This is a genomic window from Pedobacter sp. WC2501 (genome assembly GCF_052682415.1).
Map to the genome: position 1 here is coordinate 228,121 of NZ_JBQZFI010000001.1, position 57,671 is coordinate 285,791.

Annotated in this window: 39 protein-coding genes and 1 pseudogene (2 of these 40 only partly in view); 17 read left to right on the plus strand and 23 right to left on the minus strand. The window is 37.9% G+C overall.

Going from position 1 to position 57,671, the window contains the following annotated elements:
• A protein-coding gene (locus tag ACUN24_RS01060) for a 2-oxoglutarate dehydrogenase E1 component (protein ID WP_445560865.1) crosses the window boundary here: on the minus strand, nucleotides 1-1,653 show its 5' portion. Its footprint begins 1,143 nt before the window's first position; only the first 1,653 of its 2,796 coding nucleotides appear in the window; the start codon lies at nucleotides 1,651-1,653; its stop codon lies off the left edge, out of view.
• Nucleotides 1,654-1,840: 187 nt separating this feature from the next.
• Nucleotides 1,841-3,115: a DASH family cryptochrome gene (locus ACUN24_RS01065; protein ID WP_445560866.1), complete on the minus strand. Its 1,275-nt coding sequence runs from the start codon at nucleotides 3,113-3,115 to the stop codon at nucleotides 1,841-1,843.
• A gap of 169 nt (nucleotides 3,116-3,284) precedes the next feature.
• On the opposite strand from ACUN24_RS01065, the gene ACUN24_RS01070 reads away from it, so the two are divergent.
• From ACUN24_RS01070 to ACUN24_RS01080, 3 genes are all read left to right on the plus strand, one after another.
• Nucleotides 3,285-4,895 carry a DUF4139 domain-containing protein gene (locus ACUN24_RS01070; protein WP_445560867.1) on the plus strand — a complete coding sequence of 537 codons (1,611 nt, stop codon included), beginning with the start codon at nucleotides 3,285-3,287 and terminating at the stop codon, nucleotides 4,893-4,895.
• A gap of 69 nt (nucleotides 4,896-4,964) precedes the next feature.
• Nucleotides 4,965-5,867: a TIGR01777 family oxidoreductase gene (locus tag ACUN24_RS01075; protein ID WP_445560868.1), complete on the plus strand. Its 903-nt coding sequence runs from the start codon at nucleotides 4,965-4,967 to the stop codon at nucleotides 5,865-5,867.
• A 178-nt stretch (nucleotides 5,868-6,045) separates the two neighbouring features.
• Complete coding sequence (locus tag ACUN24_RS01080; protein ID WP_445560869.1) at nucleotides 6,046-7,347, plus strand: cryptochrome/photolyase family protein; 1,302 nt, start codon at nucleotides 6,046-6,048, stop codon at nucleotides 7,345-7,347.
• Here ACUN24_RS01080 and ACUN24_RS01085 read toward each other — a convergent pair.
• The 8 genes and pseudogenes from ACUN24_RS01085 to ACUN24_RS01120 all read right to left on the minus strand — a co-directional run bounded on the left by ACUN24_RS01085 (nucleotide 7,337) and on the right by ACUN24_RS01120 (nucleotide 16,288).
• Complete coding sequence (locus tag ACUN24_RS01085; RefSeq protein ID WP_445560870.1) at nucleotides 7,337-8,224, minus strand: FKBP-type peptidyl-prolyl cis-trans isomerase; 888 nt, start codon at nucleotides 8,222-8,224, stop codon at nucleotides 7,337-7,339. The genes ACUN24_RS01080 and ACUN24_RS01085 overlap by 11 nt on opposite strands.
• Before the next feature lie 3 nt (nucleotides 8,225-8,227).
• A complete protein-coding gene (locus tag ACUN24_RS01090; protein ID WP_445560871.1) occupies nucleotides 8,228-8,719 on the minus strand; it encodes an FKBP-type peptidyl-prolyl cis-trans isomerase in 492 nt (163 codons plus the stop codon).
• An 84-nt stretch (nucleotides 8,720-8,803) separates the two neighbouring features.
• On the minus strand, nucleotides 8,804-9,250 hold the full coding sequence (locus ACUN24_RS01095; protein WP_445560872.1) for an FKBP-type peptidyl-prolyl cis-trans isomerase: 447 nt from the start codon (nucleotides 9,248-9,250) through the stop codon (nucleotides 8,804-8,806).
• Nucleotides 9,251-9,611: 361 nt separating this feature from the next.
• On the minus strand, nucleotides 9,612-11,405 hold the full coding sequence (locus ACUN24_RS01100; RefSeq protein WP_445560873.1) for an acyl-CoA dehydrogenase family protein: 1,794 nt from the start codon (nucleotides 11,403-11,405) through the stop codon (nucleotides 9,612-9,614).
• A 187-nt stretch (nucleotides 11,406-11,592) separates the two neighbouring features.
• Entirely contained in the window at nucleotides 11,593-11,946 is a 354-nt protein-coding gene (locus ACUN24_RS01105) for a four helix bundle protein (protein ID WP_445560874.1), read from the minus strand.
• 104 nt (nucleotides 11,947-12,050) lie between these two features.
• Nucleotides 12,051-13,226, minus strand: coding sequence for an acetyl-CoA C-acyltransferase (locus ACUN24_RS01110; RefSeq protein ID WP_445560875.1), 1,176 nt, complete (start codon nucleotides 13,224-13,226; stop codon nucleotides 12,051-12,053).
• 144 nt (nucleotides 13,227-13,370) lie between these two features.
• Nucleotides 13,371-15,775, minus strand: a pseudogene (locus ACUN24_RS01115) (3-hydroxyacyl-CoA dehydrogenase NAD-binding domain-containing protein).
• A 78-nt stretch (nucleotides 15,776-15,853) separates the two neighbouring features.
• Nucleotides 15,854-16,288, minus strand: a complete 435-nt coding sequence (locus tag ACUN24_RS01120) for a MarR family winged helix-turn-helix transcriptional regulator (protein WP_445560876.1) — start codon at nucleotides 16,286-16,288, stop codon at nucleotides 15,854-15,856.
• 134 nt (nucleotides 16,289-16,422) lie between these two features.
• On the opposite strand from ACUN24_RS01120, the gene ACUN24_RS01125 reads away from it, so the two are divergent.
• Nucleotides 16,423-17,376: a hypothetical protein gene (locus tag ACUN24_RS01125; protein ID WP_445560877.1), complete on the plus strand. Its 954-nt coding sequence runs from the start codon at nucleotides 16,423-16,425 to the stop codon at nucleotides 17,374-17,376.
• A 439-nt stretch (nucleotides 17,377-17,815) separates the two neighbouring features.
• Here the strand turns inward: ACUN24_RS01125 and ACUN24_RS01130 are convergent, their stop codons facing one another.
• The 4 genes from ACUN24_RS01130 to ACUN24_RS01145 all read right to left on the minus strand — a co-directional run bounded on the left by ACUN24_RS01130 (nucleotide 17,816) and on the right by ACUN24_RS01145 (nucleotide 24,811).
• Nucleotides 17,816-19,138 carry a DUF6089 family protein gene (locus tag ACUN24_RS01130; protein WP_445560878.1) on the minus strand — a complete coding sequence of 441 codons (1,323 nt, stop codon included), beginning with the start codon at nucleotides 19,136-19,138 and terminating at the stop codon, nucleotides 17,816-17,818.
• A gap of 356 nt (nucleotides 19,139-19,494) precedes the next feature.
• Entirely contained in the window at nucleotides 19,495-21,204 is a 1,710-nt protein-coding gene (locus ACUN24_RS01135) for a DUF885 family protein (protein WP_445560879.1), read from the minus strand.
• Nucleotides 21,205-21,342: 138 nt separating this feature from the next.
• Nucleotides 21,343-23,064 carry a gamma-glutamyltransferase gene (gene ggt / locus ACUN24_RS01140; RefSeq protein ID WP_445560880.1) on the minus strand — a complete coding sequence of 574 codons (1,722 nt, stop codon included), beginning with the start codon at nucleotides 23,062-23,064 and terminating at the stop codon, nucleotides 21,343-21,345.
• Nucleotides 23,036-24,811 (minus strand): AMP-dependent synthetase/ligase, encoded by a 1,776-nt coding sequence (locus ACUN24_RS01145; protein WP_445560881.1) that lies wholly within the window; start codon nucleotides 24,809-24,811, stop codon nucleotides 23,036-23,038. The genes ggt and ACUN24_RS01145 overlap by 29 nt, the downstream gene beginning before the upstream one ends.
• Before the next feature lie 254 nt (nucleotides 24,812-25,065).
• Here ACUN24_RS01145 and ACUN24_RS01150 point away from each other — a divergent pair, with 254 nt between their 5' ends.
• Nucleotides 25,066-25,542: a hypothetical protein gene (locus ACUN24_RS01150; RefSeq protein ID WP_445560882.1), complete on the plus strand. Its 477-nt coding sequence runs from the start codon at nucleotides 25,066-25,068 to the stop codon at nucleotides 25,540-25,542.
• 79 nt (nucleotides 25,543-25,621) lie between these two features.
• On the opposite strand, the gene ACUN24_RS01155 is transcribed toward ACUN24_RS01150, so the two are convergent.
• Complete coding sequence (locus tag ACUN24_RS01155; protein ID WP_445560883.1) at nucleotides 25,622-26,008, minus strand: hypothetical protein; 387 nt, start codon at nucleotides 26,006-26,008, stop codon at nucleotides 25,622-25,624.
• Nucleotides 26,009-26,169: 161 nt separating this feature from the next.
• Nucleotides 26,170-27,999 (minus strand): M61 family metallopeptidase, encoded by a 1,830-nt coding sequence (locus tag ACUN24_RS01160; RefSeq protein WP_445560884.1) that lies wholly within the window; start codon nucleotides 27,997-27,999, stop codon nucleotides 26,170-26,172.
• 343 nt (nucleotides 28,000-28,342) lie between these two features.
• On the opposite strand from ACUN24_RS01160, the gene ACUN24_RS01165 reads away from it, so the two are divergent.
• The 10 genes from ACUN24_RS01165 to htpG all read left to right on the plus strand — a co-directional run bounded on the left by ACUN24_RS01165 (nucleotide 28,343) and on the right by htpG (nucleotide 40,874).
• On the plus strand, nucleotides 28,343-29,440 hold the full coding sequence (locus ACUN24_RS01165; protein ID WP_445560885.1) for an efflux RND transporter periplasmic adaptor subunit: 1,098 nt from the start codon (nucleotides 28,343-28,345) through the stop codon (nucleotides 29,438-29,440).
• Between the two features lie 2 nt (nucleotides 29,441-29,442).
• Nucleotides 29,443-32,553, plus strand: coding sequence for an efflux RND transporter permease subunit (locus ACUN24_RS01170; RefSeq protein WP_445560886.1), 3,111 nt, complete (start codon nucleotides 29,443-29,445; stop codon nucleotides 32,551-32,553).
• 1 nt (nucleotide 32,554) lies between these two features.
• Complete coding sequence (locus tag ACUN24_RS01175) at nucleotides 32,555-33,865, plus strand: TolC family protein (RefSeq protein ID WP_445560887.1); 1,311 nt, start codon at nucleotides 32,555-32,557, stop codon at nucleotides 33,863-33,865.
• 479 nt (nucleotides 33,866-34,344) lie between these two features.
• Nucleotides 34,345-35,151 (plus strand): hypothetical protein, encoded by an 807-nt coding sequence (locus ACUN24_RS01180; protein ID WP_445560888.1) that lies wholly within the window; start codon nucleotides 34,345-34,347, stop codon nucleotides 35,149-35,151.
• 55 nt (nucleotides 35,152-35,206) lie between these two features.
• Entirely contained in the window at nucleotides 35,207-35,536 is a 330-nt protein-coding gene (locus ACUN24_RS01185) for a hypothetical protein (protein WP_445560889.1), read from the plus strand.
• A gap of 5 nt (nucleotides 35,537-35,541) precedes the next feature.
• Complete coding sequence (locus ACUN24_RS01190; RefSeq protein ID WP_445560890.1) at nucleotides 35,542-35,949, plus strand: hypothetical protein; 408 nt, start codon at nucleotides 35,542-35,544, stop codon at nucleotides 35,947-35,949.
• A gap of 153 nt (nucleotides 35,950-36,102) precedes the next feature.
• Nucleotides 36,103-36,966, plus strand: a complete 864-nt coding sequence (locus tag ACUN24_RS01195) for an N-acetylglucosamine kinase (protein WP_255562454.1) — start codon at nucleotides 36,103-36,105, stop codon at nucleotides 36,964-36,966.
• 107 nt (nucleotides 36,967-37,073) lie between these two features.
• Nucleotides 37,074-37,466 (plus strand): response regulator, encoded by a 393-nt coding sequence (locus ACUN24_RS01200; RefSeq protein ID WP_445560891.1) that lies wholly within the window; start codon nucleotides 37,074-37,076, stop codon nucleotides 37,464-37,466.
• A gap of 98 nt (nucleotides 37,467-37,564) precedes the next feature.
• Nucleotides 37,565-38,302, plus strand: a complete 738-nt coding sequence (locus tag ACUN24_RS01205) for a DUF4241 domain-containing protein (protein ID WP_445560892.1) — start codon at nucleotides 37,565-37,567, stop codon at nucleotides 38,300-38,302.
• Between the two features lie 685 nt (nucleotides 38,303-38,987).
• Nucleotides 38,988-40,874 (plus strand): molecular chaperone HtpG, encoded by a 1,887-nt coding sequence (gene htpG, locus ACUN24_RS01210; RefSeq protein WP_445560893.1) that lies wholly within the window; start codon nucleotides 38,988-38,990, stop codon nucleotides 40,872-40,874.
• Between the two features lie 141 nt (nucleotides 40,875-41,015).
• Here the strand turns inward: htpG and ACUN24_RS01215 are convergent, their stop codons facing one another.
• The gene (locus tag ACUN24_RS01215) at nucleotides 41,016-41,513 is read right to left on the minus strand and encodes a type I restriction enzyme HsdR N-terminal domain-containing protein (protein ID WP_445560894.1); all 498 of its coding nucleotides are present in this window, start codon (nucleotides 41,511-41,513) and stop codon (nucleotides 41,016-41,018) included.
• Between the two features lie 21 nt (nucleotides 41,514-41,534).
• On the minus strand, nucleotides 41,535-41,909 hold the full coding sequence (locus ACUN24_RS01220) for a hypothetical protein (RefSeq protein WP_445560895.1): 375 nt from the start codon (nucleotides 41,907-41,909) through the stop codon (nucleotides 41,535-41,537).
• A gap of 372 nt (nucleotides 41,910-42,281) precedes the next feature.
• Here ACUN24_RS01220 and ACUN24_RS01225 point away from each other — a divergent pair, with 372 nt between their 5' ends.
• Nucleotides 42,282-43,028, plus strand: a complete 747-nt coding sequence (locus tag ACUN24_RS01225) for a LytR/AlgR family response regulator transcription factor (protein WP_445560896.1) — start codon at nucleotides 42,282-42,284, stop codon at nucleotides 43,026-43,028.
• Between the two features lie 5 nt (nucleotides 43,029-43,033).
• On the opposite strand, the gene ACUN24_RS01230 is transcribed toward ACUN24_RS01225, so the two are convergent.
• A complete protein-coding gene (locus tag ACUN24_RS01230) occupies nucleotides 43,034-43,183 on the minus strand; it encodes a hypothetical protein (protein WP_445560897.1) in 150 nt (49 codons plus the stop codon).
• Nucleotides 43,184-43,324: 141 nt separating this feature from the next.
• Between ACUN24_RS01230 and ACUN24_RS01235 the strand changes: the two genes are divergently transcribed.
• Nucleotides 43,325-44,440 (plus strand): sensor histidine kinase, encoded by a 1,116-nt coding sequence (locus tag ACUN24_RS01235; protein WP_445560898.1) that lies wholly within the window; start codon nucleotides 43,325-43,327, stop codon nucleotides 44,438-44,440.
• Here ACUN24_RS01235 and ACUN24_RS01240 read toward each other — a convergent pair.
• The 4 genes from ACUN24_RS01240 to ACUN24_RS01255 all read right to left on the minus strand — a co-directional run.
• Nucleotides 44,437-47,235 (minus strand): thiopeptide-type bacteriocin biosynthesis protein, encoded by a 2,799-nt coding sequence (locus ACUN24_RS01240; protein WP_445560899.1) that lies wholly within the window; start codon nucleotides 47,233-47,235, stop codon nucleotides 44,437-44,439. The genes ACUN24_RS01235 and ACUN24_RS01240 overlap by 4 nt on opposite strands.
• A gap of 269 nt (nucleotides 47,236-47,504) precedes the next feature.
• Entirely contained in the window at nucleotides 47,505-49,505 is a 2,001-nt protein-coding gene (locus tag ACUN24_RS01245; RefSeq protein ID WP_445560900.1) for an OmpA family protein, read from the minus strand.
• 8 nt (nucleotides 49,506-49,513) lie between these two features.
• Nucleotides 49,514-50,515, minus strand: coding sequence for a PorP/SprF family type IX secretion system membrane protein (locus ACUN24_RS01250; protein ID WP_445560901.1), 1,002 nt, complete (start codon nucleotides 50,513-50,515; stop codon nucleotides 49,514-49,516).
• Between the two features lie 37 nt (nucleotides 50,516-50,552).
• Nucleotides 50,553-57,671, minus strand: partial view of an Ig-like domain-containing protein gene (locus ACUN24_RS01255; RefSeq protein ID WP_445565118.1) — the 3' portion only. 1,929 nt of this gene lie beyond the right edge of the window; 7,119 of the gene's 9,048 nt are visible here — the last part of the coding sequence; its start codon lies off the right edge, out of view; its stop codon occupies nucleotides 50,553-50,555.

Consider the following 57,671-nt stretch of genomic DNA (forward strand, 5'->3'; position numbering starts at 1 on the left):
GAACTTTTTATTTGATGGCAAAGCAGTAATGCGTTTACCAATTTCTAACAAAGTAGATTTTTTAACAGCAGTAACAGGTGAAGATTCGAAATCTTTTGGCGTTGCCATACGCAAATCTGCCCATGCACCACCAAATTTAACTTCGGTACTACCTGCAACATATTCTTTTGCTTCGTTTAAGCGTTCCTGCAAAATACCACGAAAATCTTTTTCCATTTCTTTTGCTAAACCAGCTTCCAACTTACCTTCTTTAGTTAACTGATCGATATAAATTTCCCTTGGATTAGGGTGTTTTTCGATTGTTTTGTATAATAATGGCTGTGTGAATTTAGGTTCATCAGATTCATTGTGACCGAAACGACGGTAACAAAGAATGTCGATAAAAACATCGTTTTTATATTTCTGACGGTATTCCATTGCCAGGTTAATTGCATAAACCAAAGCCTCAGGATCATCACCATTTACGTGGAAAACCGGAGATAAAGTTACTTTAGCAATGTCAGTACAATAGGTACTGGTACGGGCATCTTTATAATTGGTGGTAAAACCAATCTGGTTATTAATTACCAGGTGAATGGTTCCACCGGTTTTATAACCTTCAAGACCTGCCATCTGAATCACTTCATAAACAATACCTTGTCCGGCAACTGATGCATCACCGTGAATCAAAATTGGTGCTAAACGGCTGTTATCGCCACCATATTTGAAATCGATTTTCGAGCGGCTCATGCCTTCTACCACACCATCAACCGTTTCTAAGTGTGATGGGTTAGGGCATAAACTTAAGTGAACGCTTTTACCTGAAACAGTAGTAACATCTGTAGAATAACCTAAATGGTATTTTACATCACCACCAAATGGGGTATCCGGATTGTAGCTTTTACCTTCAAACTCAGCAAAAATATCTTTGTATGTTTTTTGCATGATATTGGCCAACACGTTCAAACGACCGCGGTGAGCCATACCAATCACAAATTCTTCAATTCCCAGTTCAGCACCTTTTTCGATCACTGAATCTAAAGCGGGAATTAAAGCTTCCGCACCTTCTAGTGAAAAACGTTTTTGACCCAAAAATTTGGTTCCTAAGAAATTTTCGAAACTTACCGCTTCGTTTAATTTCCGGAGAATACGTTTTTTCTCATCGATTGAGAAATTAGGCGTGTTACGTGCACTTTCCATTTTTTGCTGAATCCAGTTCAACACTTCCGGCGTACGTAAAAACTTATATTCTGCACCGATAGAGTGTGCGTATGTTTGTTTTAAAAAGGCTACAATATCTTTCAATTTTGCGGCACCGATACCAATCTCCATACCAGAGTTGAAAACGGTTTCTAAATCAGCATCAGATAATCCAAAATTTACCAGATCTAATGTTGGCAAATGTTTACGTCTTTCGCGAACCGGATTAGTGTGCGTAAATAAGTGCCCACGGCTACGATAGCCATCAATCAGGTTTAAAACATTAACTTCTTTTAAAAATTGTTCAGGCGTTTCTGCCGTTACTGCAAGTGCCTCCGATCCTCTTCCGAAATCAAAACCTTCGAAAAATTTCTGCCACCCAAATTCAACAGACCCAGGATCTTGTTGATAGGATTGATATAAAGACTCTATATATTCGGCGTTTGCGCCGTTAAGATAAGATAATTTATCCATTATTAACTGTTTACTATAAGCATTACAAAATTAGAATTTTACCTTATATAAATGGCAAAAATCTCGATTAAAATGAGAATTATTGAATGTGAAAATTATTGAATGAGTGAATAATAAAAATACCACTTGTATTAACTGATAAAATTTCAATTCCATCATTCAACACTCAATCATTCAATCCTCACAACTATGATGCCCAAGTTAGAGAGTAATTGCCTTTTGGATCAAGGTTTTTGATATTTTTATCAAGATCGAAAACACTTTTTGATTTCTGATCGTTACCTACACCAGCTATATTAGCCCAGTTCCCCCAATTACTTGCAGGATTATAATCAATCAGCTTTTCTTCAAAATACGCTGCACCAAAAACCCAGCTTACTTCTAAATTATTGATCAGATATAAGGCAGCGGTTTGTCTGGCAATGTTCGAGATGAAACCGGTCTGATTTAGTTCCGTCATCACCGCATCTACCACAGCAAAACCTGTTTGTGCATTCTTCCATTTACTAAAGTTATCCTGCTCATTCGCAATATCAATCAAGCCTTGGCTGCCAAAACCATCCGGACTGAAAAATGTATTGCCATATTTTTTGAACATAAAACGGAAATAATCCCTCCACAGCAGTCCCAGTAAAATATGATTAAACATGGCTTTAGTGTTAGGTACACCTTCCATCTTTTTAATTTCCCAGTATACTTTTCGTGGCGATAAACTCCCCATGGCTAACCAGGCTGATAATTTTGAAGCCAGAATTAAGTTTTTAGTAGTTGCAGCCTGTTGCATGGCCACAATCACTTTTTGAAGATGGGCCAAACCTTCTGCCTCGCCACCCACAAATTCAAAATCGGAACGTTGATCCTTTTGTTGAGGTGTAAGATCAAGGTCTGCTAAAGAAGATAATGTACCCCAGTCAATCACTTCAGCTACATTAATCCGATCAGGTGCTGCAAAACATGGTTTAATAATCGAATCGCGCTCAATTTTCTTTTTAAACTGATTAAAGGCATCAGGAATATCCTTGATCGGAAATGGTAAATCTTCCTTGTTATATAAGGTATGACCAATAAAATGTTTAAGGTTGACCCGCAATTTCCAAAGTGCATTTTCTACTAAAGTTGAAACATGCGTTTCTTCCCGTGCTACTTCACGGTGATGGTAAACTTCGGTAATCTCATATTCCTGCACAAGCTGAGGAATAATATCTTCAGGGTTGCCTTCAGCAATCAGCAGGTTTCCGCCAATCTGTTTTAAAGCATTGCGTAATCCTAAAACACTTTCTAAAATAAACTGTGCTCTGATGTTACCTGTTTTTAACGTACCGTATTTTGTTTCGCCAAAAGAACGGCGATCGAGAATGTAAACAGGCAAAATCGAATCAGATTTAGCAATTGCCTCGACGAGCATTTCGTTATCATGCAAGCGAAGATCATTTCTAAACCAGACTAAAATTTTTTTGGACATCTTTTATCGAAAAGGGTGTAAGAACGCTTTACAAATTTATCTTATTTTTCTTCTTCATCAAACCCCTGAATAATTCTTTACAAATAGGAAACAAAAAAACTATTTATGGAAAACTGGCTATCAACACATCCTTCAATCAAATATTGATACCTACACCTTAATAAAAACTATGAAACAAATACTCATCAGCCTGTTATTTCCAATAAGCGTATTTGCGCAGCAACAGATAAAAAGTAAAGCCATACTGGAAAGTGTAACGGTTTACAACAACGGCGCTCAACTTTTACATAAAGGAAAAGTAAACCTCCCAGCCGGAACATCAGAAATTGTAGTCAACAATATTTCCGGGCGGGTAAATGAAAACTCGATACAAGTTAGTGTTTCGCCGGGAGTTACCATTTTATCCGTTCAATTCAATAAAGATTTCCTGAATACCGATGCTGCCAATCCTGAAATTAAAAAACTGAGCGATAGCGTTAAAATAGTAAGCAACGAATTAACCAAAACAAAAAATGCAAAAGCCATTGAAGAGCAAACTTTGCTTTTACTCGACGAGAACAGAAAATCGGGTGGCACAGCTAATGGAACAAATGTGGCCGAACTGATTAAATTAGCTGAATACTACCGTACAAAAAATGCAGAAGTTAGGAATGCCATCTCAGCACTCACACTAATAGAGAATAAACAAAACCAAAAACTAAACGCATTGCAACAGCAGATTTCAGAATTAAGGAACAATCCTAACCAGCAACTTGGGCAATTGGTTCTTCAATTAATGGCAAATGAAAATATAGATGCCAGTTATCATGTTTCGTATGTTACGCCAAATGCAAATTGGCTGGCCAGTTATGACATAAAAGCGATGAGCACCTCAAATCCGTTAGGCATAGTGTACAAGGCTGCGATTACACAGAGTACAGGCCTCGATTGGAAAAAAGTTAAACTTTCTTTATCTACCGGTAATCCAAATTATAACATTACTGCCCCCAATTTAAACCCCTGGTTTGTATCTTCCAATCCACAACAAATACGGATCAGGGGCATGGCATCACCCATTGACGAAAAAAGCGAACTAAATGAAGTTGCAGTTGTGAGCTATGGTGCTAACAAAAAGAAAAATCTTACTGGTGCAGTTTCTACTGTGAACGATTATACTACTGTTAATGAGACTCAGTTGGGCGTAACATTTGATATTGACATCCCTTATGATGTGAACAGCGATAACAAATCCCATACCGTTGCATTTAAAGAATACGAAGTGCCTGCCAGATACAAATATTATGCTGCTCCAAAACTTAGTAGCGATGCTTATTTACTGGCTGATGTAACCGACTGGGAAAAACTAAATCTCCAGGCCGGGAATGCAAATATTATTTTTGAAGGAACGTATACCGGAAAATCATATATCAACCCAGCGAACATTTTAGATACACTAAGTTTAAGCATGGGAAAAGATAAAAAGATTATAATCACAAAAGAGAAACAACAAGATTTTAGCAGCACAAAATTTATTGGTACGAATAAAAAACAGGTTTTTACTTATCTGATCAAGATTAGAAACACCAAAAAAGAAACGATAGACCTATCACTTAAGGATCAATATCCGCTATCAACAGAAAGTGATATTGAAACCGAATTGTTAGAGAATAGCGGCGCAGAGATAAACAAAGAAAACGGAATGCTCTCCTGGCAGTTAAAAATTGCGCCTAACGAGACCAAAACCATCAAATTAAGCTATTCGGTTAAAGCCCCTAAAAATAAAATCATTGCGGGACTGTAGTCTTTAGTCTTTAGTCTTTAGTCTTTAGTCTTTAAAAAAACCCTTTCGTATCTTTAGTGTTTTAAAAAGATGGCTAAGAAAATTCTGATTACCGGGGCTACGGGACTTGTGGGTACTGAACTGAAAAAGCACTTGCTTAACAAGGGTTATGAGGTGAATACACTTTCTCGAAAGAAAGATAACGATGCGAATAATTTTGTGTGGGATGTTTATAAAGGGACTATTGATGCTGATTGTTTAAATGGCGTAAAAGCCATTATCCATTTAGCAGGGGAACCGGTTGCAGATAAAAAATGGACCGATGAACGCAAAAAACAGATCATTGATAGCCGTGTAAAATCAACAGAATTACTCTTCAAAACCATTAAATCTAAACCTGATCATCAGCTAAAATCTTTCATTTCTGCTTCGGCAGTTGGTTTTTATGGTGATTGCGGCGATGAAATTTTAACAGAAGAAAGTTCAAACGGTTATGGATTTTTAGCTGAATGTTGTAAACTTTGGGAAGATGCAGTAGACCATGGCAAAAAATTGAGCCTCCGGATTGTAAAACTCCGGACCGGAATTGTATTAAGTAATCACGGCGGTGCTTTACCACAACTCGACAAACCTGTTAAGTTATTTGCAGGAGCGGCTTTGGGCACGGGAAAACAATGGACGCCCTGGCTACATATTAATGATATGGTAGAAATGTATATCGAAGCCATTGAAAACCTTAAAATGGAAGGCTGCTACAATGCCTGCGCTCCTTTTCCGGTCACCAATAAAGCATTAACCAAAGCTATTGCCAAACAGATTCATCGTCCGGCCTGGCCGATCAAGGTACCTAAAAAAGCATTGGAATTATTACTGGGAGAACGTGTTGAAGCCGTTTTAATGAGCAATAATACTTCTGCACAAAAAATTCTGGATGCGGGGTTCAAATTTAAATTCACACATCTGGAGGACGCTTTGAAAGATTTGTACAAATAGTTTTAACTATGCAAAATAGCCGTCATCCTGAATTTATTTCAGGATCTTCTCACTATAAATTCGCCACAAGATGCTGACCACGTAGTAGCTACAAGGCAATTGAAAACGCTATACCTACTTGTAAAACAAGTTTAGCATGACGTAAAAATAATTTTAGTTTTCTTATAATTCTCCTTTAATGAATCCAATATCCATTCTCTGGTTCCGTCGAGATTTACGTTTAGCAGATAATGCCGCTTTATATCATGCACTAAGAGGCAATTACCCAGTTTTGCCACTTTTCATTTTTGACAAGAATATATTGGATAAACTGCCCAAAGATGATGCCCGTGTAACTTTTATTTACCAAACCATCGAGGATTTAAAGAAAGAACTTCAGCAGCAGGGGTCAGATTTACTGGTAAAATATGGTGAGCCTGAAAAGATATGGCCCGAAATTCTAAAGGAGTACAACGTTAAGGAGGTGTACACCAATCATGATTATGAGCCTTATGCCCGCGAACGTGATGATAACATGGCGGAGTTTTTAACCAGCGAAAAAATAGCTTTCAAAACATTTAAGGATCAGGTAATTTTTGAAAAGAACGAAATTTTAAAAGCCGACAAAACACCTTATACCGTTTTTACTCCCTTCTACAAACAATGGCACGCGAAACTGAATGACTTTTATGTAAAGGCCTATTCTACTAAAAAATATCTTAAAAATTTATTACAAATCAAACATCTGCCTCTACCAACTTTAAAAGAAATGGGCTTTGAGAAGAGTAATTTGGATTTTCCTAAAATCAGTTATAAAAGTAAACTCGATAATTACGCAACAGAACGCGATTTCCCTGCGCTTGATAGCACTACACATATCGGCCTGCATTTGCGTTTTGGAACATTAAGCATTCGGAAAGCAGTTAAAGATGCATTGGAAGCAAAATCAAATGTCTGGCTTTCTGAATTGGCCTGGCGGGAATTTTATATGACCATCCTTTGGCATTTCCCCTACTCCGCTTTCGATTCGTTTAAAAAACAATACGATAAAATTAAATGGCGTAACAGCGAAGCCGAATTTAAAGCCTGGTGTGATGGCAATACTGGTTATCCTATAGTAGATGCGGGCATGCGCCAGCTTAACCAAACCGGCTGGATGCACAATCGGGTACGCATGATTGTGGGCAGTTTTTTAACCAAACATTTGCTGATTGACTGGCATTGGGGAGAAACCTATTTTGCAGAAAAACTATTGGATTATGAAATGGCGAGTAATGTTGGCGGCTGGCAATGGGCTGCAGGATCAGGGAACGATGCTGCGCCTTATTTCAGGGTTTTTAATCCTGAACTGCAGACTAAAAAATTCGATCCCAAATTTGAATATATTAAAAAGTGGGTACCAGAATTTGGAACAAAAAAGTATGCCCAACCAATAGTTGAGCATACTTTTGCAAGAGAAAGGGTTTTAAAAGTTTTTAAAGAGGCTTTATCTAATTCGTAACACTTACGATCTCGATATCAAAATCTAATACAGCATTTGGTGGGATTCCATTATAACCACCTTGCCCATAAGCCAGATCAGAAGGAATAAATAACCTAATTTTTGTACCTACTTTAAAATTCGATAAAATAGCCCAACCTTTTATTGTATTTGCTAATTCAAAAGAAGTAGCTGTACCATTTGATGAGTCAAATTGAGTTCCACTTAAAAGCCTGCCAGTATAATTTACAGATAAAGTACTAGAAGGAAGTACCTGCGCTCCGGTTCCTTGTTGAGTAACGATATAACGCACTCTGGATGGATCCTTTATAGCTGTTAATGAATTGGCTGATAAGAAGTTATTAATTTCCAATTCGTTAATTTCATGTACTTTTTGTTGCGAATAGATACCGACCTCAACAAGAATATTCTCATTAGATCCAATATTTAAAACACTCACCCCATTTTTTCCAAAAGCCAAGTGAGATGGCATAATTAATGTTGCATTACCACCTTTCTTAAGCTTGGCAAGCACCTCTCTGATCGGTGTAAAAACATACGATATATTATTTATCGTAAAACGATCTGTATATCCCAAAAAAGTACGGGATATCATTACATTAGAAGTCTGATACAATACCTGCCCAGATAAAGTTTTAAATGTGTTAAAATAAAAAACCGAATCCTGATTTTGAAATGCATCGCCAGTACCAGGCGTATTGATTTTATAATAATAGCCTTTTGCATCTTTATCGAAAGTAAGATTATTTTGTTTAAGATAAGCCTGAATAGCTGCATCATCCACGCTTTCTATCGGCTCATATTCCTTTTTGCACGAGCTGAAAACTACAGTAGCCAGTAAAAGTGTAAATAGGCCTAGTTTAGTAAATTTGTTCATTTATTATTGTACGTCTGTAAGTGTTATAGTAAAATCAAGTATTGAATTTGCCGGAATCAAAGATGAGGGTGATTGTGTTCCATAAGCGTAATAAGACGGTATGATCAATCTGATTTTACCCCCTTTTTGTATTTTTTGAATCCCAAACTGCCATCCTAAAATAACATTTCCAAGTTTAAAAGAGATTGGAGTTCCTTTGGAGCTATCGAAAATAGTACCGTTTAATAATCTGCCTTCATAATCTGCAGTAATTACTGTAGAGGTTAGATAACTTACGTTTCCTGTTCCGGGAGCTATAATCTGATAAAAAATACCACTCGCATCTTTTGTTGCCGGGATATTATTAGTCTTTACAAAAGCACTTATTGCAGTCGTATCAGCCTTAAACTGAGGGGTAGGATCGTAAGAATCATCAATAGACACATTTTTCTTACAAGCTGCAAAGCATCCTGCCAGGCATATCAATAAAATAATATGTTTAAATTTAACCATCATCCGCAAAAATAAGCTTTTAATACGGATGCTACAATTTTTAACCTATTTTAACAAATAAGCCTATTGTTAACACTTAAGATAGACCTACTGTGTGTTCGAAAGCTGGATTGTAAAATCTAATACCGAATTACCTGGAATAGAACCTACGGCTCCGCTTCCATAACCTAAACCTGGTGGAACAATTAACCTGATTTCACCGCCTTTTTGGATTTTAGGGATACCTATTCTCCAGCCCTGTATTAATTCTGCCAGATTAAAGGTCTGCTCTTTGCCGCCACCATTATCAAATACACTTCCATCTAACAACCGGCCTTCGTATTTAATCGTAATTTTAGTATTGCTGGGATAAGTAAAAGAACCCGAACCAGGTTTAATGATCTGATAATATAAGCCAGAGTTATCTCTAACGGCATTGATATTATTTTGTTTAATAAAATCAGTAATCTGTTTTTCAGGATCCTCATCTTTTTTACAAGATGAAACTACAGCTACACATAAAAAGAGTATGGTGAGGAATCTAAATTTAATCATGCGCAAAAATAGGATTTAATATCATAAAGCTAAAGGCTTATTATTTTTTCAACTTATGTCATACTGAATTTTAATTTACTACATAAAAATCAATATAAACGACAGTAATCAATCTATTTGTAAAAAATTCTCTCAAGTTACCGTCATTTCGAGCGGAGTGCAACGCAGTCGAGAAATCTGCCTTGATAGATCTCTCCATTTCGCTATGCTACAGTCGAGATGACGACCATTCTACTGATGTCCTGTCAATTCGTACCTCTGCATGGCAGCATATTCTAGGCCACTGTAGAATAAAAAAAGGTTTAGCGCTTGAGTAATGCACCCAAACCCTAAACCTTAAGCCCTACACCTTAAACCTACCTTAAAAAATATATTTATTTGCTTCAATAAGCTGTTGTGCAACTCTTTGACGGGCATCTTTAACATTAAACGGCTCTACTTTTGTAAATCGGCGCAAGCCAACCAACATCATCCGTTGCTCATCACCTTCGGCAAAAGCCCAAAGTGCTTCTTTACCTGCTTTGGCAACACCGTCAACCGCTTCTACTAAATAAATTCTTAATAGATCCAATTGGCCTGCAACTGCTTCCTCTCCACGGGTACTTGCTAATTTTTCTGTTCTTAATAGTGCCGATTCCAACACATAAACATAACTGGCCATGTCGGCAATGTTCATTAAAATTTCCTGCTCTTTGCTTAAGGTCATCATTAACTTTTGAACCGCAGCACCAGCTACCATTAAAGTTGCTTTTTTCAAATTCGAGAGTACTTTTTTCTCTGCAGCAAATAAGGTGGTATCTTCTTCACCAAAATCAGGGATGCTCATCAATTCGGCTGCTACGGCAGTGGCTGGCGTCATTAAATCCAATTCGCCTTTCATCGCGCGTTTCAGCATCATGTCAACGGTCAACAAACGGTTAATTTCGTTTGTACCTTCGAAAATCCGGTTAATACGTGCATCGCGGTAAGCCCTATCCATTGGCGCATCAGCACTAAATCCCATTCCACCGTAAATCTGCACGCCTTCATCTACTGTGTAGTCTAATGCTTCAGAGCCCCATACTTTTAAAATGGCGCACTCTACCGCAAATTGCTCTACAGATTTCAGCCTTGCTTTGCCAGATTCCATTCCACCTGCAACCAATTGATCGTAAGTATCATCAATATTCTGTCCGGCACGATAGTTTGCCGAATCAACAGCATAAAGTTTAGCAGCAATTTCTGCAATTTTGAAACGGATCGCACCGTATTTAGAAATAGGGCGGCCAAACTGGATCCTTTCATTCGAATAATTAATCGCTGTGTTCAAAGTTGCTTTTGATGCACCAATAGCAGCTGCAGATAATTTGATACGGCCAATGTTTAAAATATTTACCGCGATTTTAAATCCATTTTCCCTGTCACTCAACATATTCTCAACAGGTACCAGGCAATCATTAAAGAAAACCTGACGGGTTGAAGATCCTTTGATCCCCATTTTGTGCTCTTCCGGATTCATCGTGATGCCACCGAAATCTTTCTCCACAATAAATGCGGTTAAGTTTTTATCATCATCAATTTTCGCAAAAACGATAAAAATATCGGCAAAACCACCATTGGTAATCCACATTTTCTGCCCAGTAATGATATAATGTTTACCATCGTCGCTCAGTTTGGCCTTGGTTTTACCAGAGTTCGCATCCGAACCCGAGTTTGGCTCAGTTAAGCAATAAGCTGCCTTCCATTCGCCCGAACCTAACTTAGGGATATATTTTGCCTTCTGTTCTTCGTTACCATAATATAGAATCGGTAATGTACCAATACCGGTATGAGCAGAAAGTGCAACAGCAAAAGAGTGGCCTGCACCTACCACATCTGCAACCAGCATAGAAGTATTGAAGTTTTTACCAAAGCCGCCGTACTCTTCCGGTACTGAAACGCCAAGAATACCCAATTCACCAGCTTTGGTTAAAAGTGTTGGCATCAGCTCAGGATCTTCCTGTTTGTCAATTTTATCTAAATTAGGATAAACCTCAGCCGCCAGAAAATCGCGACAGGTTTGTGCAATCATCTGTTGCTCTTCGTCAAATTCTTCAGGGATAAATACTTCCTGATAAGTGGTATCCTTAATTAAGAATTCACCGCCTTTAATTGTCTTTTTTTCAGTTGTTTCCATTTTAATAGTATCTAGTAATGAGTATCTGGTATCAAGGAAAAGCTTAAACACCAGATATCACCAAATTTTAATATTGGGCAGCTATTATCAGGCATCAAAACTCTGTTCAAAAACTTGATATCGCTTTATTATTTTTTCTATTATTTCTTTTATTCAATCTGGACATTTTATACTCAAACCATCCTGCTTACACTTTGATACTTCTATCCAAAGCATAAACCATTTTTTGAATCTCAGTAGTTTTCTCAATCAAATCGGCTGATAATTCATCATCTAGTAATTCAAGTCGATTTGAAATAATCAATTGTGTCTCTAACTCAAAAGCTGAACCTTGGCTTATGTTCAAAAAATATTTGAATTGAGCACCACTTCCTCTACCAGCCCCCTCAGCTATATTCGAAGGAATTGATACCGAACATCTTTTCATTTGCGAAATCAATCCAAATCTTTCTTCATTCGGCAACAGCGATGTCGCTTTATAAACTTCAACAGCTAAGTCGATTGATTTTTTCCAAACTTTTAACTCTTTAAAATTGTGCATATTTATTAGTATTAGTGACTGAGTAAAATGTGGGATGACTTATTAACTAGTTTATTCACCATGCTATTAAATCTTGATACTACATACTCATATCTCGATACTATCTAAAAAAGTTCAAATATCCCCGCTGCACCTTGTCCGGTTCCTACGCACATGGTTACCATTCCATATTTTTTGTTTTGTCTTTTTAATTCATTCATAATCTGCACAGTAAGTTTCGCGCCGGTACAACCTAGTGGATGCCCCAATGCAATTGCGCCACCATTTACATTAATTACCTCAGGATTTAAATCCAGTGCTCTGATTACGGCTAATGATTGTGAGGCAAAAGCTTCATTCAGTTCGATTAAATCGATATCTTCTTTTTTCAAACCAGCTTGTTTTAATGCCTTTGGAATCGCCTCAATTGGTCCAATACCCATGATGCGTGGCGGAACACCTGCGACACCATAACTTACCAACCTGGCAATAGGCTCGGCATTCAATTCCTTCATTTTCTTTTCAGAAACCACCAGCACAAAGGCTGCACCATCAGATGTTTGCGATGAATTACCTGCGGTTACACTTCCAACAGCATCGAATACAGGTTTCAGTTTCGCCAACTTTTCTAAAGTAGTATCAGCACGCGGACCTTCATCGGTATCAACCACGTAAGAACGGGTTTTCTTTTTCAGGTTGGCATCCAGGTAATTTTCATTTACCGTAATTGGCAGAACACCATCTTTTAAATGACCGTTTTTAATCGCATGAATAGCTTTCTCATGAGATTTTAATGAAAAAGCATCCTGATCTTCACGGCTCACATTATATTCTTTGGCTACTGCTTCGGCGGTTAAGCCCATACCCCAATACCAATCTGGATTGTTTTTTGCAACCTCTGCATTCGGCACCAGTTTCCAGCCACCGAAAGGCATTCCACTCATTACCTCAACGCCACCTGCAATGATACAATCGGCCATTCCTGCTTTTATTTTAGCAACTGCAGTGGCAATGGTATCTAAACCCGATGCACAATAGCGGTTCACTGTAACACCAGGAACTTTATCGGTATCTAAACCCATTAGGGAGATCATACGTCCAATATTTAAGCCTTGCTCTGCCTCTGGTGTAGCGTTACCTACTATTACATCATCAATCTGTTCGTTATCTAAATTCGGAACTGATGCCACTAAAGCCCTGATTACCTCTGCGGCTAAATCATCAGCTCTTGTAAAACGGAATACGCCACGGGGTGCTTTGCCCACTGCTGTACGATATCCGGCTATAATATATGCTTCCATTGTTTAGTATCTAGTAGTTAGAATCAAGTATCGAGACTTAATTCTAGCATTATTATTTTATTTGTTATTTACTATGAGTAATTTTTTTCGACAATCGCATCTTGATACTCTTATCTTGATACTGATATCTCAACATTTACCTCACTAATTCCTCAACGGCTTCCCTTTTGTAATAATACTTTGAATCCTTTCCAAACTCTTTCTTTCACCCGCAAGTGATAGAAATGCTTCTCTTTCCAGATCCAATAAATATTGCTCGGTTACTTCTGTTGGGGATGATAAATCACCACCGCACATGACATAACCTAATTTTTCGGATATTTTTTTATCGTGCTCAGAAATGAAATGTCCGGCGTACATGCTGTTTGCACCGGCGTAAACAATTCCTAAACCTTGCTTTCCTAATACTTTAATATCGTTGCGTTGTACGGGTTTCGTATAACCTGCATCAGCCAGTTCTATTGCTTTTGCTTTTGCATCAGCCAGTAAACGGTTCCGGTTCATTGAGATTGAGAATTTATCTTTCTGCAGATAACCCAGTTCGTAGGCTTCGTAACCTGAAGTGGAAACTTTAGCCATACCAATGGTTAGGAAGCGGTCTTTCAAAGCATTCTGCACAATCTGATCGTCTTTAAATTCATCAGAAGCACGCAAAGCAAATTCTTTTGTTCCGCCGCCACCAGGGATAACACCCACACCAAATTCAACCAAACCCATATAAGTTTCGGCCGATAGCTGCACGTGATCGGCATGTAAGCTAAACTCGCAACCACCGCCTAAGGTTAAATTATGTGGTGCTACCACAACCGGAATAGAAGAATAACGGATACGCATTGAGGTATTCTGGAACATGCGGATCGCCATGTTCAATTCATCCCACTCCTGCTCCACCGCCATCATAAAAATCATTCCCACGTTTGCACCAGCAGAGAAATTTGCCCCATCATTCCCGATAACCAGACCACGGTAATCTTTCTCGGCCATATCAATGGCTTTGTTGATACCTGAAATTACATCACCGCCAATGGTATTCATTTTAGTGTGGAATTCTACATTCAGAATGCCATCGCCCAGATCGATAATGGAAACGCCTGAATTTTTCCAAAGAGTTTTATTTTCGCGTAGGTTATCTAAAATGATAAACTCATCTGTACCCGGTAATGCTTTATAGGTTTTAGAAGGAATATCGTAATATTTTTTAACGCCATTTTCTACTTTATAGAATGAAGTATTTCCGGCATCAAGCATTTCGTGTACCCAAGCCGCAGCTTTATTGCCGTATTGCTCCATTCCTTCGATGGCTTCTTTTATGCCAACGGCATCCCAAAGTTCGAAGAGCCAAGTTCCCAACCGAAACCTGCTCGCATGGCATCGTCAATACGATACAATTCATCAGAAATTTCAGGGATTCTGTCTGATACATATTCAAATAAACCAAATGAAGAATGGCGGAACAATTCGCCTGCCTTATCTTTTCCTTTGGCAAAAATCTTCATACGATCACGAAGGTTCTCCACCGGCTTGGTCATTTCTAAAGTCGCCGATTTTACTTTTTGCTGAGGCTTATATTCAAGGGTTTTTAAATCTAACGCCAGGATTTCGGTTTTACCGTCAGCAGATTTAGTTTTTTTATAGAAACCTTGTTTAGTTTTATCGCCAAGCCATTTGTTCTCTTCCATTTTTTGCACATATGCAGGAAGTTTAAACAAATCGTGTGCTTTATCATCCGGACAGTTATCAAAAAGCCCTTTAGCCACTTTGATCATGGTATCTAAACCTACCACGTCAGACGTACGGAAAGTAGCCGATTTTGGTCTACCCAACGCTGGTCCGGTAAATTTATCAACCTCTTCTACTGTCATATCCAGTTTTTCAACCAAATGCAACAATGCCATAATGGAATAAACACCCACACGGTTTGCAATAAAGGCTGGTGTATCCTTACACAAAACAGTTGTTTTACCTAAAAACTTGTCACCATAATGCATCAGGAAATCAACAATTTCCGGCTGCGTATGCGGCGTAGGAATAACCTCCAATAATTTTAAATAGCGGGGCGGATTGAAAAAGTGAGTTCCACAGAAATGCGATTTAAAATCTTCACTTCTTCCCTCAGCCATTAAATGAATAGGAATACCAGAAGTATTTGAAGTAATTAAAGTACCTGGCTTACGGAATTGCTCTACCTGTTCGAAAACTTTTTTCTTGATATCAAGATTTTCGACAACGACTTCAATTACCCAATCGTAACCGGCAATTTTCGACATATCATCATCGAAATTCCCAGTCTTGATTTTATTTAATGCTTTTTTGGTATAAACTGGCGATGGATTTGTTTTTACAGCCGTTTGCAAAGCTGTATTTACAATCCGGTTTTTTACAGCTGGGTTATCCAGTGCTAATCCTTTTGCCTGCTCTTCAGGACTCAAATCTTTAGGGGCAATATCCAGTAGCAAAACCTCAACACCAATATTGGCGAAGTGGCATGCAATACGGGAGCCCATAATACCTGAACCTAGAACAGCAACTTTATTAATGCTTCGTTTCATCAGTATATATTTTCTTTTTATGGTCCGATGTAACCTGTTATATAAAAAATTACACAGCAGATTTCATGATTATATTTGTTAATCAACAGTATAGGCTACTGTGATATCATTTAGTTTGACAAGCAGGTTAATAAAAGTCTCTTTTTCTTTTTTCGAAAAATGCTCATCAAGATATTCATTAAATTTTCGCACAACGCCCTTGGCCAAATGTTTTTTCTCTTTACCAAAATCAGTTAGAAAAACTTTTACCGAACGTTTATCGCCTGCAGATGTTTCACGGTAAATGAGGTTAGCCTCTTCCATGTTATTTAACATACGGGATAAACTGGTTGCCTTAACGCCAAGCAAGCCGGCTAAATTCGAAACCGCAGTTCCTTCAGCATCATCAATATTAATAAGCATGTAACCAATGGCCTGGGTAATCCCAAAACTAGATGCCATTTGATTGTACTTATTAAACATATTTTGCCAGGCAAACTTAACATGGTAATCTATGGTTTGTTGTTGTTTCATTTTCACTAATTTATTATGCTTGCATAACAAAGCTAATGAATGTATTTTGTTAATGCAATAGAAAAATTCAAAATATTTGTCAAATTTTTCTTATCATAGTCATACACAAAATGAAAACACATTATATGTTAAAAATGAAACAAACACTCTTGTTTAGTCTATTCATATTATGGGCTACAATTTGCCAAAGCCAGGTATCTTATTTCGGGAAAGCCCTATTCAACAGTCAAAAATTAGAGGTTTTTAAAAAAACAACCACTTTATTTACTTTACAGTATACTGATTACGCTGAGCTGGAAAAATTTGATCAGGCCATTAAAAAAAACTGGACAATTACACCATATAAAATTATTAAGCCCGAAGAACTGGCCCGTTATGATACGCTTGCAAATTATTCAGTTTTTTATTTCGATGCTTATGCAGAGGAGTCAGACAGTACATCCAACGTGAATATAATTTATGCACTGAAATTATTAACGCCATCTAAAAAGCCCAAGGTAAAGGAAGAAAGTACATTGGCAACAGTTGCACTTTTTGCTGACCCTAATACCAATTTGCTGGTCAGAATGCAAGACCAAAAATATGGAAGCAAAAAAAGTGTAAAAAGCAATATATTATCATATCTCTATAACAAGTCCAGTTTCTTTAATTGGTCGCCAGGCTTTTTAACGGGTTATTTGAAACAGATTAATGATGGATTGCTCGCAAATGAAAACTGTAGCATAGATTACCAATTTTATAATAAAGTACGCTTACCTGAATTGGCAAAGGAAACACTATATATACCCGAATATATTAAGGAAGTGTTTTCTTCAAGATTAATACTTTTACCACCATCAGGTATTATTGCTGAACCTTATAATTACAAACTTAAATTTATACCGTACAAAGAACTTGATAGTTTAATTCTGAATAAAACTGCCAATGTTAAATATGTAGTTTACACACAGCGATCCAGCGATAAAATAATCAGTGTGTACGATAGTAAAGACGATAAAATTATTTATCAGCGCTTTTATCCTCAATCACCAAATTTTGAGATGAATGATTTAAGCGAGATTAAAAAGGTAATTGTTTCACTTAAATAAGTTGAGTTTGAACAAAAGCTATTGTGCTGTCATTCTGAACGCAGTGAAGAATCCCTGGCAGAGAACCACTAGCCTTACAATCTCACAAAGCCATTTCACAAAGTCTGCATAACAAAAGATCCTTCACTGCGTTCAGGATGACAAAAATGCGAAACTTAACATTAAAGAAATATTTTATGTCGTAGCGAGACGCGACGACCAGAGTCAGGGTCTGCATAACAAAAGATCCTTCACTGCGTTCAGGATGACAAAAATGCGAAACTTAACATTAAAGAAATATTTTATATCGTAGCGAGACGCGACGACCAGAGTCAGGGATAGCAAGATGGCAAAATAGTAGACTTTGCACGCGCGACTAATAGAATTAAAAAAACAAAACCTCTTAAACCAAAAAAGTCCCGATTTTCATCGGGACTTTTTAAATGTTGTTAAAAACAGACTAGTAAAGTGTAAACTCTACACGACGGTTTTGCTGACGACCAGCTGCTGTTTTATTAGTAGCAATTGGTTGACCCATACCATAACCTGTAGCTTCGATACGTGATGCATTAGCACCTTGAGAAACTAAATAAGCTTTTACAGATTCTGCTCTATCTTTCGATAAACGCAGGTTTAATTCTTTTGAACCTGTATTATCTGTATGACCAGCTAATTTTAAGCTAAAGTTTTTCTGAATCAATAAAGCTGCAACTCTGTTTAAAGAAGCATAAGATTTAGAACGGATGGTTGCTTTACCTAAATCGAATTCTAAGTTTTTAATCGCTTCGTTAACCACTTTACGATCTTCTTCAGTTACGATTACTTTTTCTACAACTTTTTCAGGAGTTTTTAACGGACAACCCGCACCATCAACAACAGTACCAGCTGGAGTATCAGGACATTTATCCAATTTATCTGCAACACCATCACCATCTGTATCTTTCAAAATATCATTTAGTTCTGAACGCAATTTTGCATTATCAGCTTTTTGAGCATTCAAATCAGATTTTAAACCATCTGCGGTTTGTCTTGCTTTTAATGCTTCATCATAAGTTAAAGCTACCGGATTGTGGAAAGCCAATTGTTTTCCGCTACCTAAAGCAAATTCTAAACCAGCATAAGCATAGTTGTATTTATCATTTCCATTTTTGTAGTAACCATCTAAGTTATCGCCATCAACAAAGCTGATTGTCCAACCTAAATCGAAGTTAACCGCATCAGAAATTTTAAATTTTGCACCTAAACCTACCGGGATGATTAATTCATTAATGTTTTTATCACCTGCATATAAAGAAGTACCGCTTGCCGTGGTAATAGTAGGTTTATAACCTGCAATACCTGCACCGGCAGAAGCATAAAGCTGTAAAGCATTCTCTTTTTTAAACATATCGATATTGAACATGTTTACTACAGCATTTAAAGTTCCTGAATACGACAACTGTGTATCGAAAGCTTTTACAGGAGAGTTATTTACCGAACCACCTTCATAAGGCTCAGTATTATCGCCTTTTAATTTACCACGAACTCCATCTAAACGAAGAGAGAAATAAGGTGTAAATTGTTTTTTAATGTAAAGGCCATAACCTAAACTTGATTTATTATTACTGAAATCATTTTTTCCACCCAATGGTGATAATGGCGTAAGTACACCGGCGTTTACGCCGATAGACCAGGTCCTGAAGGTTGTTGATGAAGTTGCCGGACTTTCCTGAGCTGAAGCAGCCGACCCAATCAATAAACCAGCGAGGGCAACTGGTAGGGTTTTGAATAATTGTAGTTTCATAATTTTCTGTGTAACGTTGAATAGCGTCTGATAACCTTTACAATAGCCATACCAAAAATACAAGCAAGTAAAAATACTTATCAACTTTTCAACACTAATTAGCTATAAAGCAAACTTGTAGAAATAAAAATAATTCGCACAGTAAGCACATCGCTACAAACTGCTCACTTATATGGATTTCTATGTAAAACTTAAGTTTCAGACTTCAAAATCTGTATTTGAATAGCCATTTACAGATCAATCCTAATATATCAGGTTTTAAATGCCATTCTGAAATAGCGGATAATATTTACAAGTCTCTCTTTTTGATCGATTATCACCTGATGTTGTAAACATACTTGCCACCTTATTATATATTAATTAATATCACCTGCAAATTTCCATCTGGCACTAAAATTTTCCGGCAATTGCTGGTTGGTTAATAAGGCCCTTACCATTTCTACGGGCATATTATTTTCGTGCAATATGCGATTATGAAACTCAATATTGGTCATTTTACCACTTTCTACCAATTCTTTGTGCAATGCCCTAAACTGTAACCCGCCTAACATGTATCCAATTTGATACAATGGCCCATACCCACCGGTAAACGACCTCCGTACTTCAGCCGCTGCATTGGCACGCTCAAAACCTACACGATCTACTAAAAAGTCGATACACTGCTGAGGTGTCCATTTACCTAAATGGTAATTCATCGAAAAAATAATACGCGCACAGCGGTGCATGCGCCAAAAAAGCATTCCAATTTTATCCTCCGGAGATTTTGCAAAATTCTGGTCCCACAACAACATCTCCCAATACAGCGACCAGCCTTCCGTCCAGAAAGGGGTACCAAATACTTTGCGATAAGGCTTGTAGCGGCTTTGCATAAAATATTGAAGGTTGTGTCCCGGAATAAGTTCATGAAAAACTACGGCTCTGGAAAAATGCCTGTTATTACCGCGCAGGGTCATCATTTTCGCATCTTCGCTCATGTCTTCTGTTGGATAAGCAATTAATACGGATTCGCCACCCAGAAAAAACGGAGCAAATAATTGTTCCTTCGGACTTAACATGCGCATGCGCCAGCCTTCTTTGGCCAGGGAAGGAATGGCGATGAGTTTATTTTTTTCTACAAAATTGATGGCTTCATTGGCTAGTTCATAAACCAATTCAGGCTGTTTACCTAACTCAGGATAATCGGTTTTTACCTTTTCCAATGCTTTTTTCCAATCGTTACCAAAGCCCATTGATTGTGAGGCTTTAAGCATTTCGGCATCGCACCAGGCAAATTCCCTCATCGCAATAGCCTCAATCTGCTCAGGTGTATAAGCAATCATCTCATCGTTTAAGCTGCTTAATAAAGCCGTTCTTCCTATCGGATTACCAATAATGCCACTTCCATCATCTTTAGCATTTGAGGGTTTAGCTATTTTATCCAGTACAACAGTGTATTCCTTTAATGCATCTACTACATCCGGATAAACTGCTTTTGTGGCTTTGGTAAATTGCGGATCGTAACCATCGTAAAATTTATACGCTTCAGTAAATACAACCAGGTATTGATTCACAGTTTGCTGCGCCCATGAAGCCTGTACCGGCGTCACGATCAAATCTTTATTTTTTACTGCCTTTGTGGTTTTCTGAATAGCCTCTTTCAGTTGTTCAAACTGTTGTTGGATAATTTTACCGTCTTGTTGTGTACCAATCCTTCGTTTTGCCTCAAAATCTAATACTATTTTGGCAAAAGGCAAAGTAAAAATATTGCTTTTAAATTCGGTGTATTGCTGTTGCAAAATGGCAGAATCTGATCGAATGTCACGTTTAAGCAAAATATAATCTACCCTTTCGTTTACGGTTAGCTTTTTAAAAGGCAATGCCCTTAACTGTTTTTGCCATTCGGTATAAAAGCCTTCCATCCGCTTAAAGTATTCATCCGATTGCTTGAGCGTATATTTACGGTTAAGCATGGTCTCGTCTGCTTGGTATTGATTAATCAGTGGACTTACCAGGCTGGCTTCATTAGTTTGAGCGTGTGATTGTACCGCAACGGTTAGAAACAAAAATATAGAAAATAGTTTACGCATAGCGATCTGGTCATTTTGAATTGGTTGATGCAATATAACTAAACCACTAAGCATTGCTGCAGGGCAGCTATGTAAATTATTTAAAGATATTAAATTAAAATTAACTCAGGCAGATCATACTTTGTTACGCTAAAATGGCTACCAGCCAATAGCCTTATCATCCCCTCTAGGGTCGGCACCACCCTGATAGTTGCCCCAGTTTGTCCTTAAAATGGCATCAACCCTCCCAATTGGGCCTCTTTGAAAGATTTTATAACCTTTTGCTTTTAATTTTCCTATCGATAAGCTATCGATAGCATCTTTTTCTATATACACCTCATCCGGTAGCCATTGATGATGAAACTTTTTAGCAGCCACAGCAGATTGCATAGACATATCGAAATCAATTACATTAATAATGGTTTGAAATACGGAAGTGATAATGGTTGATCCGCCTGGCGTACCCACCACCATAAATAGTTTCCCATCTTTCTCCACAATGCTCGGCGTCATAGAACTTAACATTCGTTTATTAGGCGCAATGGCATTTGCTTCTCCCCCTACTAAACCATACATATTGGGTGCCCCAGGTTTAACAGAAAAATCGTCCATTTCGTTATTCAACAAAAACCCAGCCCCTTTTACGGCAACTAACGATCCGTAAGAACCATTTAAAGTAGTGGTAATGGAAACGGCATTCCCATCGCGGTCTACAATGGAGAAATGTGTGGTTTCTTCGTGCTCTGCTCCTTTTATTTCTCCAGCCAAAACAGCACTACTTGGTGTTGCCGCTGCCCAGCTAAAGTTTGCCATACGGTTTTTGTTATAGTCGGCGCTCAACATTTGTTGTTGTGGAACCGCGTAAAAATCAGGATCGCCTAAATGTGTCGCCCGATCGGCATACACTCTCCTTTCGGCTTCTACCATTACCTGTACGGTTGAATCGGCATTGTGCCCCCATTTTTTTAAAGGATAAGGCTCTACAGATTGGAGCAATTGGATTAAGGCTATACCTCCACTCGAAGTAGGCGGCATGGTAATAATTTTATAACCTCTATAATTACCTGTAATGGGTTTGCGCCATGTAGCGTGATAATTTTTTAAATCTTCTTTTGTTATGAGCCCTTTGCCACGCTTCATTTCTGCCACAAGCGAATCGGCCACAGCGCCTTCATAAAAACCTACCCTGCCTTTTTCCTGGATCTGTTTTAGGGTATTACCCAATTCTTGTTGAATGAGAAGATCATTTTCCTGCCAGGTTTTTTCTAAATTTACAAAGGCCGTTCCATCAGGATTAAAATCCATAAATTGTCTATGCAAACTATTCAATTCACCAGCCTGCCTTTTGGTAATTTTAAAACCATTTTGCGCCAGGTCTATTGCTGGCTGTAACACTTGTGCCCAGGAAAGCTTTCCATATTTCTTGTGTGCCTCCACCATACCATCTACTGATCCGGGTACGCCCGCAGCTAAATGACCATAAAGGCTTTTATCTACAATTGGATTGCCGGCCGAATCGAGATACATATCTCTGCTTGCTGCTGCGGCTGCTTTTTCCCTAAAATCTAAGGCATTTATTTCGCCGTTTGCACCACGGTAAACCATAAAACCGCCCCCACCAATATTCCCCGCGTTTGGGTAAACCACAGCAAGAGCGAACTGAACAGCAACAGCTGCATCAACTGCATTTCCTCCCTTTTTTAAAATAGCGATCCCCACCTGTGATGCTTCGGGATGGGCAGAAACCACCATTCCATTTTTATATTCACCACTGTTGTTTTTGCCCAATTGCCCGGTTACACAACCAACCAATAACAGCACAACACTTAGGTATGTTAATGATCTTTTAAAGTTATTGAGGGGCCTTATAGCTTTCTGCATCCTTATATATTTTTTCGATTACCGCATTGTTTTTCTCGGTAATCACCTTTCTTTTTAAACTTAATTTTGGGGTAAGCTCACCACCGTCTATGCTCCACTCTTTAGGTAACAGGGCAAATCTTTTTACCTGTTCCCATTTACCAAAACCCACATTCGCGGCTTCAATAACCTCATTATATTTAGTGAGTACCTGTTCGTTTTTAATAATCTCTTCATTTGACGTAAAGGTAATGCCTTTTCTGCCTGCCCAGGTTTTTAAGGTTTCAAAATTAGGGACAATGAGTGCAGAAGGGAATTTCCGGTTTTCACCCAAAACCATAATCTGTTCGATAAAAATTGATTCTTTATATTTATTCTCCAGCATTTGTGGGGCAACGTATTTACCGCCTGCTGTTTTAAACATTTCCTTTTTACGGTCGGTGATTTTTAAAAAACGACCATCAACCAGTTCTCCAATATCTCCGGTATGGAACCATCCTTCCTGATCAACCGCCTCATCAGTTAAGTCAGGTCGGTTGTAATAACCTTTCATCACCTGATGTCCTCTGGTTAAAACTTCTCCATCTGGTGCTATTTTAACTTCCACACCTTTAATTACTTCACCAACCGTACCAAACATGGTTCCGCCTAAATGGTTAACCGTTATTACTGGTGAGGTTTCGGTTAGTCCATAGCCTTCAAAAACAGGCATTCCAGCCGCCCAGAAGATTCTGGCTAAACGCGGATTTAGTGCCGCCCCACCGGATACGATCACTACAATTTCGCCGCCCAATGCTTCCTGCCATTTTTTGAAAACCAGCTTACGGGCAATACCCAGTTTGAAGTTATACCAGGCACCCGCATCAATAGTATATTTTTCTGCTAAAGCTACCGACCAGAAGAAAATTCCTTTTTTAATTCCTGTTAATGCTTTACCCTTTTCCATTATCTTATCATACACTTTTTCAAGAAGTCTTGGAACGGTAGAGAACACATTGGGTTTTACATGCTGAATATCGGATACGATAGTTTCCATACTTTCGGCATAATAAATTCCTGTATAATTGAACAGATATAAATAAATGATCATCCGCTCAAAAATGTGTGATAAAGGCAGAAAACTTAAACCTTTTTTAACCCCTTCTGGAATAACCACAGCCGAGTTTACAAAATTTGCGACTAAGTTATTATGTGTTAACATTACTCCTTTTGGTGTTCCTGTTGTACCAGAAGTATAAATTAAGGTTAAAACATCTTCGGGCTCGACTTTTGCGCGATATTCTTCCAAATCAATATCCGTACTCGCCTTGCCCAGTTCAATTAACGTATTCCAGTTTTCAGCTTCTGTAATTTCGTTAAAGCTATAAATCTTAATATCCGGGTTTATGGCATCGGCACAAGGTTTAATTTTTTTATACAATTCTTCATCAGCTATAAAAATAATGGAGATTTCTGCATCTTTTAAGATAAACTGAATATCGTGCTCGGCTAAAGTTGGATATAAAGGAATCTGATAAGCCCCGATCTGGTTGGCTGCAAAATCGGCAATATTCCACTCAGGCCGGTTATGAGACATTACCGCGACCCTTCCCCCTTTGCCAATACCCTGTTTAATTAATCCACGGCTTAAGTTATCTACAGCGGTACAAAAATCGACTGTACTATAATTTATCCATTTTCCGTTAATTTTTCCGCTGATGAATTCCTGCTTAGGATTTTCGAGGCTGTATTTCAAAAGATCAAAAACCCGTTTAATTTCTGCCGCCATATGAATTGTATATTATTTGGTTAAGTTAAAAAATCAAACATAATGATTGCTACCTATTATGTCTTTTTAATGAAAATAACACCTCGTAGTTATTAAAACGCTGTATTTACTTTCTGTTAAAATATTTTAATAAACTTAGCGATTACAAAATTACTATGCAAGCATTGTTTTTATTCAACTGAATTTTTACCTAAAAAATATAATCGGCATTAAAGTTGCTAGGAGATATACTTTAAATTTAATAAAAAAGTACTATGAAAAAATTATTTACAATTTTAGGATGCATTGCATTATTTGCATTAACAACAACTAGCGTTCAAGCGCAGGATTACAAAAACGCAATTGGTGGTCGTTTTGGAAGTTACAACGGTGTTTCTTTTAAAACTGGCCTAAATAAAGGCGCTATGCTAGAGTTAATTGGAAATTTTAGAAGTAACAGCGGTTTTAGCTGGGTACAATTAACAGGCTTATATGAAGTTTATAATCCAATTAAAGGTGCTGATGGCTTAAATTGGTACTACGGTGGTGGTGCAAGTGTTGGCTCTGTGAAAAATAAAGTTATTGATGAAAGCGACATTTACTTAGGTTTAAACGGTGTTTTAGGTTTAGATTATAAATTTAAAGGTGCTCCAATTAACTTATCATTAGATTGGATCCCAACTTTAAGATTAACTCCTGATACTGATTTTTACAGTGGAGACGTTGGTTTAGGCGTTCGTTTTACTTTCTAAACATTATAAAAAATCGCGTAGGAAATTAATCTTACGGGATTTTTTATACATACTGTTTTAACTTTAATTGATATTTTAATTATTGATAACACAAGGTAAGCCGTGTTTGGAAACTCATTGCTACATTTTTATTGTTACACCGTGCAGGTACCCAGTTCGGACAGGTTTCTAATAATTTGATCAGGTTACGATCCAATTGCGTATAATCTTTAGGTAGTTTGTTGGAAATACCAACGTTTTTTACACGGCCGGAAGCATCTATTATAAAAGTTGGAAGAACAGTTGATTGTAAACGTCCATTATTTATTCCATTTAGTGAAACATTTGACATAAATTTATAAAATTTAGCAATTCCGCCTGGATACTCTGGCATTGTATCTACTTCTGAATACACGAAGAACTTCAATTGTTTGTTATAATAACCCTTACAAGATGCTTGTTGTGCAAAAACTTGATTATCCTTCAAAAATGAAAAGGTTAGAAGGCATAATATAAACAGAAAGAGCTTTATCATATTCGGTATTTGTTAAACAAATATCTTTAATAAAAAATCCTGTAAGAAATTAATCTTACAGGATTTTTTGTGCCTTGACTATAGACTCAAGACTGAGGACTTAAGACTACGGACTAAATACCCGCCCACTTTTTTAATACTGCTTTTTGTGCAGGAGTTGCATTTTCGTTAACAGTTACATTTAAGCGCACACTTGGATTTTCTTTCAGGGTTAAAGAGATTTCTTTCTCTAATCCATCGCGCTTAACTTTAACTTTCAATACATCGCCAATATTCTTTTTACCAACCAATGGGATTGCATCTAAAGAAATCATCGGGCTTTTTAACCTTACCGTTGCTAGTGCATCACTTAGTGAGGTATCATCTAAACTGAGTACCACGTCATTTACGTTTAATCCGCTGATCCAGGCCGCAGAATTTCTTGTGGTAGAAGTAATCACCAAACCATCGTTGGTCAACTGGCCGGCAGCACCTGTAACCGGTTTGCCTGGAGTTGCATTCTCAGTCGATACATCTACACCTGCATAACCGAAGTATTTTACATATTCAACATCATCTACTCCATTCACATATTTTGCCCAGAAATTGGTAAAACTGATTCCAGCTATTTTCTCCACCATTGCTTTAAACTCTGCGTCGGTATAACCGCGTTTTAAAGTTTTGCATTGCAGGTACATGGCTTTCATTACATCATCTAAGCTTTTGGCACCTTTGGTAGCGTTGATAATTTCGAGATCCATTAAAATGCCAATCACTTCACCTTTATTATAATAAGAGATTGAATTGTTTTTGGAGTTCTCATTCGGACGGTACCCAATAATCCATGCATCATAACTAGAAGAAGCTGCCGATTGGTATTTGGCACCCGGGGTATTTAAAACAGTACCTACACCACCTGCTAAATCTTTCAAAAATTCGTCCACGTTGGTAAAACCGGCACGGTGCAAATATTTGTTCTCGTAATAAGAGGTAAAACCTTCGGCAACCCAAAGATTGGTGGTGTAATTTTCGTTATCGTAATCGAACGGACCTAAAGCGACAGGGCGCAAACGTTTCACATTCCATAAATGGTGATACTCGTGTGCAACCAAACTTAAAAAGCCTTTATATCCTTCAGCAGTATTATAAGCGTTTCTTGTAGCGCCTAAAGTGGTAGAATTTAAGTGCTCTAAACCACCTCCACCTTTTAAGAAATTATGAACGATAAAGAGGTAATATTTATTCGGGTTTTCGCCATAAACTGCAGTTTCTTTTTCAACAATTCTGGCCATATCTACTTTTAGCTTCTCTTTATCATAATTGCCGCCGCCATACATGGCTACTTCGTGACGAACACCAGCCGCAGTAAATTCGAAAACATCCTGGTTACCCACTTCAATAGGGCTATCGTAAAGAATATCAAAATCGGTAGCTTTATAGGTAAACTGCTCACCGGCAACCGGAGTTAAACCAGTAGAAACTTTGCTCCAGGTATTGAAAGGAATAATTTTTACAGTACTTGGTGATTTAATCATACCATCAGGATGCATAAAAATCCCTGTTGGGGATAAGAAAGCGTGAGATTCGTCGATAAATGGTGTACGCACTGAAATTTCAAATGCGTAAACCCGATAATTGATCTGGATTTTAGCCGCTTTGGCTGAAAAAATTCTCCAGGTGTTTTTCCTTACTTTTTCAACTTTTACGGCTTTACCTGCTGCAGTAGCCTTAAATTCTTCTACACTCTTTTCAAACTCGCGGACCAAATAAGAACCTGGTGTCCAAACGGGCATTTTTACATCTACATAATCTTTTACCAAGCCAGAAATATTCATCTGAACTTCAGCATAATGTGCCTGCGGCTCTTTAAAAGAAACCTCAAAGCCTATTTTTACCTGCGCCTTCGCTGCCATAATACACGTTAGTAGTAAAACTAAACTTAAAATTGATTTTTTATTAAACATATTCACTGTGTTTTGCTGCAAATTTAGATTTATTGATGAAGTTTTAATATAAAATAGCTAAATGTGGTGTAAAATAGTTGTTTCTGTCCGTTTGCGTTAGGTATTCGGCGATTGGCTGAAAATGGCGATAACTTAACCTAGAACGTCATCAAACCTCAACTTATTGAGTTAGACTTATTATCTTGCACCCTAACTATGGATTTCCGACTTCAGACTTCGAACTAAAATCGGTAACATCCTTAATACAACAAATTTAGGACTAAACTATTTGAATATTTTTACGCTCTAATTCTAACATTAATTTCATTTTAATGTTAGGATACGCACAACACAAATCATAAACATGAAGAAAAGATATATTATCTATGCTGTTTTAGCTATAGGCTTGGCCTATCTGGTCTATTACAGAATTAACGCAAATAAAAAACTCGAAGGAAAAGGCGGGGCATCTGCAGGGGCAGTGAAAGGTAAAGACGGTGGTAAAGGAGGATCTTCTGCTCCATTGGTAGTTGATGGAATTATAGTTAAGCCAGTATCGTTTGACAACGACCTGGAGATAACCGGTGCCATTGATGCAAACGAATCTGTTGTATTGAAAAGTGAAGTATCAGGATTGGTTACCGGAATTTATTTCCAGGAAGGTACAACAGTAAGTAAAGGAAGTGTGCTGGTAAAAGTAAACGACAGAGATATACAGGCGCAATTGCAGGATGCGCTGACCAAACAAAAACTTTCGGGCACAAATGAGAACCGGGCAAAACAATTGTTGGCCAAAGGAGCAATCAGTCAGGAAGAATACGACACCTCACTTGCAGATTTAAAATCGTTGCAGGCACAAGCGCAATTAATCAGGGCACAGCTGGCTAAAACGACTATCCGCGCACCTTTTACAGGTCGGGTGGGTTTACGCAGCATCTCTGCCGGCACTTATTTAACACCTGCAACTGTAATTGCCAACCTGGTGAGCACCAATCCGGTTAAAGTTACCTTTTCTGTTCCGGAGAAATATGCAGGACAGATTAAAGTTAATTCTGAAATCATATTTACTACAGATGGTTCTTCCAAAGAAAATAAAGGAAAAGTTTATGCGATAGAGCCGGGGATTAATGCCGCTACCAGAACATTACAAATCAGGGCATTGGCACCGAATGCAGACAATGCCTTGTTACCCGGTTCTTTTGCAAAAATTAAACTGGCTTTAAGTACGGTACAGAATGCCATATTAATTCCTAATGAAGCTGTTGTCCCGGTTTTAAAAGGCAAGATTGTTTATATCCAAAAGGATGGTAAAGCAAAGGAAGTTAAGGTAGAAGCAGGTACCCGTACCGATGAAAACATTGTGATTACATCAGGATTAAAAGCTGGCGACACGGTGCTAACCACCGGATCGATGGCCTTGAAGAAAGATGCTCCTGTAAAAGTTCATTTGGTTAAAGAATAATTATGAGCATCTCAACCACGAGTATAAAAAGGCCGGTTCTGGCCATTGTAATGAACTTATTGATTGTCCTTTTCGGGATAATAGGCTATACCTTTCTGGGTGTACGGGAATATCCATCTATCGATCCAACGGTGGTTTCGGTAAGAACCTCTTATCCTGGAGCCAACTCCGATATTATCGAATCACAAATTACCGAACCTTTAGAAAAATCGATCAATTCTATCGATGGGATCAGAAATATCTCTTCATCAAGTAACCAGGGAACAAGTAATATCACCATAGAGTTTAACCTCGATAAAAATATTGAGGAGGCCGCGAATGATGTTCGTGATAAAGTATCGCAGGCTGCCAGAACTTTACCTAAAGATATTGACGGTTTACCAGTTGTAAGTAAGGCCGATGCCAACTCTGATCCGATTTTATCGATGACGATCCAAAGCGATAAACGCAATACACTGGAGTTAAGCGATTTTGCTGAAAACGTAATTGCCGACCGTATCCAAACCATCCCGGGGGTAAGTAGTGTACAAATCCAGGGGCAAAGGAAATATGCCATGCGGATCTGGATGGACCCGAATAAACTAAGTGCTTATGGCTTAACTTCACAAGATATTGTTACCGCATTAGACAATGAAAACGTAGAGCTCCCATCAGGAAAAATTACCGGAGCTACTACCGAGCTAACGGTTAAAACTTTAGGAAAACTGACCAACGAAAGCGAGTTTAACAACTTGATCCTGAAAACAGATAGCAACCAGGTAATCAAATTAAAAGATGTAGGTTATGCAGTTTTAGGGCCTGAAAACGAGGAAACCATTTTACGCGAATCGGGCAGACCGATGGTGGCCATTGCCATTATCCCTCAGCCAGGAGCCAATTATCTCGATATCAGTAAAGAATTTTACAAGCGTTTTGATAAATTAAAAGCTGACATTCCACAGGACATTAAACTAAAAGTAGCTTTAGATAATACCTTGTTTATTAAACGTTCGGTAACAGAGGTGGCCGAAACCATTGGCCTATCGCTGGTACTGGTAATCCTGATCATTTACCTGTTTTTTAGGGACTGGGCCATTGCTTTCAGGCCATTAATCGATATACCGGTGTCGCTCGTTTTCACTTTCTTCATCATGTACGCCTTTGGCTTCTCCATAAACGTATTGAGTTTACTGGCCATTGTACTGGCTACAGGCCTGGTGGTAGATGATGGTATCGTGGTTACGGAAAATATCTTTAAAAAGGTTGAAGAAGGTATGTCGCCATTTGAGGCGGCAATTAAAGGATCAAATGAAATCTTTTTCGCGGTAATTTCGATTTCTATTACACTTGCAGCAGTATTTTTGCCCGTAATTTTCTTACAGGGTTTTGTTGGTCGTTTATTCAGGGAATTTGGTGTGGTAATTGGCGCTGCCGTATTGGTATCTGCCTTTGTATCCCTCACTTTAACCCCGATGTTGAATGCCTACCTGATGAAAAAAGGTGGACATAAGCCATCAAGGTTTTACAACTGGACAGAGCCTTACTTTGTTAAGCTGAACGATGCCTACGAATCGAATTTGAATAAGTTTTTAGATAAAAGGTGGCTTTCCATCCCGATTATTCTGGTATGTATGGGCTTAATTTTCTTATTCTGGAAGATTTTACCAAAGGAAACTGCTCCTTATGATGATAGAAGCGCAATCAACATCAACGTAACCACTCCAGAAGGTGCATCTTTTACCTATACCGATCAGTTTATCATGAAATTGAACCAATTGGTGATTGATTCTGTTCCGGAGAAAAATGTGAATATTACCATCACCTCACCGGGTTTTGGTGGTTCGGGTTCAGTAAATTCTGGTTTTGTAAGGATGGGTTTAATCGATCCTGAAGAACGTGAACGTTCGCAAAAAGATATTGCGGATATGCTTACCAGGGTGACTAAAAAATATACCGAAGGTAAAACCATCGTTAACCAGCAGCCTACCATTTCCGTTGGGCGCCGTGGGGGATTACCAATCAGTTATATCATCCAGGCACAAAATTTTGAAAAGTTACGCGAGAAAATCCCATTGTTCATGGATGCAGTGGCCAAAGACCCTACATTTACGGTTTCGGATATGAACCTGAAATTTAACAAACCCGAAATTAACCTAACCATAGACCGGGATAAAGCGAAGAATTTAGGGGTTTCTATTTCTGCCATCGCACAAACCTTAAATCTGGGTTTAAGTGGACAAAGGTTCTCGTACTTTTTTATGAACGGGAAACAATACCAGGTAATTGGTCAGTTTGATCGGGGTGACAGGAAAGACCCATTGGATTTAAGTTCGGTTTATGTACGTAGCGATAAAGGCGAACTGGTTCAGCTCGACAACGTAGTTACTGCTAAAGAAGAAAGTAGTCCGCCACAACTGTACAGGAACAACCGTTTTATCGCAGCAACTGTTTCAGCAGGGTTAGCACCAGGAAAAAGTATCGGCGAGGGTATAGATGCGATGGATGCCATATCTAAAAAAGTATTGGATGAGACTTTCTCTACCGATTTGAGTGGAGAATCACGCGATTTTAAAGAAAGTTCATCAAATACTTTCTTCGCATTCGGTTTAGCCCTCCTATTGGTTTATTTAATCCTTTCGGCACAGTTTGAAAGTTTTAAAGACCCGATTATCATTATTTTAACCGTACCAATGGCCGTTGCCGGTGCATTTTTATCGCTGTGGCTCTGCGGACAAAGCTGGAATATTTTCAGCCAGATAGGAACCATTATGTTAATTGGCCTGGTAACCAAAAATGGTATTTTGATTGTAGAATTTGCCAACCAGTTGAAAGAAAAGGGTACTCCGATACCAGAAGCCATCCGTGAAGCTGCTGTTTCGCGTTTGCGCCCAATTTTAATGACCAGTTTGGCCATTGCCATTGGTGCTTTACCTATTGCCTTAGCTTTAGGTGCCGCTGCAAAAAGCAGGATGAGTATGGGAACCGTAATTGTGGGTGGAACATTGTTCTCGCTGGTATTAACTTTATTTGTGATCCCAGCCATTTACTCTTATTGGGCAAAGCCATACAAACCAAACAAAGAATTAAAAGAAGCCCATCGTTTTGAACAAGAAGCTTTACACACAGAAGAATAAGATGAGCAAGAAATTAAAAATATTGATCCTGTTGTTAAGCCTATCGCTTTCGGGCTTCGCACAAGAGCAACTGAGCTTACAAGAGGCCATCACCATTGCCTTACAGAATAACTACGACATCAAAATCAGCAAAAACCAAATCGATATTACAAAAAACAACACCAATATCGGCAATGCGGGGATGTTGCCCAATTTAACCGGAAGTTATACCAATGGCGGAAGTATCCAAAACACCCGTCAAACACCTGCAACAGGCCCTGACCGGGTAATTACGGGTGCAAAAAGTACCAATAACAGCTACGGTGCTGATTTAAACTGGACCATTTTTGATGGTTTTAGCATGTTTGCCAATTATGACCGTTTGAAAGAATTGCAAAAACAGGGCGAATTAAACTCCCGTTTAACCATTTTAACCACTGTTGCTGATGTAATTACTGCTTATTATGATGTGGTGAGGCAACAACAACTGGTTATTGCTGCCGATAGCGCTATGGATGTTTCTGTTTTACGTACCAACATTGCGAAAACCAAATTGCAACTTGGCCGTGGTTCTAAACTTGATGTATTAACCGCACAGGTTGATTACAACACGGATACTTCAAATTACCTGCAAACCAAAAATGCTTTACAGGTAGCTAAAATTCGTTTAAACCAATTAATGGTCCGTGATATTGGAACAACATTCTCTGTAGAACCTAATATTGATGTAGATAAAGGTATCTTATATAGTAAAATGGCCGAAATGGCCGAGCAGCAGAATCCCAATGTCCAGAATGCATTTATTAATCAACGCATTGCTTCCTTAAATTTAAAATCTATCCGTGGGGCTCGTTACCCGTCAGTTAGCCTAAACTCTGGTTACAGCAGGGCAAATAGTACCAGTCCGACTGGCTTTAATCAGAAATTTGCTGCTAATGGATTTACTTATGGCGTAACAGCAAGTATCAACTTATTTAATGGTTTTTTACAAAGGCAAAATGAGCGAAATGCCAAAATAGATATTGAAAACTCAAGTTTAACCTTAAGCAAAACCAAACTCGATGTAAACTCGCAATTGCTTACGGCTTATCAAAATTACAGCACTTACCTGGATCTGATTAAATTAGAGCAGCGAAACGTAGATATTGCAAAAGAAAACTTAGATATCACTTTAGCAAAATACCGTTTAGGTAGCATCGCTCCCTTGGAGTTAAGAGAAGCACAGCGTAATGCCATCGATGCGCAAAACCGTTTCATTGAAATGCAGTATCAGGCCAAAATAGCCGAAACGAACTTAAAAGCAATTAGTGGAAATATAGATTTATCGAAATAGTTTTATTGATTCAATGGTTATTCCTGACTCCGTCATTGCGAGTACCCATCAGGCCTGTGGCCTGAAAAAAACAGGAATGACATCCTATATGCGCTTTCTAACTTATTAGGTTTAAGATTTTGCATCCTGTAAAACTCATTGAGCTAAGATGTCTAAGGTGGTCGTAAAATTAAAGACTACGCTGTTTAATTAAACACCTTAGACACCTAAGAACATCTAATTCATTAAATAATCCTTCAGGCTTTCACACCATATAAGGAATACAAGAACATGTAAGCTTATATCGTCCTTAAATGTTTTATATGGCAAAAAAATAACACTGAATATCAGCCATTTACATAAATGTCATTATAAGCAGGGCAGGCACTAGCTGAAGCAATCTTTTAACAGAGCATCTTAATCACTTTAGGATACTGATATTATAATTTTTGCGATTAACTAAAAAATTCGTTAAATTTATTACTGTTATCTATCGCCTAATGGAAAACAGTCTAATCAACACACTTCAAATGCATTTTGCATTATTGCAGAACCAACCTTTAACCGGTGGTATTGTTGCAAAAAACCTACGCATTACCGATAATGGCAGTGGTGAACTCAGTTTATATGGTGATTTTACCATTACCTTAAAAGTATTGGATTTAACCACAAATGGCGCACCTTACTTAAATAGTTTAATGACCTTTACGCAACAGGTCATTTCAAATAAGTTGCGGGGTGGTGGGTATAAAAGTGGAATTCGTTTTTTTAAATATAATGCTGCTAAAAGGGCTTTCGATTTTCACAAAAACCAAACCTATTCTATTCGTTATAATTTCAATTTCAAGGTTGATGTGCAACAAATTAGTATGTTGGGCCAACTTAGAGGAAACGATTTTGTATTGGCTGTTGTTGATAATATTGGATACCAATTTACTGATCAATATGGCAGACGAAATAATTCAGCTGGACTTACAAATGGAACTGGTGGGCCAGCTATAGTAAGTTACGATTACTGGCAAAAAAACAAATATGTAGGCGTTCATGAATTTTTTCACACCTTGAGTTTACCTGATATTGAAGATAACGGCAAGAAAAGCAGATTAATGTACCACCTTGGTGATAATATTGGCAAAGAGGTATCTGATACAGAAAAGGGGGATATGATGCAATATATTTTAGGTGAGATTAACAATATGACGAAAAATAATTATTCAAACATAAGCTTGAATACAGTAAACCGATTAAGAACATTTTTAAACGATTCAACCAATGGTTTCAAATATAATAAGGCTAAGTTTCGTTAATTTATTGCTAATTGCAATTCTATCATGCACAACTAAACCTAAAAAAACAACAAAAATGTCTGTCACAAAAAAAGTGATTGATACCTGTAGATATTATGCATATGATGCTCACCAAATTGTTTCTAATCTTGGTTGTTGGAACTGTCACCTAAGAATACTACCGGAACAAAAAGATGACCGTGGGTGGGCTACTTTTAATGATTTAGCAATAATGGATAGCTTAAAGCTTGTTAATTATACTTTTACCAAAAAACATAAAGGTTGGTTTAGTAAAAATGGACCATATAAAGACGCAAAAATGGATACATTAAGCGAATGTGAAATCAAAAGTGTCATCCGCTATATAAAAGACTCTGGAAGAGATATCCCAATGTCTAGCCAATAATAGTTATGCTTTCAAATAGAATAAAGCTAAGTTTAGGTAGTTTGTTATTTCTTGTAGTATTTGCATGTACAAACGGATCCAAAAACACTAAAAATATAACGCCAAAAAAAATAGTTGATACTTGTAGGTATTATAGGTATGATGCTCGCCAAATCGTTTCTAATCTTGGTTGTTATAACTGCCATGTTAGAACTGATGAAAGGTTATTCAAAATAATAACATTCAGCGAGTTATCTAAAATAGATAGCTTAAAAATAATTGATTATGCCTTTACTAAAAAACATAAAGGTTGGTACAGTAAAACTGGAACATTCAAAAAATCAAGAATGGATACTTTAAGTGATTGTGAAATCAAAAGTGCTATCAGGTATATCAAGGATTATAATAGAAATATTCCTATGCCAAACCAATAAATAATATGGATTCAAATATAATAAAGCTAAGTTTAGGTATTTTTTATTTTGGATACAAAGAATAAAAATGCATCAGTGGCGATAACAGCCCTGTAGACGTAACGAAATTATTTCAAGTATAAAATTCTATAATTAATTTTTATATTTAGTGCCATGATACTTGTTGCAGATAGTGGCTCATCAAAAACCGATTGGATGGGCTATCATAATGGCGAAACCATTAAATTTAGCACCCCTGGAATAAACCCTTATTTCTTAAGTGAACAAGAAATAACCAAGCTGATTTCTAAAAATGAATCTTTATTACAATATGCCGATGAGGTAAAAGAAATTTACTTTTTTGGAGCTGGTTGTTCTTCTCCCGACAAACATGAAGTAGTCTCAAATGGTCTGTCAGCCGTTTTTGGTAATGCTTTTATTTCGGTAGACCACGATCTTCTGGGTTCGGTATATGCGACCTGCGGAAATGCCGAAGGTTTAAACTGTATTTTAGGTACCGGATCGAATATCTGTTATTTCGATGGAAAAAAAATCCATGATGGACACCATGGCCTGGGCTATGTTCTTGGCGATGAAGGTTCTGGTACTTTCTTTGGAAAAAAAGTGCTTTTAAGTTATTTATACGATAAAATGCCATTAACGTTAGCTGCAGAATTTAAAAAGTCTTTCCCTGCAGAAAAAGAGCAGATTATTACCAACGTGTATCAAAAACCTTTCCCTAATATCTATCTGGCAGGCTTTAGCCGCTTCATGGCTGATCATAAGGACCATCCATTTATTCAGGACATTTTAAGAAGCGGATTTCAGGAGTTTGTAGATACGAATGTTAAAGATTACCCTAAACACAAAAATGTACCTTGCCACTTTGTAGGTTCTATTGCCTACTATTACCAGGATGCGCTTATCTCCGTACTGGTAGAAAATGGTATCGAGCCAGGTAAAATTTTACAAAAACCGATAGATGAATTGTTTAATTTCATTTTACATAAAGAAGGCATTATACAACAGGCCAGCTAAACCAAAATATACTTTGCTATAATAAATTGTTAAAATATGTTTAAGATTGTAAACATATCCACAAAAACTTTTGTTATACTTTTAACAGCATATAATTGCACACACATATGAAGAGAATACTGGTAGTAGACGATGATATTGAGGTTTTAGAAACCATACAATTAATACTGGAAATCGGAGGGTTTAAAGTATCAGCACTGAATAATGGTGAAGAGATTTTTAACAGAATTGAAAAATTCAATCCGGATTTAATCTTACTTGATATTTCCCTCGGGCATATTGATGGGCGTGTATTATGTGAACAGTTAAAATCGATTGAAAGCACTTCCAAAATTCCAATTTTACTTATTTCTGGCTTATACGATCAAAAAGATTTTACAACCTTAAACTACGGCCAGGACGATTTCTTGTCAAAACCATTCCAAATGGATGTGTTGCTTAAAAAGATCAGTAAAATCCTATCATTGGAAGAAGATAAACCAAGTTTTCATTTAAATTAATTTCCATTCGGATCCAAAATATTAGCCAGAAAGACTTTAATCTTCCTGGCTTTTTTATTTTTATCTTGTATTTATCTTAAAACAAAAAACTTAATATCATGAAACCAAGTGAAGAATGGTTGAAGACCTGGAATGAAAAGCGGAACCTGCTGGCTTGTCCAAACAACCTTGACGATTATTTCGAAGAAACAACTGTAGGAGGAAAAAAAATCGATCATCTTGAACTTGGCAGCGTTTCCATCCCAACAGGCGAGATTTTGGTACGCGATCCATTGGTTTATATACAAAAAGATGCCGAGCCTTATCTTATCAAAGTACCAACGGGCGAATTTCCCGTTACTGCCGCTGTGGTGCTGCCTGATGATGATGATTGTGCCCGTTATGCCGCGGTTAAGGTACAGTTTACCGCTCATGATGCCATCAGGTTTGAAGAAGCATTAATCGGAACGGAAGACCTTGTTGATTTTAACGAAGGCGAATTTTTCGGGTTTAATGTGGATGCGGGTTTAGGGTGTGTTTTAGATAAAGAAACGCTAAAACATTTCTGTGCTTTCCAGGATAAATTTCACAACGAAAATCCAGGCAAAAATCTATATGATGATCATTTCGCGATACTTTTTGCCGCTAACTACGCCGAAAACCCTATTTATCAACGCGAAGCCGGCGACTGGATCAACTGGAAAATCCCTGGAACAGATTATCACATCCCATTTTTCCAGAGTGGTTTTGGTGATGGCACCTACCCTGTTTATTATGGTTTTGATATTGAAGGTAAGGTGTGTTCGCTAATTATCCAGTTTATTGATATTGAATTGGCTTATAGTGAGGAAGCGTAGTGATAGATTACTTGTGGTCTGTGAGAACGCAGACCTCGGCATCAGCTTATGCTGAGGAAGAGTAAATTATGATTATTAATGATGGTCTGTGCGGCAATATCATAAGTTAAGCCTCGGCACAAGCAAAAATAATTTAACCACAGATAGGAAGGATGCACACAGATATGAAAATCCGTGTTTATCTGTGTGCATCTGTGGTTAAAAACCCTTATTTTCTTAACTTAAACACAGACCTCAGAATCGACTACAGAGGAAAAGGTCTTCGACTCCGCTCAGACTGAAAACGACTGTGCTTAACTTAACAACATAGTGGAAATAAAGACTATGGAATAGGCGCTATGAATGGAAACCCCTCCTACTGGCACAACACTACCTGATCTAAACCCGATGGTACGAATGCCCCCGATTTTCATCGGGGCAGAAGGTACAGCGGGACTAACGCGAATAGAAATACTGGCTTTGCTTTCCAAATCATTATTTAAACTGTGTAATAATAAAAACAAACTAGTGGTCTGTGAGACACAGACCATGGGATCAAGAGCAATTAACTGCCAATAACAAGAAAATCATTTACAAGTTAGATTGCGAAGCCAATGACGGATTCGTGCGGCTGTCATTTTGGCAAACAAATCCTTTTGGAACAACCCTTGTTATGCAGGATGTAGATTAAACAATTTATTTACATATGAGCATACAGGAAAAAGGAAATATCTCGATACATACCGAGAATATTTTCCCGATAATTAAGAAGTTTTTATACTCTGATAACGAAATTTTTCTTCGTGAGTTGGTTTCTAACGCAGTAGATGCTGTTCAGAAAATTAAAAGGCTAGGTTCATTAGGCCAGTTTAATGGCGAAGTTGGTGCACCACTGGTGCAAGTTTCGGTTGATAAGGATGCTAAAACCATTACCATTAGCGATAATGGCTTGGGAATGACGGCCGAAGAGATTAAAAAATACATTAACCAGGTTGCATTTTCTGGCGCGAGTGAGTTTGTAGAGAAATTTAAAGATGCTAAAGATGCCAATGAAATCATCGGTAAATTCGGTTTAGGTTTCTATTCGGCCTTTATGGTTGCAGATTTAGTGGAAATTCAAACTTTATCATACCAGGATGGCGCTGAGCCTGCACACTGGGTTTGTGATGGAAGTACAGAATTTGAAATTACTGAAGGTACTAAAACTACCCGCGGTACCGATATTATCCTCCATGTAAACAAAGATTCGGAAGAGTTTTTAGAAGAAAGCAAACTGCAGGAAATCCTTAATAAATACGCTAAATTTTTACCGATTCCAATTAAGTTTGGCACTAAAACAGAATCGGTTGAAGATGGCGTAGATGAAGAAGGTAAAGTTAAATATAATGATGTTGAAGTTGATAATATTATCAATACCACTAACCCAATCTGGACAAAAGCTCCTGCAGATTTGTCAGATGAGGATTATTTAAACTTTTACCGCGAATTATATCCATTTAGTGAAGAACCATTGTTCTGGATCCACTTAAATGTTGATTACCCTTTTAATTTAACAGGCGTATTGTATTTCCCTAAGTTGAAAAACGATTTTGAAATGCAACGTAACAAAATCAAATTATACTCTCGCCAGGTATTTATTACCGATGAAGTTAAAGATATTGTTCCTGAATTTTTAATGTTATTGCATGGGGTAATCGACTCTCCGGATATTCCTTTAAATGTATCGCGTAGTTTCTTGCAGGCTGACAGCAATGTTAAAAAGATCAATAACTACATTACAAAAAAGGTTGCAGATAAATTAGGTGAGTTATTTGCTAAAGACCGTAAAGCGTACGAAGATAAATGGAAAGACATTGGTCTTTTTGTTAAATACGGTATGATTAGTGAAGAGAAGTTTTACGACAAAGCTAAAGATTTTGCTTTGGTGGGAAATACTAAAAACGAGCTTTTCACACTTCCTGAGTATAAAGAAAAGGTATCTCCTTTGCAGACTGATAAAAACGGAACAGTAGTATATTTATATACAAACGATGCCGCGAAACAAGATGCGTTTATCCAATCAGCCAATAAAAAGGATTACGATGTTTTAGTGCTGGATTCGCCTATTGATAATCACTTTATTAATCAGTTAGAGCAAAAATTAGAAAAAACATCGATTAAACGTGTTGATTCGAGCGTTGCAGATAAATTAATTGAAAAAGACGAGCAGAACGAACATGTTTTAACTGAAGACCAGGTAAAAGAAGTAACGGCTATTTTTGAAAAAGCCATAACCAAACCAGGGATGCAAGTAGAAATTGTGGCTTTACATCCTGAAGAATTACCCGTAACCATCACTATGGATGAGTTTATGCGCCGGATGAAAGATATGGCTGCTATGGGTGGTGGAATGGGCTTCTATGGCCAGATGCCAGATAATTACAAGGTTGCCATTAATGGAAACCACAAGTTGATCAGCAAGATTTTAAACGCTGATGAAGCGGAACAAAGCACCCTGGCTAAACAAGCGGTAGATTTAGCGCTATTGGCACAGGGTATGTTAACCGGAGCAGAGTTAACCGCCTTTGTAAGCAGAAGTGTAGAATTAATTTAACAGGAAATCCTGTCATTATTTAGAGGGAGAAACTGAATCAGTTTCTCCCTTTTCTTTTGCTAAAGCGCATAAAAAAAGTCCTGATTAGATCAAGACTTTTAGATGAAAATTTTTGGGAACACTTAGATTAAATTAATATGGTTACCTTTTGGCTACTACATTAGTTTTATGATCTACATTGAAATAATCTTTATGATCTTCTATCATTTTAGCAATAGTAGCTGCTTTGGTATCCGTTATTTTAAACTCGAACAATGGCTCTTGATTTTTCTTTGATCTCACCATTTTCTCCGTATAAAAGCGGTACACTAAACCATTCGTTAGTAAACCATATTTCGCTTTAGTTTTACGGAAATATTTAGATAAGCGTGAATCGTGAATATCTAAATTATCGTTGTGGTGTTTACATTCAACGAGAATGGTAGGTTCACCATCTTTCATAATAGTGTAATCAACTTTTTTACTTTTTTTAACCCCGAAGTCTAAAACAGCTTCAGATTGAACCTCAGAGGGGTCAAATCCTAAGATTTGGATAAAAGGCATAACTAACGCATTCCTCGTTAAATCCTCAGATTGAACTTGTGGAAGCATTTTCTTAATTCTTACGGCAAACTGCCCGATTTCGTCTTTCAATTCCATATTGTTATCTATTTTAGGTAGTTAATTTTTTAAATTATACTGGTTGAATACCGAATTTGCAGTGATAATAATTTGGTCTAAACTTTGTTTATCAAAAAAGTTTCTATTCAACATATCAACCATATAAGTTAATTTGTTGATATCATTTACCTGCATCGTAAACTGAAAACTTTTCAGGCCATCTTTTATAGCCTGTTGTACATAGTTACGTACAACCAAAAAAGATTTTCTGAATGCATATTCGCCATCTAATTTGCCTTTAACAGGCTTTCTTCCATCAAGATTAAGATATTCATTTTGCATTCTCTGGTACATATCTGAATTGATTCCTTGATTTTTTAGAAGCCCCTTGTAATAGATTTTATTCAGTAAATACTCATATTCGTTGTTTTTCATTTGGATACTTGGTAGATGTAGGGAGAATATTTCTTTGCTTTTCGGTATTTCTTGTTTTTAGTAATCTAACCCAGTATTGTATGGCCTGTTTTCAATTTTATTATCTACAGGCTACACAAGATTGGGCAGGCAGATGTTTTTCACAATTAGTAGCTTTCGCCACTAATTATTTTGTTTTTGGCAAACAGTTTAAAGATTACAAAAAGAAAGGGTGCAGATAATTTTTTTACATCAACCATCCAGAATATTACACGAAACCCTGTCTTTTTCGATACAAAACAGAAGATGGAGTTTTTTTTAGGCGCAATTGTTAATTCAATTCAATTTTATTTAACTTGCATTCAAATCAAATAAACCCACATATTTATACTCATGAATCTAAAATGCGTTGTTATAGACGACGAGCAACATGCAATTGAAGTATTAACTGACCACATTGCAGAAATGCCTGGTTTAACAGTTTTTAAAACTTTTACCAGCCCTGTCCAAGCACTTACTGAGATAAGTATTGAGGACGAAATTGATTTATTATTTATGGATATTGATATGCCAGGAATTAATGGTTTGGAACTGGCCAAAAATATCAGGGAAAAAGCAAAATATTTAATTTTCACAACTGCTCATCCGGATTATGCCTTGCAAGCATTTGATGTACAATCAGATCAGTATTTATTAAAACCTATTTCTTTTGCAAAATTTGCATTAGGTATTGACAGGATCTTAAAAAAGGAATCAATTAATAGTAGTAAAACTACCACGAAAGAAGCTGATCAGGTTGCGGCCCTTTACATCAAGGGTGACCACAAATATGCTTTTTCCAACATCGCTATTGATGAAATACTTTACATCAAAGCACTCCAGAATTATATACAGATCATTACTAAATCTGAAATCCACACGACCTACCTTACACTTAAGGAAATTGAAAAGGCCTTAGAAAGCCACCCTTTTATCCGTGTTAATAAATCGAACATTGTGGCTAAATCGGCAATCAAAAAAGTAGATGGAAATATAATCCGTTTGGTAAATAATGAGATGATACAAATTGGCGAAGGTTATAAAGAAGCTTTCTTCGCCTATGTACAAAGTAGTTTATTAAAATCGAACCGGAATCAGTAAATATATTAAAATATAATATTGCTAACCGTTCCAGTCATAATGATTGTTTGACTTTGATCACCAGTTGGGTGTGTTGAAAAATTGTTTTGATCTTTAATGTTTTTATAAACAAAAATAGTTTTTTTAGCAAGTTTAGTTGTGTGTTGAACTTTCATGATATAATATTTTATGTGTTACTTATTGTTGTTATTAATTTATGTAAAGGTGCAACTCAAATCATAACGCAACCAGTTTTTTACACAAACCCCCATTTTTAGGAGCCCAAAACCTTAATTTAATATATAAAAAACAATAAAATGATTTTTTTTACCCTCAAAAAATTCTTTCAGAATTATAAACTTCATTTCTTAATTTGGGGAATTTATATCATTTATGAGGTATTTATCCTAGGTCTATTTTCAAAATCTTTTAAGCAGCCGGGAGTTTATATTATCATTTACGTAGCTAATATTTCTGTTTTTTATGGTTATTCTTTTTTTCTAAATAAGATACTAAACAAAAAAAATGACATTTTAAAAGTAGTAAAGATTTCGTTACTGATATTGTTAGCGAGTTTATTGTATACTTCAGTTACCATTTTATTAAGCGCATTATTCAGAGCAGTTGGATTAATTATAGTCCCGGCTCCACTGGCAATTGATATGGCTTTCATTCTAAGCTGTACTTATCGTTCATTATACTTCATTGGCTTCGCAACGGGTTATGTTTATCTTATTAAATCATTTCGGGATCAGAAGAAAGTAGAAGCACTGGAACGGCAGAACCTGGTTACACAAATAGAAAAACAGGCTTTAGAGAACGATCTGGTTCAATCGCAAAACAATTATCTGCGCAGTCAAATCAATCCACACTTTCTATTTAACACGTTAAACTTTATCTATAACGATGCCCGCAAAAAGGCACCCATGGCAGCAGATGCGATTATGAATCTGGCTGAAATGATGCGTTATGCCCTAAAACGCCCTGAAGCATCAGAGATGGTCCCGCTGAGTGAAGAAATTGAACAGATTGAACACCTGATCAATCTCCATAAGCTGCGAACGGCTAATAACATCAATCTGGAACTTGAAATAACGGGCGATATGTTTGGATTAAGATTTCCACCGCTTATCTTACTAACTTTGGTTGAGAACATATTTAAGCACGGAAATATTTCACACTCTACTCAACCGGCGATCATTAAAATCACTTACGAAAAAGACAAACTAAATATCAGCACCATAAACATGATTAATGATAATAAAGGCAAACAGACGGAAAGCCATCATGTAGGAATTGATAATATTGGCAAGCGCCTGAGTAGTTTTTATGGTAATGATTATATATTCAGGTATTACAAAGATCCACTTAACCGCTACATTACAGAAATAGATGTAACTGTAGTTAATCCATTGGCCAGGTTAAACCGCTAAATTTTTGTTGCATTCTGGCGCTGAATATCTTTTAGCATGAAATAGTAAATAACCATTTCATGCGTTCGCTGATCTTTGTTAAAGAGTCTGTTTACGTGCATGTGTATTAAATCGGTTAACAGCTTTAATGCATTTTCAGGAGCGCATTGTGTAAGAATCCTGATGAAAGAATCCGAAAATACGCTAAAGCCCTCTTCTTGTTCTGCTGTTAACGCTGTCCATTCTGTTTTTCGAAACTCCTGATAATGGATATTTAATTGTTTAAAATCAGCTGCATCTAACCGATGCTCTTCATTAAAGTTATCAGACATTAACCTCACGACCTTGTTGATGGACAGCTTATCTATAATGTTAGCTCCGATAAGTTTTGAAACCAAAAGGCTGCACAGTTTATATTTGTTGAAATCATCAGTCTGGGTTTCTAAAAGTGATATTACAAATGCACTATCTATAGCGAAGTGCCGTTCAACATCTTCAATCATATTACTGCCGTAACGTTCTAACTCTCGCTTATAGGTTTTAATCTGCACATCAGATACCAAACCTGAGTTTAAAAATGATTCCAGATCATCCATGAGCTTTGATATTAACAGCTGTCCATCCCCTGGATTGTTTAGTTGAACCCTAAACCGGATGTGGTTTCCATTTTCATTGTAGCGGATAAAAAACCACGATTTTACCTGATCTGCATGAGCATTTAGGAAGGGCACTATTACTTCCGTCAAAATCTGATCACTACGTTGCTGGTGGCAATAAATTTCGAAATAAAGCCATTCTTTACCTGGCAGGAAAAACCGCGTTATCCCGGTATTTGCTGATGTTTTATCCAAACCACGATAAATTTGTTCACCATGCCCCAAGCTTAAAACAAACTGTGCTAAATAGGGTTTGGCTGCTTCATCAACCACGATACTATTTTGAGGCAGTAACATTTCTTCAATATAGGTACTGCCATGTTTTTGTATGTATTGCAGAAAAGCATTTAGATCATCTTCGTTATGTAGCGCAAAGCATAAAGTTTGATCGGAGATACCTGCTTTAAAATATTCGCTAACGCCTAAACTGATCAGGTATAATTTACATTCGGCAATGGATAGGAACTTTTGATCGGATCCTAAAAGGGCTTCTTTTTTAATTTTCCATTTATTAGGGCTTAAAACTATATTTTGATATTGTAACCTTGGATAATAATCTAAATCAGGAAAAATAGTATCCAGCGAAAAGGAAAGATTTGTTTGTAAGCCTTGATGTTGCAAATCGCACAATAACCTGAATACAGAAAGATCTGATCGGATATAGTTATAAGCAGAAGCCATTCTTGGCACCAGCCGTTTATTGAGATGTTTAGAGCGAAGAATCAGCTCTGTGCCCCGCACTGAAATCTGTATATCATTTAAGGCAAGTGGAGATGCTGAAGTATCAAAATTTAAGATTGATAATTGATGTCCGTAAATCAGTTTGCGTCTGTTTACATTATCTACATTAGCTTCTACCATATAGGCCACATCAAAAAATAACACGTCTGGATTTGCTTGTTGTTCTGCTGCTGCAATGTCTTTTGCATACAGCTCTACATCATCGCATGCCATCGTAAATCTTCCATTTAATGCATTTGATGTTGCTCCACCGATCTGTTCGGCAAAAATCAAATCATCATGAACAGACATTACCATGCTGAATGAATTTGGTAAAGCTGCTGGTTTTTGATTCGGTGTCAAGACAAGTTTATTCAGATAAACTGCTTTGCCTTTCTCAAATTTTTGCTCAGTCAGGCAGGTTTTTAATGCTCTTCTAATATTTTCCGTCTCTGCTTTTTTTGGCGGCTTATTATTAAAGCGTGTGATAAATCCGCTATTTTGACCGGACTGCTCTAACTCATCGTATCCTACACCCATTTCAGGATCCAGCGCCAATAAAAGCGGTACTTCCTGATCTTCAAATTTCTTCTTAAACCTAACCTGGAACTGGCTAAGGGCATCACGATCTTTAGCAGGAATTATATTATGAAGCATGCTTATCAAACCTGGAATGGCCTGAAGCGAACGTTCATTAATCCCACCAGATAAAGCCCTGCGTTGCGCAATAAGATATTTTGGTAACTCAGCAGTAGCGGCAAGCCCTAATCGCTCAAAATAATCATCTCCGATAATATTGGGATCGTAGTTGGTAAAAACAAGCTGTAGATCATGCATATCCTCCAGCAAACCAAACAGTCCCTCTACTTCAGTATCACTTAAATTTAATTGTTTTACCAGATCATTAAGCCTGAGCGGCTTTAGGCAAGCAGTTAATATTTGTATTACAAAATCGTCTTGATCTAACTCGGCAAGTTCGAAAACACCATCGGTACAGGCTATATAGCGGATACTATTGGCTGTTAAATAATAACTGCTGTTACTAAATATGAGGCAGTTCTTTTGCAACAGATCTGCCAATGGCAATTGAATATTATTTTTGTGAGGCCAATCAATCAGTTCGCGCACCTTTTGAGTTTCTTCAATTACTATTCTACTTTCAGATGGCTTAATGGCATTATTTATTAAACTAAAACCAGCAAAAGTGCCATAAGGGGTCGCCCTGAATTTCGCACGGTTAAAATATTTCCAGATGGTAAAATGAACCTTAGGTGGAAGATCTTTGAGTTCGCTTGCATTTACTTCTTTTATGGTTTCGTAAAAGGCTGCGGAAGATATTGAAATGGCCAATTTTAATTCCTCCCAACAATCTGCCAGTTCGGATTGGTATGAAAATTTAGGTGTTCTAAAAATTACGGTTGGTTGGATATTTATCTTCATTGCATTAAAATGATAAGCGAAAATTACAAAGATTAATTTAAAAACAGATGATCAGTTTTCAGTTGGCAGTTTTCAGTTAACTGAAAATTGCCAACTGAAAACTATTTATGCGGTTATAAGGGATTTACACCCCCTCATTAACCAAGGATCTTTTTCATTAGTGGATTAAAAATCCACAGCACAATAGGTCGGGATTACAAATCCAACCAGCACAACAAAAAAAGCCATCTTCTTTTTAGGAAGACGGCTAGCAGAGATGTTAGTATATCTTATTTTTTAGTTACTTTAAATTCAGTTCTTCTGTTTTTTGCTCTTCCTTCAGGATTATCCTTTTTCTTGCGTTTTACTACGATTTCGTTTGGTGCAATTGGCATTGATTCTCCATAACCTTTAGAAGTCATTCTAGAGGCTGCAATTCCTTTACTTTCTAAATAATCTGTACAAGATTTTGCCCTTCTGTTTGATAGATCTAAGTTGTACTCATCTGTACCAATATTATCGGTATGAGCGCCTAGTTCGATTTCCATTTCAGGATTATCTTCCATAATCGGGATCAGGAAGTCTAATACTTTTTTAGAAGGCCCGGTAAGTTCGGCACTGTTAAATTCGTAATACACATTGTCCAAAGTCATTGGGATACCTAATTTGAAAGGACTTAAGCAATAATCTTTATCAATCAGGGTATCTGCCTTTGCCAGTTCTTCGTAAAGGTAGTTTTTAGTAATTGCGAAATAATTATCTTTTGCAAAAAGCAATTTGACCGGTCTTTTCGAATCTACTTTAAAACTGTAAATCCCATCGGTACCTGTAGTTATTTTCTGTGATCCTTCAGCATTGGTTAAAGTTACATTGGCACCTGCCAAAGGTAATTTAGTTTTACAATCGGTTAAAACACCTGAGATTGACAAATATTCTTTTTTTACTTCGAATATTTCCAAACAGCACGATGATTCGCGATCGGAACTGATATATCCAGCTGTTCCTTTATCATCGATTGCGGTAAAGTAAAGATCATCTTTTGATGAGTTGAACGGATAACCGAGGTTTTTAGGCTTAGACCAATTGACCAGATCGCCCTCTGACTCAAAAAAATCAAGGCCACCGAAACCAATGCGTCCGTCGGTACTAAATAATAACTTTTTGGTTAATGAATTGTAATACGGCGCACGTTCGTCATCTTCGGTATTAATGACTGGCCCAAAATTTACCGCCTGCCCTAATGAACCATCTTCCCGCATGGCACAATACCAAAGGTCGAATTTACCATAACCACCACTTCTATCAGATGAGAAAAGAAGGAATTTACCATCGCTGGTAACAAAAGGTTGTGCAGAATTAAAATCTTTACTGTTTACCTGTAAACCAACGGGTTGCGGATCTGCCCATTTATCACCTGTTTTTTTAGAAGAATAAATAGCATATTTTTCTTTATCCTTCCAGGCGGTAAAGTACATCGTATTTCCGTCAGGGGTAAAAGTAACCGCAGCAATTTCCATGTTTTTAGGAAAATTGATATCGATTTTTCTAACCGCTATATCAGACGAATTTAATTCGCCTTTAGCTGCGTAGATATTGTTGATGAATGGATTGGTTTTAGTTGATACCTGAATTTCTCCGGCATCTGTTTTAACCATATCTTTTTTACTCCCTACAGCAACCGGACGCGATGAAGTGAAATATAATTCATTATTGATTTTAACAGGTGCATAGTTAGATCCTAAACCATTTACATTGTCAGGCACTTTTTTAACCTGTATTATACGTGGAAAGCGCATTTCTTCGATTGCAAACTTACACGACTCAATTTCCTTTTGTGCTTCTTTAGCTAAAGCATCGCCAGGATTTTTCTCGATAAACTGTTGAAAAGCATCAATAGCCAGATTAAATTTTTTATTTGCTCTTAAACTTTCAGCATAATAATACAGCGCCTTTCTAAAACGTGTATTCGTAAATGTTATCGCTATAGCATAGTATTTTTCAGCCTCGTTAAATTCCCTATACAGTCTACTGGATTCTGCAAGGTTATAAATCGATCCTTCATAATCTTCTATCACTTTATCATTAGTCGCTGACTTTCTTTCTTTACCGTATGGTAAAATGGCCTGGGTACTATCGCCGGTAATTTTTAAGGCTTTTTTATAAAAGGTAGATGCCGCATAATAATCCTTATTTTCAAAATAAGTATCTGCAACTTTTTTATAATTTACCACATACTGTGCGTTTGCAAAACCGCCAAATGCCACTAACAAAAAGAGTAATATTTTTTTCATCTGAATAATTATAAACGTGGACAAAAGAAGTTTGGACCAATTAAACCGTTACGGCCAATAAGTGATATTGAAAGCTCTAACCCCCCGTTACTGTTTGATGCACGATTAAAGGAGGAGGTATTTACATCATAACTTAATCCGAACACCATATTCTTTAACTGTAAACCAACAAAAGCAATTGCAGCATCTTTATTACGGTAGTTACCACCAAATAAAATATTTGCTGATGGATTAACATTAAGCTGTGCATAAGCACCTAACGAAATTTCATTTGTATTTCCCTGATACATAAACAATGCGTTCGGCACAATATCCAATATTTCTGAAGCCTTGATCCGCGCACCACCATGTGCAGTAAAACGAACAGGGATGCGTGAATTTGAACCAGAGAAACGATCCATAGGCCGGGTTAAATGTGCGGCACTTGCGCCTAAAAAAACGTTTACGTTCTTATTCGGATCGCCATCAAAAAACATTATACCTGCGTTTACATCAGGAACCAAAGATGATTGAGATGAAAGTGTTTCGCCGCTCATCATACCACCATCATAACCTGAAATCGGATTAAACTGATTACCGAACCTGGCCTGAGAGAAATCGAAACTACGGTTAATTATACCAGCCTGTAAACCAAAACTCACCATCTGCAAACCTTCGGCACCAAACCTCAAACGGTACGAGCCGGATACCAGAGCAGATAGGTAGTTAAAGTCTAGCTCTCCAGCCCTTTGATTTAAAATGGTTGCACCAAATGCCAGGTTCTTTTTGGGAGCCATATCGAAAGATGCTCCACCTGTTAAAAAAGAACTGTTTAATGCACTCCATTGTTGTTTAAAGTTTACAGTTGCACGGTAATCGCCATCTATTACCCCTGTTAAAGCCGGATTAAGGTATAACGGATTTGCATAGTATTGCGAAAAATGCGGATCAGTTTGCGCAAAGGACTTAGCTGTACACAGCAGTAATCCTAGCACTGCAACATATATTTTTAAAGCCGATAGTATTTTCATGGTCTTTGATTTTATCTGTTTATTGTTAATCCTCTTATTATCTAATCAGCGTTACTGTACCTTTTCTCAATGATGTTGTACCATTGTTGAATGTAATATCAACCATGTACACGTAAACTCCGATCGGTTGATTTACACCTTTGAAAGTTCCATCCCATCCGTTTGCTACATTGTCTGATTGGAATATCAATTGACCCCACTGCGTGTAAATACTCATTTTCGCACTTGATATGGTATTACCGTAGATTAAGAATATGTCGTTTTTACCGTCGTTATTTGGTGTAAATGCATTTGGTATATAAACCTGATCTCCAAAAGGATTAGCTGCTTTGCCAGTTGCTGAACCGTTTTGACTGGTTTGACACTCGATTTGACCTTTAGCCCTTACCAGGATACTTACACTTTGATCTGGTTTCAGACCTGATACCAGGTAAGTTGTTCCTGTTGCCCCATTTGTTGGATTGATCCAGGTTAAACCATTGTCTAATGAAACCTGGTATGCTGTAGCACCTGCAACCGCAGCCCATGCAAACGTAACACTGTTTGATGTGGTAGTTTGTACAACCACTACTGGTTTATCTAATACCGGTAGTGCAGTTACTGTAACTCCTGTTCTTGTTGGACTTGCGCAGCCACCTGCTGCAATCGCTTCTACATAATAAATTGTAGTAGCACTTAAGTTTGGCGGCGTAAAAGTTACACCTTCTGCCAATACCGCTCCACCTGAGCTTGCAGCGTACCATCTGTAAACTAATCCTGTTACCGGGTTATTTACAGTTAATATAGTTGAGCTACCTGAGCAAAGTGTTCCATTTGCTGCTGTTACTGATGCTGGCGCAACTGGTACTGGTAGCGCAGTTACATTAACCGCTGCTCTGGATGATGATATACAAGTGCCATTTGCCCCTTCAACATAGTAAGTGATGTTTGCATTAACCGTAGGTGTTGTAAAGTTTACACCTGTTCCGGCTAACGTTCCACCTACTGATGCGGTGTACCAATTGTATGTTACACCTGCTTGAGGGTTTGTAACGGTTAATATAGCTGAGCTTCCTGTGCAAACACTAACCGATGTTGAAGCTACCGTTGGTACTATTGGTTTTGCGTTAACAGTAACTGTTACTTTAACACGGCCGCTATTGTTGTTACAACCTCCGGTTCCGATTGCTAAAATATAGTAATATGTTGTTGCAGCTAATGCTGTTACATTGAATGTTGTGCCAGTAAATAATAAATTACCACCAACCGCTGCATTGTACCATTCGTAAGTAACACCTGCCTGTGCATTGGTTACTGTTAAGGTTGCACCATCACCTGCGCAGATGCCTCCGTTTGGAGCAGATACCACAGGGTTGTTTGGCAATGCATTTACCGTAATGGCTACTGCCCTTGCTGTTGCTGCAGAACTTTCACACCTGTTATCGCCTTTAACGGTTACATAATAAGTTGTATTTGCAGTTAATACCGGGGTAGTAAATACCGGACCAGTAAACACGACTGTACTTAAAGTAGCATCGCTGTACCAGGTAAATACTGGGTTGGTAACCATTGTGCTTATTGCGGCTAATGTTGCTGTTGCATTTGCACACACCGATGTTGAACCGTTTACTGTAATATCTGTTGTAGTTGCAACAGGAGTAACTTTAATGGTTACAGCCACTGCATTAGCTGCAGTATTTTCACATTTATTGGTTCCTTTAACGGTTACATAATAAGTTTTAGTAGCTGTTAAAACTGGAGTGGTAAATATTGGCCCGGTAAAGGCCACGCTTGTTAACGAGGCATCGTTGTACCAGGTAAATACCGGGTTGGTTACTGTTGTCGAACTTGCATTGATTATTGCTGTACCCGATCCACATACGATTGCTGGAGTTGATAAGGTAATATCAGCAGCTGTTGCACCTGCATTTACCGTAACTGTAACTATTTTTGCATTTGCAGCAGAACTTTCACACCTGTTATCACCTTTTACAGCTAGGTAATATTTAGTGGTTGCCGTTAATACTGGAGTATTGAAAGTAGCCCCTGTAAATACCGGCGTTGTTAATGCCGCATCGCTGTACCAGGTAAATATCGGGTTGGTTATTGTTGTTGTGCTGGCTAATAAACTTGCTGATGAGCCTGCGCAGATGTTCGCATCAGCAGCGGTGATATCAGAAGCAGTAGCCACCGGACTAACAGTGATGGTAATTACCCTTGCAGTACCAGGTGCATTCTCACATTTATTGTCACCTTTTACGGTTACATAATAAGTTGTGGTAGTATTTAATGGCGGTGTAGTAAATGTTGCGCCAATGAAACTTATATTGGTTAAGGCGGCATCACTGTACCAGGTAAATACCGGGTTAGTTACTGTTGGCGATGTTGCACTTAATACAGCAGATGACCCTGCGCAAGCAGATGTGCTTCCATTAACAATAATATCAGTAGTGGTAGCCAATGGATTAACCTTTACGGTTACTGCTTTAGCATCAGCTGCAGCATTTTCGCATTTATTGGTTCCTTTAACACTTACATAATAAGTTGTATTAGCGGTTAAGCCGGTTACGGTAAAGGTTGGGCTAGTAAATACCATGCTGGTTAACGAAGCATCGCTGTACCAGGTAAACACTGGTTGCGTTACCGTGGTGCTCGAAGCCATTAACATTACGGCAGAACCCGAACAGATTTGGGCATTGCTCACTGCAATATCAGCAGCGGTAGCAAAATCCTTAACGGTTACGGTAACTACCTTAGCGTTGGCTGGTGAATTTTCACATTTGTTATCACCCTTAACAGTTACATAATAAGTAGTGCTAGCATTAAGTACAGGTGTAGTAAAGCTAGCACCTACATAAGCTACTGTAGTTAAAGCAGCATTGCTGTACCAGGTAAATACAGGATTGATTACGGTTGTTGTTGAAGCAGACAGTGCAGCTGTAGCCCCTTTACAGATCGAGGTAATTCCGTTAATGGCAAGGTCTGAATCAGTGGCCGCAGGATTAACCGTAATGGTAATCGATTTTGCAGTAGCTGCTGTATTCTCACATTTATTATCACCTTTAACCGTTACATAATAAGTGGTGTTTGCCGTAAGTACTGGAGTAATGAAGTTAGCACCTGTAAATGCAACGGTAGTTAAAGCGGCATCGCTATACCAGGTAAATATCGGGTTGATTACTGTTGTGCTTGTTGCGTTTAAAGTAACTGAAGCGCCACCGCAAATGGTGCTCATTCCAGCTAAGTTTATATCAGCTAGAGTGGCAACAGGGTTTACTGTTATCGTAACCTCTTTTGCATTACCAGCTGTATTTGCACATTTATTTGTTCCACTAACAGTAACATAATATTTGGTGGTAACACTAATGGCTGGTGTATTAAATACTGCACCTACAAAAGCTACCTGGGTTAAAGCAGCATCGCTATACCAGGTAAAAACCGGATTGGTTACTGTTGTACTGGCTGCAGTAAGTACTGCTGTTCCAGAAGCACACAACGATGTTGTTCCGGTTACTGTTACATCGGCAGCAACGGCTGATGGATTAACAGTAATAGAAATTTTGGTACGTGTTGAGCTTGAACAACCTGTTCCACTTACAGCTTCAACATAATAATCGTAGGTTCCTGCAGTAAGTGTTGTTGGCGTGTTAAAGCTGCTGTTGTTGGTTACCAACATGTTTCCACCTGTAGCCGCATCGTACCAGTTGTAAGTAATACCTGCAACTGCCTGTACACTCAAAGTAGCAGATGTACCTATACAAGTAATAACTGGATTGGAAGTCGACGGAACGGGCGCAACTGCCGGAGGTAATACGGTTACCGTTACCTTGGTTCCCGGAGTCTCACAACCATTAGCAGTTGCGGTTACTGAATAAGTATAAGTTCCGGCAGTTAAGGACGGATCTGTTGTGAAAGTTGTTCCATCTTTTCCTGCCTGATAAGATGTTCCTAAGTACCATTTATACACGACACCTGCTTGTGGGTTCTGCACACTTAATGTAGTGGATGAACCTTGACAAGCACTTGCCGTAGCAGCATTAACTGTTGGCGTGGTGATTACACGCTGCGCATAATCTAAATTAACAGATGTTAATGCCCCTACCAAACCAGAACTTAATCTCAGTTCTGCTCCATCAAATTTGCTGGTTGGAACGAAAGTTAATATTGCAGATGTACCGCCAGATAATAATTTTAAGCTAATTAATGGGTTAGCAATAGAAACCGCATCGTTATTGCTGGTTGTACCCTGGAAAGTAGTTACGGTTAAGTTATTTAATACTCCTGCCGAAAGTAATGTACCTGGAGTGGTAATTTTCACCCTTAAGGTATCCCCTACATTTGACAAACCTGTAAAACCAACCTGGTGATAAACAGATGCGCCAAGTAATCCTACCGGAATAACCAGGCTAGATCCTGTATTGATATTGTTATCAACCGCAAAAGCAGGGTTGAAAACTCCAGCCAATACGGCTACCCCAGTTACGCCACTTGCAATTGTAGTTGTAGCCGTTCCACAAGGAGTAGTTACCGGGTTACCGTTAGGAATTACAGTAACGGTTACAGTAGCCCTGCTGGTTGCAGTACAGCCTCCAGGTATGGTTGCCTCAACATAATAAGTTGTTGTGGTGCTTAATTGAGGAGTTACATAAGTTTCGCCGGTATATACCGGAACTGTTCCGTTTGCAGTAGTGTACCAGTTAATAGTTGCACCAGCTGTACCCGAAGTTGCTTTTAATACGGCAACAGCACCTTCACTAATGGTGATTGATGGCGGTGTAATTACCGGAATATCAATGGTTCCAAGCACAATTTTACCCTCAGTTCTTGCCGATGAAGTACCGCAGCTGTTTACTGCAGCTACAAAGTAACTTCTGTCAGCCGTAATTAATGGTGTGGTAAAGTTATCACCAGTAAATAATACTGCTGTTGAGGTTGCTGTATCGTACCAGTTATAAGTTGTACCTGCAACCGGATCTTTAACCTGAAAGGTAACAGATGTATTAGGGCAGGTATTAACCGATGCCGAAAGTAGATCAGGCGTTACCGGAGCAGGGTTTGTAGTAACATTTACTACTGTTTTATAGCTTACACAACCCGTTGCAGAAACTGCAGCTACATAGAATTTAGTATCGCCTGTTAAAACAGGAGTAGTAAAGATAACACCGTCTTTACCGCTCAGGTAAGTACCAGTAGCATCGTACCACCTGTAGGTTAAACCTGCTGATGGATTATTCACCTGCAATTGAGCAGTTGAGCCCACACAAGCGGTTACATTAGCAGCCGTAACTGTTGGCGCAACCAAAATGCGTTGTGCGTAATTTAAGTTGATTGAAGTTAATGCACCCAATACACCTGAGTTCAATCTTACTTCTACTCCATCAAAAACATTAGTTGGAACAAAAGTGATTAAGGCCTGTGTATTACCGCTCAATAACTGAACATTTAATAAGTTATTGTTTAACAATCTCGAATCACCATTGCTATTGGTTCCAACATAAGTAGTAATTGAAGCGTTCCCTAATAACGACAGTGATAATAGTTTTCCTGGAGATGATACCAATACACGTACGGTATCACCTAAAGTAGATAGTGATCCAAAACCAACTCTTTGATAAACTGATGCCCCAAGCGCTCCAACTGGCATCACTAATGAAGATGCAGTCTGGGTATCATTATCAATAGCTAAAGCTGGGTTAAACACACCTGATAATAAGGCTACACCAGTAACACCACCAACCTGTGTGATTGCTGCCTCGCAAGGAACCGGATTTGGCGATCCGTTACCATCAACGGTAATGGTCACCTGTACGCGGCTTGCCGAAGTACAACCATTGGTAGAAACCGATTCTACATAATAAGTTGTGGTAGCCAACAGCGGCGGTGTAACATAAGTAGCACCTAAATAAACAGGTATAGTTGAAGTATTAGAAGTATACCAATTGAAAGTATTGGTTGGATCTGCAGAACTAGCCATTAAAATTGCAGTTTGCCCTGCACCCACTGTTGATGAATTGGCAGTTACTACAGGTAACACCGGACGAGGATTAACAGATACCGCAGCTGCTGCACGTGCAGCACTTGTACAGTTACCCTGCGATGCTTCTACATAATAGGTAGTTGCAGCTGCCAGTACCGGAGTTTGGAATACAGCGCCGGTAAACAATAAGTTGCCTGCTATTGCAGCATCGTACCATTTGTAAGTTATTGCCGGATCAGGGTTAGCAACTGATAAAGTTGCTGATAATCCCTCACACACATTAGCAATTGTTGCCAATACTGGTGTTGGTAGTGCTGGTGTAACGGTTACAGTTACCGGAACTCTGGTCACATTTGCACAGGTTCCTTTGCTTACCTGAATATAATAAGTTTTAGTAGCGGTTAAAGCTGGTGTAGTAAATGTTTCGCCGGTAGCCAATTGTGTACCACCAGTAGCCGCATCGTACCAGGCTAAAGTTGTACCACCGTTTGCTGTTGCTGTTAATGTTGCTGTACCTCCGGCACAAATCGTTTGTGCACCTGCTGTTACGGTTGGGTTAGGATAAATTACAGTAGCACCATAAATATCTAAACTGGTTAATGCTGATACTAATGCACCAAAGCTTACTTGTACCCTATCATAAACACCTCCGGCTAAAATGGTAGCTGCGAAACGAGAACCTGAAAGTAATTGGAGATTTAATAATGATGAACTTAACTGAACTGATCTAACCACTGTTGATCCGTTCAATACGTTTACAGTAACATTCCCCAGTGCAGTTAAATCTAATAAACCACCTGGTAAAGCTAAATCTAAACGGATGCTATCAGTTGCTGTTCCGGCGTTAGGGAAAATTAATTGTTGGTAACCTGATGCACCAACACCTACTGATAACGATATTCGGGTAAAGTTAGATGGATCTGCATCAGTAGAATTTCCGGCTCCGGTTATTCCGCACAATAAACAAATTCCGTTTATACCTGTGTTTTGCGAATTAGCGGCATTACATGCGGTTCCACCACCGTTATTTAATACAGTAACAGTTACTGGTACGCGGCTTGCACTTTTACAACCGCTGGCATTTGTAGTTTCTACATAATAAGTAGTAGTAGCCGATAATGTTGGGGTAGTAAATGAAGTACCAGCACCTACCTGTGTTCCACCTGTAGCAACATCGTACCATTGGATGGTATTTCCAGC

What these genes read in the sequence shown, in the direction of transcription:
- ACUN24_RS01065 (WP_445560866.1), bottom strand. Translation starts at nt 3,115, where the DNA reads ATGTCCAAAAAAATTTTAGTCTGGTTTAGAAATGATCTTCGCTTGCAT.
- ACUN24_RS01070 (WP_445560867.1), top strand. Translation starts at nt 3,285, where the DNA reads ATGAAACAAATACTCATCAGCCTGTTATTTCCAATAAGCGTATTTGCG.
- ACUN24_RS01075 (WP_445560868.1), top strand. Translation starts at nt 4,965, where the DNA reads ATGGCTAAGAAAATTCTGATTACCGGGGCTACGGGACTTGTGGGTACT.
- ACUN24_RS01080 (WP_445560869.1), top strand. Translation starts at nt 6,046, where the DNA reads ATGAATCCAATATCCATTCTCTGGTTCCGTCGAGATTTACGTTTAGCA.
- ACUN24_RS01085 (WP_445560870.1), bottom strand. Translation starts at nt 8,224, where the DNA reads ATGAACAAATTTACTAAACTAGGCCTATTTACACTTTTACTGGCTACT.
- ACUN24_RS01090 (WP_445560871.1), bottom strand. Translation starts at nt 8,719, where the DNA reads ATGATGGTTAAATTTAAACATATTATTTTATTGATATGCCTGGCAGGA.
- ACUN24_RS01095 (WP_445560872.1), bottom strand. Translation starts at nt 9,250, where the DNA reads ATGATTAAATTTAGATTCCTCACCATACTCTTTTTATGTGTAGCTGTA.
- ACUN24_RS01100 (WP_445560873.1), bottom strand. Translation starts at nt 11,405, where the DNA reads ATGGAAACAACTGAAAAAAAGACAATTAAAGGCGGTGAATTCTTAATT.
- ACUN24_RS01105 (WP_445560874.1), bottom strand. Translation starts at nt 11,946, where the DNA reads ATGCACAATTTTAAAGAGTTAAAAGTTTGGAAAAAATCAATCGACTTA.
- ACUN24_RS01110 (WP_445560875.1), bottom strand. Translation starts at nt 13,226, where the DNA reads ATGGAAGCATATATTATAGCCGGATATCGTACAGCAGTGGGCAAAGCA.
- ACUN24_RS01120 (WP_445560876.1), bottom strand. Translation starts at nt 16,288, where the DNA reads ATGAAACAACAACAAACCATAGATTACCATGTTAAGTTTGCCTGGCAA.
- ACUN24_RS01125 (WP_445560877.1), top strand. Translation starts at nt 16,423, where the DNA reads ATGAAACAAACACTCTTGTTTAGTCTATTCATATTATGGGCTACAATT.
- ACUN24_RS01130 (WP_445560878.1), bottom strand. Translation starts at nt 19,138, where the DNA reads ATGAAACTACAATTATTCAAAACCCTACCAGTTGCCCTCGCTGGTTTA.
- ACUN24_RS01135 (WP_445560879.1), bottom strand. Translation starts at nt 21,204, where the DNA reads ATGCGTAAACTATTTTCTATATTTTTGTTTCTAACCGTTGCGGTACAA.
- ggt (WP_445560880.1), bottom strand. Translation starts at nt 23,064, where the DNA reads ATGCAGAAAGCTATAAGGCCCCTCAATAACTTTAAAAGATCATTAACA.
- ACUN24_RS01145 (WP_445560881.1), bottom strand. Translation starts at nt 24,811, where the DNA reads ATGGCGGCAGAAATTAAACGGGTTTTTGATCTTTTGAAATACAGCCTC.
- ACUN24_RS01150 (WP_445560882.1), top strand. Translation starts at nt 25,066, where the DNA reads ATGAAAAAATTATTTACAATTTTAGGATGCATTGCATTATTTGCATTA.
- ACUN24_RS01160 (WP_445560884.1), bottom strand. Translation starts at nt 27,999, where the DNA reads ATGTTTAATAAAAAATCAATTTTAAGTTTAGTTTTACTACTAACGTGT.
- ACUN24_RS01165 (WP_445560885.1), top strand. Translation starts at nt 28,343, where the DNA reads ATGAAGAAAAGATATATTATCTATGCTGTTTTAGCTATAGGCTTGGCC.
- ACUN24_RS01170 (WP_445560886.1), top strand. Translation starts at nt 29,443, where the DNA reads ATGAGCATCTCAACCACGAGTATAAAAAGGCCGGTTCTGGCCATTGTA.
- ACUN24_RS01175 (WP_445560887.1), top strand. Translation starts at nt 32,555, where the DNA reads ATGAGCAAGAAATTAAAAATATTGATCCTGTTGTTAAGCCTATCGCTT.
- ACUN24_RS01180 (WP_445560888.1), top strand. Translation starts at nt 34,345, where the DNA reads ATGGAAAACAGTCTAATCAACACACTTCAAATGCATTTTGCATTATTG.
- ACUN24_RS01185 (WP_445560889.1), top strand. Translation starts at nt 35,207, where the DNA reads ATGTCTGTCACAAAAAAAGTGATTGATACCTGTAGATATTATGCATAT.
- ACUN24_RS01190 (WP_445560890.1), top strand. Translation starts at nt 35,542, where the DNA reads ATGCTTTCAAATAGAATAAAGCTAAGTTTAGGTAGTTTGTTATTTCTT.
- ACUN24_RS01195 (WP_255562454.1), top strand. Translation starts at nt 36,103, where the DNA reads ATGATACTTGTTGCAGATAGTGGCTCATCAAAAACCGATTGGATGGGC.
- ACUN24_RS01200 (WP_445560891.1), top strand. Translation starts at nt 37,074, where the DNA reads ATGAAGAGAATACTGGTAGTAGACGATGATATTGAGGTTTTAGAAACC.
- ACUN24_RS01205 (WP_445560892.1), top strand. Translation starts at nt 37,565, where the DNA reads ATGAAACCAAGTGAAGAATGGTTGAAGACCTGGAATGAAAAGCGGAAC.
- htpG (WP_445560893.1), top strand. Translation starts at nt 38,988, where the DNA reads ATGAGCATACAGGAAAAAGGAAATATCTCGATACATACCGAGAATATT.
- ACUN24_RS01215 (WP_445560894.1), bottom strand. Translation starts at nt 41,513, where the DNA reads ATGGAATTGAAAGACGAAATCGGGCAGTTTGCCGTAAGAATTAAGAAA.
- ACUN24_RS01220 (WP_445560895.1), bottom strand. Translation starts at nt 41,909, where the DNA reads ATGAAAAACAACGAATATGAGTATTTACTGAATAAAATCTATTACAAG.
- ACUN24_RS01225 (WP_445560896.1), top strand. Translation starts at nt 42,282, where the DNA reads ATGAATCTAAAATGCGTTGTTATAGACGACGAGCAACATGCAATTGAA.
- ACUN24_RS01230 (WP_445560897.1), bottom strand. Translation starts at nt 43,183, where the DNA reads ATGAAAGTTCAACACACAACTAAACTTGCTAAAAAAACTATTTTTGTT.
- ACUN24_RS01235 (WP_445560898.1), top strand. Translation starts at nt 43,325, where the DNA reads ATGATTTTTTTTACCCTCAAAAAATTCTTTCAGAATTATAAACTTCAT.
- ACUN24_RS01240 (WP_445560899.1), bottom strand. Translation starts at nt 47,235, where the DNA reads ATGAAGATAAATATCCAACCAACCGTAATTTTTAGAACACCTAAATTT.
- ACUN24_RS01245 (WP_445560900.1), bottom strand. Translation starts at nt 49,505, where the DNA reads ATGAAAAAAATATTACTCTTTTTGTTAGTGGCATTTGGCGGTTTTGCA.
- ACUN24_RS01250 (WP_445560901.1), bottom strand. Translation starts at nt 50,515, where the DNA reads ATGAAAATACTATCGGCTTTAAAAATATATGTTGCAGTGCTAGGATTA.